Here is a 57,671-nt window from a genome sequence, read left to right on the forward strand (position 1 = left end):
CCCGCTCTCCGATTCCATTAATAGCACCTTCTACCTGAGTTACGCCATTTTGAATAGCAGAAAGTGTATTAGCTGCTGCTAATCCCAGGTCATTATGGCAGTGACAGGATAATTCTACTTTATCAATATTCGGTACATTTTCTTTTATATAACGGAACATGCTGCCATAATCCTCCGGCGTTGCATAACCAACGGTATCCGGCAGGTTAATGACAGTTGCTCCTGCATCAATGACCTTTTCAATAATCTCTGCTAAGAAGGCTATGTCGGAACGAGTCGCATCCTCCGCAGACCATTCGACATGATTAAATTTTTCCTTTGCGTAGCGAACCATGCTCACAGCCGTTTCGACAACTTCCTCAGGAGACTTCTTCAGCTTATATTTCATATGAATGGGAGATGTAGCAATAAATACGTGGATAGCCGGTTTAGCGGCATCCTTTACTGCTTCATAAACTGCATCAATGTCCGATTTAACAGTGCGGGCTAAACCAAGAACAGTTGATTTTTTTATATTTTGGGCAATCGCCTGAACAGCTTCAAAATCTCCTTTGGAGGAGGCTGGAAATCCAGCCTCAATCCGATCCATTCCATATCTTTCAAGCTGTTTGGCAATCTGTAATTTTTCTTCTTTATTCAAATTAACTCCAGGTGACTGTTCGCCATCTCTAAGAGTTGTATCAAAAAACTTAATTATTGGCATGTGCTTTTTCATCCTTTTTTGCATCATCACTAATTGGATTTTTAATGAATGGCATTAAAGCACGTAACTCCCTTCCAACAACTTCAATTTGATGTTGATTTTCACGGCGGTTAATTGCATTAAATTGCGGACGGCCAGTCTGATTTTCAGAAATCCATTCTTTCGCAAATTTACCAGTTTGGATATCAGAAAGAATGTCTTTCATGCGCTCTTTCGTTCCTTCATCAACAACACGCGGACCAGATACGAAGTCTCCCCATTGTGCAGTATCAGAGATAGAATAACGCATATTTTCCAATCCACCTTCATAAAGCAGGTCAACAATCAGCTTTAATTCGTGTAAACATTCAAAGTATGCAACCTCTGGCTGATAGCCAGCTTCTGTTAATGTTTCAAAGCCTGCTTTTACAAGTGCTGTTGCTCCACCACATAATACAGCCTGCTCTCCAAACAGATCTGTTTCTGTTTCTTCCTGGAAGGTTGTTTCTAATACACCGGCTCTGGCTGCGCCAATACCATAAGAGTATGCAAGTGCTATATCTTTTGCATTTCCAGTATAATCTTGTTCAATTCCGTATAATCCCGGTACACCGGCACCTTCTTCAAATGTACGTCGTACAAGATGTCCAGGTCCTTTTGGTGCTGCTAAGAAAACATCTACGTTAGAAGGAGGCACGATTTGTGTAAAGTGAATATTAAATCCGTGAGCGAATGCAAGTGCATTTCCTTCTTGTAAATTATCCTTGATGCTTTCTTGATATACTTGTGGCTGCATTTCATCTGGAAGCAATACCATCACTAAATCTGCCTGAGCTGTTGCTTCTGCTACAGAATATACGTTAAAGCCGTCTGCTTCTGCTTTTTGCTGTGATTTCCCCGGGCGTAAACCAACAACTACCTCAAAACCGGAATCTCTTAAGTTCATTGCATGTGCATGACCTTGTGAACCATATCCAATGATTGCGATTTTTTTATCTCTTAGTACCTCTTTATTAATATCCTTGTTGTATAATACCTTTGCCATAATGTAATCTCCCTCTCATCTTTATCTATTTTTTTAATTTCACAGGATATGATGACTTCTGTATTGTCCTTTGGACGTTCTTAACAGAAGCTCCTGTCTTTCTATTATCCGTGAGCTGAAATACTATTTAGCTCACTAAAACCTTGTTCAGGCTGATAACCTCTTGGAAATGCTGTTAATCCAGTTTTCGTTAAGTCCTTAATTCCATATGGTCTGAGCAATGAAATTAACGCATCGACCTTTTCCGGCTTCCCGGTAACTTGTATTGTCAGACTATCCTTGCTGATATCAATAACATCTGCACGGAATGCAGAGATTAATGTCATAATTTCTGCTCTTGTCTGATTGGTAGCAACAACTTTTACTAAAGCAAGCTCCCTGGTCACAATTGCTTTATCTGTGACATCTAAAACCTTAATCACATCGATTTGCTTGTTCAGCTGTTTTGTTAATTGCTCCAGCTTCTGCTTATCGGAAACTTCAACGACAAATGTCATTTTGGAAATACCTTTCACATCCGAAGCTCCGACAGAAATACTTTCAATATTAAACTGGCGCCGGTTCAGCATGCCAGTTATTCTATTTAACACCCCGCCACGATCTTGTACTGTGGCAATGATTATGCGTTTCATTTTGTCACCCCAATCATTTCGTGCATTCCTTTACCCGGTGCAATCATCGGGTATACACATGTATCTCTGTCAATACGGCAGTCAATAACAACAGGACCATCATGTGAAAAAGCCTCTTCCAAAACTTTCGGAACATCTTTTTCATCTGATACACGCATTCCTTTAATTCCATAACTTTCCGCCAGTTTCACGAAATCAGGGTTTTCTGAAAATAAGGAGTGTGAGTAGCGTTTCTCATAAAATGTTTCCTGCCACTGTCTTACCATTCCAAGCGCATCATTATTTAAAATAACAACTTTTACTGGCAGATTTTGAGATTTCAAGATAGCCAGCTCCTGCAATGTCATTTGAAAACCGCCATCTCCTACTACAGATATAACTAGATGATCCGGTTTGGCAATTTGTGCGCCAATTGCAGCAGGAAAGCCAAATCCCATGGTGCCGAGTCCCCCAGAGGTTACCCAATTGTCAGGGTTTTTAAAAGGATAAAATTGAGCTGCCCACATTTGATGCTGTCCAACATCTGTTGTTACAACTGCTTCTCCTTTAGACTTCTCATGAATCTGCTCTATAAGCCATTGCGGACTGATTGGACTGTCGCCCCGGTCATACCAAAGTGGATATTTCTTTTGATTGCTCTTTAATTTATCCAGCCATTTCGTATAATCTCCACGTTTCACTTCCTGCTGCAGCAGCACATTCAATGCCTGCTTTGCATCTGCCACAATCGGAATAGCTGTCTTTACATTTTTTCCTATTTCAGCAGGATCAATATCGATATGAGCCACTTTTGCATTTGGAGCGAAGTGCTGCAGATTTCCAGTTAAACGATCATCGAATCGTGCTCCGATATTGATAAGCAAATCACTTTCATAGATTGCTGTATTCGCTGTGTATGTTCCATGCATTCCGCCCATGCCAAGCGATAAATTATCGCCGCCGGGATAACTCCCCAGACCCAGCAGTGTGGTAACAACCGGAATCTCCCAATTATTAACAAATTGTTTTAACTCTTCTGTTGCACCAGATAACAGAATTCCTGCTCCGGCAAGCAATACTGGTCTTTCCGCTTTGCTCAGCACATCTGTTATCTTTGAGATTTGCATCGGATTCGGATAAACAGTCGGCTGATAGCCGGGTAAATAAAAATCATCCTCATAATCATTAATAGTAACTGTTTCAGAGATACTTTTAGGAATATCAATCACAACCGGTCCCGGTCTGCCTGTAGTTGCAATGTGAAATGCCTCATTCACAATTCTCGGTAAATCTGCAATATTATTAACCTGATAATTGTACTTGGTAACTGGTGTAGTAATTCCTATCATATCCGCTTCCTGAAAAGCATCTGTTCCAATAACCTGCTCTGCAACCTGCCCCGTGAATACAACAAGTGGAATGGAATCCATCATGGCATCTGTTATGCCTGTAATTAAGTTAGTTGCTCCCGGACCAGAAGTTGCTATAACAACGCCCGGTTTTCCTGATACTCTTGCATATCCTTCCGCTGCATGTATGGAGCCTTGCTCATGTCGCGAAAGTACATGCTTGAAGGATGTATCGTTTCGATGCAGTGCGTCATAAATTGGTAAAACAGCACCCCCCGGGTACCCAAATACAACTTCAACGCCTGCTTTTTCTAATGCCTGAACTAACAAATCAGATCCTGTGACCAAATTGCTCTTCACTTCTACTTCTTGATTTGCATTAACTTTCACAACAATGCCCCTCCTTTTTTCTTAAAAAACTGAACCTTTTGATTAAACTAACTATTTCCTGCAATGCGAGTTTGGAAGTTTTTATTTAAAATAATAAAAAAAGACCCTTTTCCCCCCCATGTACATGTGTTTCTATCATGTATGGGGCGAAAAGGATCTGCTTTTCACGGTACCACCCAGTTTCGCAAAGTTCTTTCAAACTTTGCCTCAATAGCTGCCAGAGCTATGTTTGATAACAGGTACATTGATTACCATGCACCTGGTCACATATAATTGGAATGTTCCTTTCCATGTGACACTCAGGGACGATGTCGGAATAAGTAGCAATTCTGGGCTTCCAGCAACCCCAGATCTCTGTAAAAGCTATTCGTCTTTTCCTTTTTTCCCGTCAACGTATTAATTATATTTGTGAAGTAACAACTTCTCATTATCTTAAAAGTTGTTTTGTTAAGAAATATCTTATATTGCGAACAATCATATCTTGTTTCCGTATGATAGTCAATAGTATTTTGTAATTTTTTTAATAATTCTATTTAGTCTGATTTTATGTATGCGTTTTCATTGTTGTTATGCGTTACACTCGCATTTTTCTTTAAAATTATATTACAGTTTGTTTTTTGTTTGAAAATTATAGAGATACTTTTTTATTACTTATATCTGGTAATCCTAAAATGAAATCTCCCAAATTTTTAATCATATACTTAATCAATGAATACTATCATTGTTACGTCAAATCTCCCTCAGGAAAGATTTTTCCAATTACATAAAAGTGCCATTGCACAATCAGTTACTTGATTGTGCAATGGCACTTATCATTCATTCTGTTCATAGAACCTATTTTTAATCCCGGTTCAAATAATCCGTAATCGCACCCAGAGAAGAACATCTTACATTATGTGCGTATTTGCCTAAGATACCTTTTTTATATAATTCTGGTGCTTTCCATGCTTGCCGGCGCTTGTCCAATTCTTCATCAGAAAGGTCCACAAAGATCTCTTTTGTAGATGAATCAATGGTGACACTGTCCCCTTCTTCGAGAAGTGCAATTGGGCCGCCAGATTGAGCTTCTGGTGAAATATGTCCAACTACTAAACCATGTGTACCGCCAGAAAAACGTCCATCTGTTAATAAAGCAACAGACTCTCCCATTCCTTTACCTACGAGAATACTGGAAATAGACAGCATTTCCGGCATTCCCGGCGCACCTTTTGGTCCTACATAGCGGATAACAAGCACATCGCCGTCTTTAATTTTATTACTCATTACAGCCTTTGTTGCCTCTGCTTCTGTATCAAATACACGTGCAGGGCCGGTATGTCTGGTTACTTTAACACCAGATACCTTTGCAACTGCACCAGTTGGGGAAAGATTCCCTTTTAGAACGATCAATGGTCCATCTTCTCTTTTCGGTTCGTCTAATGGCATAATTACCTTTTGACCTTCTTTTAATGATGGAGCATCTTCTAAATTCTCTTTGATTGTTTTTCCTGTTACTGTCATACAATCTCCGTGAAGATAGCCATTTTCATAAAGGAGCTTCATCACTGCCTGGACCCCGCCGACATTGTGAAGGTCCTGAAATACAAATTGGCCGCTCGGCTTCAAGTCAGCTAGATGAGGTACTTTTGCCTGGATACGGTTAAAGTCGTCAATAGTCAAGTCTACTTCTGCTGCATGAGCCACTGCTAATAAGTGAAGAATAGCATTCGTAGAACCGCCAAGTGCCATAACAACGGTAATCGCATTTTCGAAGGCTTCTTTCGTCATAATATCTTTTGGATAAATCTCTTTTTCCAGCAATGTTCTAATGGCTTTTCCAGCTGCTTCCACATCCTTCAGTTTTTCCTGAGATTCTGCCGGATTGGAAGAACTTCCCGGCAAACTCAGTCCCATTGCTTCTGCCGCGGAAGCCATTGTATTCGCGGTATACATTCCGCCGCACGCCCCTGCACCTGGACAGGCATGGCATTCTATGCGATTCAATTGCTTATCATCAATTTTTCCTGCATTATGCTGTCCGACACCTTCAAATACAGAAACTATATCAAGATCCTTCCCATCAAGATTACCTGGTGCAATGGTCCCCCCGTATACAAAAATAGCCGGAACATCAGAATTGGCAATAGCCATCATACACCCGGGAATATTCTTATCACACGCTCCAATCGCAACAAGGGCATCCAGATTCTCTGCGCCGACAACTGTTTCAATTGAATCAGAGATAAGATCTCTGCTTGGCAAAGAATAGCGCATCCCCTGTGTTCCCATGGAAATCCCGTCTGATACCGTAATCGTATTGAAAATCAATGGTACCGCATCGGCTTGACGTACACCTTTTTTAGCAATTAATGCTAAATCATTCAAATGTATATTACATGGCGTTACCTCGGCCCATGTGCTGGCAACTCCGACCATCGGCTTTTTAAAGTCTTCATCAGTAACACCGACAGCACGCAGCATTGCCCTATTCGGAGCACGCATAGTGCCATCAAAAGCTTTACTTTTTGTTCTTAAATCTTTCCCCATTTTTACACCTTCCTTTTCGCCCTATTATAGGTATAATATTCCCATAGTTCAATTTATTTAGTGTTTTTTCTTTTTTTACAGATATTAAGGGAAGCGTTTTCTCTATTATAGTGAAGCAATTCTGTTCTTATAATATTCTCTATTATCATACAAACCTTTGATCTGTTGTTCTTATACAATACGAAACTTTATATTGACAATACATTGGATGTTGCTATATTGGTAAGAAATACTTTTTCATATGAATCTGCATTTTCAAATACTTTTATGTTAAAATATCCGTATGTTATTAAAAAATAACCAAACAACATCCGTTTTTAACTTACTGAAAGTATCTTATCTTTATAAAAAATAATTTATTGTTTGTTAATAAACAAATCAATTGATTTATTCTAAGAACATTACTTATTTTTATAAAAGATTGGGTTCATGAAGAGTTGCTATCATATCTAATAATGCCCGATTGGTATTATTTTGATATCCATTTATTAAATTTATTTCAAAGGAGCTTACCATTCATGCTAAAAGATCAGCACATCCTAAGAATACCCGGACCAAGTCCTATTCCCCCAAGTGTCGGGCGCGCAATGAACCAGACAATGATAGGTCACCGCGGGAAAGAAACGAAAGAATTATTAGAACGTATTCTTCCAAAGCTAAAATCAGTGTTTGGAACAAAGCAGGATGTTATTCCTGTTGCCGGGAGCGGTACAGCAGGATTAGAAATGGCTGTCAGCAATGCAGCACATCCAGGAGATGATGTTCTTGTTATCGTCAGTGGGGCATTTGGCGATCGTTTTGCAAAGATATGTCAAGCTTTTCAATTAAAATTACATCGGATTGATGTAGAGTGGGGAGAAGCAATTAACCCCCAAACTGTTCAAGAGTATTTACAAGAGCATCCGGAAATCAAGGTCGTCTTTGCTACATATTGTGAGACTTCTACGGGTGTATTAAATCCAATCGAAAACCTGGCTAAAACCGTACATGAATCTTCTGATGCACTTCTCGTTGTTGATGGTGTATCCTGTCTTGGCGGTGTGGAAGCCAGCATGGACGAGTGGGGTGTTGATATCTATGTAACTGGATCACAAAAAGCGTTTATGCTGCCGGCTGGTCTGATGTTTATTGCAGCAAGTGAGCGGGCATGGAAGGTAATTGAGGAAAATCCGCAGCCGCGTTTTTATTTAGACATGCGTGTCTACCGAAAAAACTTAGAAAAAGTTTCCACACCTTATACTCCGGCTCTTTCTCTTTTATTCGGTCTGGAACAGGTCCTGACTCTGATGGAAGAAGAAGGATTGGAAAATGTATATCAGCGCCATATCTTAATGCGTGACATGACAAGAGCTGCTTTTAAAGCTTTAGATATTCCTTTATTAACAACGGATGAAGATGCTTCCCCAACCGTAACAGCTGTCCATCCGGCTGATTTTGATGCAGAAGCACTGCGTTCCGTAGTAAAAGCACAATTCAACCTGACTCTAGCCGGCGGTCAGCAGCATATGAAGGGTTCTATTTTCCGAATTGGCCATATGGGATATTGTTCTCCTGCTGATGTGTTACAAACTATCAGCCTGCTCGAGATCGGTCTTATGAAAATAGGAAAAGATATTCAGCTTGGTAAGGGTGTTCAGGCAGCTCAAGAAATTTATTTGCAACAGGAGGAAAAGTAAGCCATGACATATCGTGTTCTAATTAGTGACCCGTTAAGTGAAGAAGGTATTAAACCGTTAAGAGAGACGGAAAATATTGAGATCGTTAAAAATCCAGGCTGGGATGAAACAGAGCTTTTGGAGAATATCGATCAATTTGATGCTTTATTAGTCCGCAGTCAGACACAGGTAACTCGTCCTTTACTTGAAAAAGCAGCACGCTTAAAAATTGTCGGACGTGCAGGAGTCGGAGTAGATAATATTGACTTGGATGCCGCAACAGAAAATGGAATTATTGTAGTAAATGCACCAAATGGAAATACCAATTCTGCTGCGGAGCATACTGTTGCAATGATTATGTCCCTATCCAGAAATATTCCGCAGGCTTTCCATGCTTTAAAGCAAAAGCAATGGGACCGTAAACGCTTTGTCGGTGTAGAATTAAAACAGAAAACATTAGGTGTTGTCGGTTTGGGAAGAATTGGCGCTGAGGTAGCAAAGCGTGCAAAAGGTCAGCGGATGAATGTTATTGCCTACGACCCATTCCTGACAGATGAAAAAGCAGAGCAGATGGGAATCAAGCGCGGCACACTGGAAGAGGTACTTCAGGCAGGCGATTTCATAACAGTTCATACACCATTATTAAAAGAAACAAGACATCTGATTAATGCAGAAGCTTTTGAATTGATGAAGGATGGTGTACAGATTGTCAACTGTGCCCGCGGCGGAATTATTGATGAAGATGCTTTATATGATGCCATTGTTTCTGGAAAAGTGGCTGGAGCAGCACTGGATGTATTTGAGCAGGAGCCTTTTACAGAGCATAAACTGCTTACTTTGCCAGAGGTTGTTGCTACACCGCATTTAGGTGCAAGTACAGTAGAAGCCCAGGAAATTGTCGCTGTTGATGTCAGTCATGATGTTATCCGCTTCTTAGAAGGAAAAGCCGTACGTCATCCAGTCAACCTTCCTTCTATTCCAAGTGAAGCGATGCACCAAATCGAGCCTTATTTCTATTTAGCAGAAAAGCTCGGTACGTTTATTATTGATTTAGCGAATGAAGTTATCAGTGAGATTCGCATTAGCTATTCTGGAGACTTAAGTGAAATAGAATCAGGCCCTGTCACACGTAATGCAGTGAAAGGAATTTTAAAACGTTACCTGGGCAGCCGTGTAAATGATGTCAACGCATTATATCTGGCTGATCGTAAAGGAATTACTGTCAGCGAAAGTAAAAGATCTGCACGAAAGGGATTTACAAACCTGATTACCATAGAAGTAATTGGGGCTTCTGGAAGCAGAAAAGTTTCCGGTACGCTTTTAAACGGTCTGGGACCGCGTCTTGTCCGTGTAGATGACTACCAGGTTGATGCTACACCGGAAGGCCACATGGTTGTCATTCAGCATATTGACCAGCCTGGTGTTATCGGACGCATGGGAAGTGCCTTTGCAGAGCATAATATTAATATTGCTACCATGCAGGTGGATCGTTCCGATGTAGGCGGCAACGCAATTATGCTGCTGACTATTGACCGTCATTTAGAAGACAAAGCGCTTGCTGAAATTGCACTATTGGATGAAATTAAATCTGTCACTGCAATTGATTTATAAGAAAAAAAACTCTTTTCATTACGCAAAGACGTCTTTAACCGGTACATATCTGGTTAAAGACGTCTTTTTGATTTCCTATGCAATATTTAATTCTCCTGCTGCACCCCTAACTATAAGTTTGCAGGATATTCTTCAGTTCTTTAAGTGATTTTATTTCAAAATCTGGCTCAACGGCACTATTATTTTCTGCATCAAATCGATTAAGCCAGACGGATTCAATACCTGTCCGGTTCGCCCCAATAATATCTGTATTCAGATTATCTCCTACCATTATTGCATCTTCTGCTTTAATATCTAATGCTTTTAAAACAACGTTAAATATCTCTGGATCCGGCTTTCCAGTACCAATATCACCTGAAATAAATATTTTTTCAAAATACGGTATTAATTCAGGTGAAATCTCTAATTTAAGGTTCTGGAGACTTGGAGAGCCATTTGTAACTAGTGCAAGGCGGTAATCCTTCTCAAGCTCTGTAAGAACTGTAAGTGCATCCTCAAATAAACAAGGGCTCTCTATCCGATAAGTCCGGAAAGCTTTAGCCAGTTTTTTAGCAAGTTTAGGATTATTTACCCCGGTGTCTTCTAAACCCGCCCGCCAGGCTTTTTCTTGATATACCGGAGCGATGTCCCTGAGCTGTTGAAATTCCTCTCCAGGATCATCAAAGGTTGCCCACAGTCCTTCAAATGGGTTAATTCCAATTTTTTGCGTATATGTATAAGTCGGATAAGAAGCATACAGTTCTCTGGCTCGATCGCGAACATTTTTTTCTAATTCCTCTGGCGAGATCCCTGCTTCCTTTTCCGCAAGCTGACACGTCAAATTGAAAGCATCCTTGACACTTTTTTTATCCCACAGCAGTGTATCATCTAAATCAAATAATACCATTTTTTTCATTATTTATATCCCCGCTTTATTATTTAATTAGTACGCGTAATCATAATTTAATAAATTAATTTAAAATTTAGTCTTGCTAAAATCTTTCATATGTCTTATGATATATAGAAATTTAATCAATGGCAAGGAGACTTTTGATATGGAAGAACAAACTATTCGCGTACAACGATGTGAAACAAAAAAAGAAAAGCCACAGGATGATCAATTAGTTTTTGGTAAAATTTTCACGGACCATATGTTTGTGATGGATTATTCAGAACCGTTAGGGTGGCATAATGCGAGCATTGTACCATATCAACCACTACAAATTGAACCTTCTGCAATGGTATTCCACTATGCACAATCTGTTTTTGAAGGTTTAAAAGCCTATCGTACGGATAACGGAAGCATTGAGTTATTTCGTCCAGAGAAAAACATGGAACGTTTAAACAGATCGAATGATCGTTTATGTATCCCTCCGATTGACGAAGAATTTGCTTTAAAAGCAATTAAACAACTGGTTTCAATTGATCGTGATTGGGTCCCTCATACAGAAGGTACATCGCTATATATTCGTCCTTTTATTATTTCTACAGAAACTTACATCGGCGTATCTGCAGCTGCACATTATAAATTTATTGTTATTCTTTCTCCAGTAGGTGCTTATTATAAAGAAGGCCTTGACCCGGTTAAGATTGCTGTAGAAAATGAATATGTCCGTACTGTAAAAGGCGGTATGGGTGAAGCAAAAACCGGCGGTAACTATGCAGCCAGCTTAAAAGCACAGGAAATAGTTGCAAAAACCGGTTATACGCAAGTTCTCTGGTTAGACGGTGTTGAAAAAAAATATATTGAAGAAGTTGGAAGCATGAATGTTTTCTTCAAAATTAATGGAGAAATTGTTACACCCAAACTAAATGGAAGCATTCTTTCAGGTATTACCCGCTCCAGTGTAATTGAATTATTAAATTACTGGGATATCCCGGTAGTTGAAAAACGTATTTCTATTGAAGAACTTTACGAGGCTTATAAAAATGGAGAATTAGAAGAAGCATTCGGTTCCGGAACTGCTGCAGTTATCTCTCCAATCGGTGAATTAAAATGGGAAGATAAACAAATGGTTGTCAATGAAGGGAAAACGGGAGAAATTTCGAAAAAACTTTATGACACGATTACAGGTATCCAATATGGTCATATAGAAGATCCATTTAACTGGATGCAAAACATTGAAACGGGAAGCACTGTGAAACATTAATAAATAAACCAGGCCAGGTATTACTCCCGGTCTGGTTTTTTAGTTTATATAAATTTAAGAATTGATATCGTATTAAATCAAATATACCGTGTATGCTATATCGATTTTTTTACCATTTACTTATAGTAATTTATTACCGGCAGACTGCCACAATTGATACCATTCTTCTCTTGTCAATGTAATATCAGCTGCTTTTACCATTTCTGTCAGACGTTTTGGTGTCATTGTTCCGATAATGGTCTGTACATTAGCCGGATGACGTAAAATCCATGCTATGGCAATCGTTTCACGTGCCACGCCATATTTTTCCCCAAGCTTATCCAGTTCCTTATTTAATTCTGGATATGCATCACGGTCCATGATAAAACCACCGAAAAATCCATACCGAAGCGGCGACCAGGCCTGAATAGTCATGTTATTTATCTGACTGTAATCGATAACCCCACCGTCAAAATCCATTGCCTGATCAAATGATGTATTCGCATACAATCCTTGATTAATCATACCAGAATTTGTGATACTTAATTGCAATTGATTGGCTACCAATTCCTGATCAACATACCTTTTCAGCAGTTCAATCTGACGCGGCCGGGAATTACTCACACCGAAATGTCGGACTTTACCGCTTTTTTCCAGATCTGAAAACGCCTCTGCTACTTCTTCCGGTTCCATAAGGGCGTCAGGGCGGTGAATAAGAAACACATCTAAGTAGTCTGTTTTCAAGCGCTTTAAGCTATTTTCAACAGATGAAATTAAATATTCTTTGGAAGAGTCATAAAATCCACTGCGTATCCCTGCTTTTGACTGAATAATCAATTTTTCACGGATAGACGGATTCATTTCAACCGCTTCTGCAAATACTGATTCAGATTTTCCTTTTCCATAAATATCAGCATGATCAAAAAAGTCGATTCCATGCTCTAATGCATTATGAATCACTTTATTCGCTTCCTCTTTCGTGCTCTGGTGCATGACCATACAGCCTAAAGAAATGACTGGAACAGATAATTCGCTATTTCCTAATTGTATACGTTTCATAATATCTACCTCCTTCTTACATTTTATCACAAGGTTCGACAATACCGATAATATTCCGGATTTGTTTTTATTAGATATCTTGTTCGTAATACCTCTTCACTGCCTTTGATTTGATCCATCCGCGTGAATCAAGAACACATGCTAGAAGTTAAAGAGAAATAAATTAGTTCAATTTATATAATTCACTTAAGAAAAACCATGAAAATCATTTGGTCTTTAAAATACTGGCGTTCTTGCCAAAGAGCTCTCCGCTCCGGGAAGTAGCTTCCATCTATATGAAATATGTTTCTTTTACTTTCTTACAAAAAATTTATGCTATTTCTAGTGGAAGAAATACACGGAGACTCCTGCGGGAAGCGCAAATGTCTTCGGTGGGACGAGTAATCGCAGTCCCAGTGGGAAGACCCCACAGAAAAAAAGTACTCTTCTTTTTTCTGCCGCAGGCATAAGTGCGACTTTAGCTCTGTCTGCGCCTGTCTGCTTGCCAATCGCTAAGTCTTTTTAGAGGAGGCTGAGCTCGGGACCCACGAAAAGCGTAGCGTATTTCTGGAGCGGCTACCTTCAACAATTTTATTTGCTTTCTTATTCTTTTAAAAATATAAGAAAATCCTGTAGAGAAAAACTGGTTCTCTCTACAGGATTTTCTATTATCACAATAAATCGGGGTAAATTTTTAAAGCTGTAAGTTGATTATTTTTTTTGATTCGCAATGCTGCCCTCAGCCATTTGAATCATTCGTTTAACCATCTCACCACCGACTGCACCGTTTTCACGGGCAGTGGTATCAGCTCCTAAATTCACATGCATTTCATCAGCGATTTCTTCTTTCATCTGATTTACTGCACGCTCTGCTTGCGGTACTAACAACGCATTTCTTCGTTTGTCAGCCACCTCAGACCCTCCCCTTTTATTCGAAAGCAAGTGTAATACTTGCTTGCTTTTATCTTGTGTAGAACGCAATAAACTATACCAAAAAATTTTACCTTCTTAACCGTTTTCAGTACACAATGATCAACATTTACAATCAGGAAACGAATTATGTAGTATTTAAGACAAATGAAAAGTTTTTGCATAAGTGGATTAAATAGTACATAAGTATATCAAGTGATTCAAAAAACTACAAGAGGATCTTCAAAAAGTCCAATAAAAATGACACGGCGAATTTCCGCGTTAACGAATTCTTTTCGGGCTCACGTATTATAAAGCATACGCTCCGTTCGAAAAAAATTCGTCGCCTTGAACTTCTTGGTCCTATTTATTGAACTTTTTGAACTCGAACTAAAGGAATTTTTAAGGAGGAACACTTGATGTTAAAAGCAGATTACAGCGTCAACATTGACCTGCCCCAATCAGAGGTATGGAGTTATTTAGAAGATTGGTCTCATTGGGCAAAGCAGGTCCCTGGTTATCAAACACATAAGAAAGTATCCACAGCTGACTCGATTTGGGAGCTGCATGGGAAAGTCGGCACAATCACTAAGGATTTCAAACTGTATGTCAGAATCGTGGAAATGACGTCTCCATCTACCGTTCAATTCCGGGTTCGTGATTCTGAAAACCGGTGTTTAGGAAGCGGCTGTTTTAAGCTTTCCGGGCTCACTTCCCGTTCCTCCGAACTGACCTGTTTATTGGAACTTGAATTAAAAGGGCTTACTGGGAAAATAAGCGCACCACTTATCGGCTCTCTTCTTCCAGCATTGCTTGAAAAATTTGTTCAGCGCATTATAAAGCCTTTAAAAGAGGCAGATTCTGTTGCTTTATCACTTTAAATGCATGCAGTTTACTCTTTCTCCCAACAGTGATACATTAATATAGGTTTCATTATCATTGTCGGGAAAGGAAATATGCACATGGATCAAGCAAAAAAACCTACTGTATTTAAAGAATATGCCTATATTATTATTGGAGCAACCATTGTCGGATTAGCATATAATATCTTCTTCCTGCCGGCGCGATTAGCTGCCGGCGGCCTATCAGGAATCAGTACCATTCTTTATGAGCTGTACGCTATTAACCCTGCACTCAGTCAATTCGTAATTAATATTCCTGTTTTTATTATTGGATGGATTGCCTTGGGAAAGGATTTCAGCATTAAAACGCTTGTAGGGACTTTTTGGGTTCCTCTCGCTATTTTTTTGTCAGCTGATATTCCCATTACGGTTACCAATCCATTCTTAAGTGCACTATATGGCGGACTTATTCTAGGGGCTGGTCTGGGTATTGTCTACAAAGGAAATGGATCAACCGGAGGTACAGCAGCTATTGCTCAAATTGTGAAGAAATTCACTGGTATTTCCAGCGGCTATTCACAATTTATTGTAGATGGACTCGTTGTTATCACTTCTATTTTTGTATTCAGCTTTGAGCTTACATTATTTGCGTTAATGGCAATTTATATCAGCGGTAAAGCAATAGACATTGTCCAATTACGTACCTCTGCAACAAAGCTGGTGATGATTATTACTGATGAGGAAGAAAAGGTACAGCAGCTTATCCAGAATGGCATTGACCGGGGGCTTACAAAAATACGGTCTGTCGGCGGTTACACAAAACTGGATAAAACGATGATCTTGTGTGTGGCGGAACAGACAGAAGCAGTTAAACTGAAAAAATTACTGCAGGAAGAAACTCCGGAAGCATTCACTATTTTTATCAGTGCTTCCGAAATTCTCGGGAGAGGCTTCTCACTTGATAAATATTATGGGCAAAAATTTTAACTTACAAATTTAATAAAGCTGGAATATCGGGAAAACATCCTGATATCCCAGCTTTTTTTAGTCTCCATACAGCAGCTAAGGAAGCATATTTATAAAGTTTTGATAAGCAAATCCTCTAACCTGCTCCTCTGAATAATGCTTTTGTAATTCATTCAGTAAATAATCGTAGCCTGATGAATTAGTGATATTATCAATATAACAGCTTATCCCATCAAAATCAGAGCCGAAGCCGATATTTTTTTCTCCGCCAAGAGCACAAACGTGGTCAATATGTTCACAAAGGTCAGCAACTGTTGCCGTTCTTGCATCTTTTTTCAGAAAGACTGGATAGAGCGCAAAATGAATAGGCGCGTTTTTAGCAATCAAAGCTTTCAGCTGATCATCGTATAAATTTCTGGGATGATCACAAATTGCCCGGACATTGGAATGCGAAGCAATTGGATAATTGGCAAGTTCCATCACATCCCAAAAAGCTTTAACGGAAAGATGAGATACATCTGTTAAAACTTTATTCTTATTATTTAACTGGACAACTTCCTTTCCGAGTGTTGTAAGTCCTGCCCCTCTCGGCTCCCCGGCACCATCTGCACATAGATTGGCAGGATTCCAGGTCAGTCCAAAGGATTTCACACCCATTTGATAAAGTTTTTGGAGCTTTTCGATATCATTGCCGATAGCTTCTGCTCCCTCTAAAGTTAACACCGCACCGATTTCACCTGGACCAAGTGTGTGAATATCCTTCCAGTCATGGATAAACTTTACGTTCTCATTCTTTCCAACAATTTCTTCATGAAAAAGGTTTGCTTGTTCTTCTGCATACTTCCATTGATCTATTGTAGTAACTGTTTCCGGATTCACAAAAATTGCAAAAAACTGGACACTGACATTTCCTTCTTCCAGTCGTTTCAGGTTTGTTTCTATCTCCGGTGCGTCTCGAAAATCAAGTTTTCTTTGCTCCAGGCGGGCTGTCTGAAGCTTTAATAGCGCATCACAATGTGTATCAATTACCTTCATTTCCTATTACCTCACTTTAGATGAATTAATTACTGTACTCTTGCTGTCTAAGCTCTATGCGACGAATTTTACCTGAGGTTGTTTTTGGTAATTCAGAAACAAACTCGATTTTCCGGGGATATTTATAAGGCGCGATCTCGTGCTTCACATAACTTTGCAGGGTCTCCACTACTTCATCGTTCCCGATAATATTATCCTGTAAAACAACAAATGCCTTCACTACATTTCCTCTTATCGGATCTGGGCTTGCAACAACAGCACATTCTTTTACATCAGGATGTTTTACCAAAGTGTCCTCTACTTCAAAGGGGCCGATTGTATAGCCGGAGCTGATAATAATATCGTCACTTCGGCCTTCGAACCAGAAATAACCTTCTTCATCCATGCTTGCCTGATCCCCGGTCACATAATAATTTCCGCGCTGTGACCTTGTTGTTCTTTCTTCATCTTTATAATAGCCTTTAAACAAGGAAGGTGTATCAAGTGGAATAGCAATATCGCCTACCACACCAGGCTTTGTCAACTGACCATCTTCGTCAATAACAACCACATCATGCCCTGGAGTCGGTTTGCCCATTGCTCCCGGGCGTACCTCTGTTCCTTTTAAGAATCCGAGCAATAATGTATTTTCCGTCTGGCCATATCCATCTCTGACTGTCACGTCAAAATGCTGTCTGAATTTATCAATGACTTCACGATTTAAGGGCTCGCCAGCAGAAACGGCGCTATGCAATGCATCTAAGTGATAATCATCTAAATTGGAAAGCTTAGCCATTAAGCGATACTCCGTTGGTGTACAGCACAGCACATTAATCTGATGCTTTTCCAAAAGCTCTAAATATTTAGCTGCATCAAATCTGCCATCATAAACAAATGCAGTTGCTCCGGTTCCCATAATGGATAAAAACGGGCTCCATACCCATTTCTGCCAGCCTGGGGCAGCTGTTGCCCAAACTGTATCTCCGTCTTGAATGCTGAGCCAGTAGCGCGGTGCACTGGACATATGTGCAAATCCCCAGCCATGGGAATGAATAACTGCCTTAGGGTTACCTGTCGTTCCAGATGTATAAGATAAAAACGCAACATCGTCTCTTGAAGTTTTTACCGTTTCTAATTGATCGGAAACCTGGTTCTTCTCCTTATCAATGGATACCCATCCTTCTATCTCTTCGCCAATGCTGAATTTAATTAACTGTTCATATTCAGCAACCTTTTTAAATTCCTCCACACAAGCTTCTGTCGCAACAACAGCATTGATTTCTCCATGTGAGATACGGAATTGCAAATCCTTCGTCCGCAGCATTTCAGAGCTTGGAATAATAATGATTCCTGATTTTAAAGCTGCAATATATAATTCATAAGCCTCTATACAGCGCGGCAGCATAATCATTATTTTGTCTCCGCGTTTTAATCCATGTTTTAACAGGATATTTCCAGTCTTATTTGCATTCTTGATTAAGTTAGTATAGGTAATTTCTTTCGTATCCCCGTTTTGCTCTTCTAAAATTATCGCTTTTCTTCCTTCATCTGCTGCATATTTTTCAAACTCAGAAGTAATGTTATACCATTCTGGTGCAATTAGATCTGATTTCTTCATCGTATCCCTCCTCAGATTAGTACCTCATACTATATTCTAGTAATTATAGCAATAAATTAGAATAACTTCAAAAGGATTGAAATTTTCTGATAGTAAAAAATTATCCTATTCCTGCTCTTCTGCCTTTAAATAGCTAAAATTTTTTGTTCCATTAAATAATAGTGTATGATTATAATCAAAAGGGAATAGTAACACATGAAGGAGTGTTGATAATGTCAGCATTTAATGAGAAAGATTTTGACAAAGCTTATGATAAAGAAACAACTAAAATTAATAAACAATTAGATAAAGACATTATTTTTGCGATGATTGGTGATATCAACACTGGAAAATCCTCAACGATTAATCAGCTGATTGGTGACAATGTCGCTAAAGTCGGTGCACGTCCCGGGGAAACGATTGGTATTGATAAATATGTATACCGTGACAAGATTATTTTTGCGGATACACCCGGTCTTGATGATATTAATCAAACAAATTCTGATGAAACATTCCGTTTTTACCGCAGAGCGGATGTTATTTTATTTTTCTTAAACGCTGCTGGAACTGTTTTTTCAGAAGGTGAAAGAAGATCATTTGAAACAATTAAAAAAGAGAATAAGCACATCATTTTTGTTTTAAATAAAATTGATGCAGCAGATGATATTCCAGCGCTTGTTCAATATGTGAAGCAACATACATCGAATCGTTATCCTGTTATTCCGATTTCTTCCCGGACGGGAGAAAATATCGATAAATTAAGAAATGAGATTCTAGAAATTCTTAAAAAAAAAGAAAAGGAAATTCAATTCGCAAGGCTTATTAAAGAAAAATCTCAGACGGCGAACAAATGGATTTTAGCAGCCTCCGGATCGGCTACAGCTGTTGGGGCAGCTCCTCTTCCCGGATCTGATTTTATCCCATTAACAGGTATTCAGGTTGGGTTAATGATTAAACTGGCGACCTTATATGAAAAACCTTTATCCAAGAAGAAAGCTAAAGAACTGACGATCGCAACCATCACCGGGAATATCGGCAAAACGATTTTTCGCCAGGTATCCAAATTTATTCCAGGAGCAGGCTCCGTTATCGGCGGCAGTGTTGCGGGCGGTATGACACTTGCCATGGGGTATGCTGTAAAATATGCTTATGAAAATAATATTGACTTGAATGCAGAAACATTGAAGTCTCTGTACAGCTATTTTTATAAAAGAGGGAAAGAAGAACAGAAGGAAGATAAGTAATATTGAAAAAGTACATGCGGTTTAAACTGCATGTACTTTTTCCTTTACCCCTTAAATTCTTCTTTTAAAATGGAATAAATTTTTAAGTCCTCTTGCTTCCCTTTTCTTTGCATTGACTTTCTTAAAGTTCCTTCATAGGTCATTCCAGATTTCTCCATCAATTTGTAGGAAGCAATATTATCTGGACGGCATCTGGCATAAATTCGTTCCAGCTTTAATTCTTCAAATCCAAAACGAAATATTTCCCGGACAGCTTCTGTTCCAATACCCTTCCTCCAGTACTCTCTGGAAAGAACATATGCAAGCTCTGCAAAATAATGCTTCTGATTCCAGTTTAAATCAATTGTTCCAATAACACGGTTTTTCTTTTTCCAAACGATTGCCCATGCTCCCCCTGTACCTTTTTTATACTGAGCAAATAAAAACTCCATAAACGCTTCTGTATCTGCTATTGTTTCATGTGTTTCCCAAGTCAAAAACGTGGTCAGATCCGGATCGGAAGCATAGTCGTAAACATCCTGCAGATCTTCTCTCTTCATTTGCCTTAAAAGCAGTCTTTCCGTTTCCAGAACTGGAAATGGAATAAATGGACTTTCCTGCATTGCTTCTCCTCCTCTTTTATGTAAAAATTAAGACAATTATACACAAAAATATTAGTTTTTCCAAGTACTTTCCATTTTTAAGTTTAGATACACATTAAAATACTATTACGAAAGAGGTCTTTCCTATGTCCTACACAAAAATCAATGAAGCCATTTGGAATAAATGGAGTAAAGAAGGCTACCGCTGGACACAGCCAATTTCCACAGAAGTATTTCAAAAAGCCAAAGAAGGTGTTTGGAATGTATTATTAACTCCGAGTATTCCTGTTCCCAAAACATGGTTCGGCAGTTTAAAAGGTAAGAAGATATTAGGCTTGGCTTCCGGTGGAGGCCAGCAGGGGCCGATTTTTAAAGCATTAGGAGCTGAGGTTACAATCATGGACTTATCTGACGCACAATTAGAAGCGGAGCGAACCGTTTCCGAACGGGAAGGTTACGATATTAAACTTGTGAAAGCTGATATGACAGAACGCTTTCCTTTTCCAGATGATTCTTTTGACCTTATTTTTCATCCTGTCTCCAATACGTATGTAGAAAACATTGAGCCAGTCTGGCAGGAATGCTATCGTGTTATGAAAACAGGCGGACAACTGTTGTCAGGCTTTACGAATCCTGAAATTTATTTATTTAATGATGCTGATAAGCTGGAGGATATTCGGGTTGTTCATCCGCTCCCCTATAACCCGTTAAAGGATTTCACAGAAAAAGAACGGGCAGAATTAATCGAAAATGATGGGGTTCAGTTCAGCCACACAATGGAAAGTCAAATTCGGGGCCAATTAAAAGCCGGTTTTTTGCTGAAGGATTTTTATGAAGATTTCGCGTCTACTGAGGATGATTATATTCTTTCTAAGTACTTTCCACAATTTTATGCGAGCCTGGCAATAAAATTATAAACAATCAGCTGACCAGACACCAGGTCAGCTGATTCAATAATTATTTAAATCCGCTGCTTATACATTTCTTTTCCATCGTAAGTGTAAAGTGTTTCTTTCCCTTCAACAACTGTTTCTAAATGGACAGATCTTCCCCATAACTGATGGATATATGGTAAAACATGCTCCAAATATTTAATATCCAGCTCAATATCCTCATAGCCGTGACGTAAATACAGCTCCCCATTCCGGAGATAGTCACCATTTTCTACTGTGATATATGGAAAGCCCCCATTTACACGCTGGGAGACAAGCTGATCGCGAATTTGTACATAATCCTTTTCTGTAATCCGATAATCTCTCCCTTTCTTCTCAAAAAGGTACATATCCTCTTTAGCAACTAATTCCTTCGTCAAATAGTTACGGATAAAAGAAATATCGGAATCCATTTCCCTTACTTCAAAAATTTTATCTCTTCCTTTATTCGGTTCACAGCCATTTCTTATCATTTCTTCGGTTGGGTTGTTATAGCGTTCTTCAATATCTTCAAAGATTTTTATCCCTAAGTAATAAGGATTGATTGATGTCCGGGATGGCTGAACAACACCAGCATTCAATTTAGCATATTCAAGCGTCTCTGCTGTTGTTAAATCTAATTCACGCATAATTCGCTGATGCCAATAGGAGGCCCACCCTTCATTCATTACTTTCGTTTCTAATTGCGGCCAGAAGTAAAGCATTTCCTCCCGCATCATCGTCAATACATCACGCTGCCAATCCTCCAGTTCTCTGCTGTATTCTTCAATAAATAATAATAAATCTTTTTCAGGAGAAGGGGGGATTTTCTTTTGCTTTTTTATTTTTCTCTTCTGCGAATGTTTTTCACTTGAATCTAAGCTCCACAGATCATCGTACTCTCCTCTTTTTTTATAGCTGTCTTCATCTGTGGTGTCGTCTTCTGTTTTGGGTGGCAGTTTAAATCGGACAATCGATGGATCAATATGCTCCTGAATCGATAAAATGGCGTCCAAAAAGCTCTCTACCTCTTCCTTCCCGTGCACCATTTCATAATGGGCAATACGCTCAGCAGTTGCTGTCATACTTTCCACCATATCTTTGCGGGTATTGGAAAAACGGATATTATTTTTAAAGAAATCACAATGTGCCAGTACATGGGCAATAATTAATTTATTTTGAATCAGGCTGTTTGTATTTAATAAAAAGGCATAGCATGGATCAGAATTAATCACCAGCTCATAAATTTGACTTAAACCTAAATCATATTGCAGCTTCATTTTATGGAATTGCTTTCCGAAGCTCCAATGGGTAAAACGCGTCGGCATACCGTAAGCTCCAAATGTATAAATAATATCTGCTGGACAAATCTCATAGCGCATCGGATAAAAATCCAGACCAAACCCTTTAGCTACCTCAGTAATTTCTTCGATAGCATTCGTTAACTCCTTTGTTCCGTTCAAGTGGATTCCCCCTTTAATCAGCTACTACTAGTCTATGTTTCCCGGATGAAATCTTGCCCTTCCTATATTTCTTTCGCAAAATAAAATAAGGAAACTCGCTTTAGCTAAACTTCTTCTGCAATAGTATTTATCAGCAATAAAACAGCCCAAAGAAATAATTATGCAAATCTTTGAGCTGTTATTTTTTTATACATGTTCTGCGGTCTTTTTAAAAAAGCTCTTCATGGCATGATATACATCTGCCTTTTCTTTTAATACATAATGCTTAAACTTAGGGTCTTCGATAGTTTTATAGGCATTCATCAAGGTTGAATAACGATTATAGCCGTTTACTTCCCCATAACCAAACATATTTGATTTCTCCATCAGCTGGTGGACTAACTCAATGCATGTCTTGTTATCCGAGCTGATATTCTCTCCGTCTGAAAAATGAAATGGATAAATATTATAGCGGGACGGATTATATTTTTCCTCAATTACTTCCAAAGCTTTATAATAAGCAGATGAACAAATAGTTCCCCCACTTTCTCCTTTTGAAAAAAATGCCTCCTCCGTAACTATTTTAGCCTCGGTATGATGGGCAATAAATTCAAATTCCACACTTTCATATTTGGTTTTTAAAAAACGGTTCATCCAAAAGAAGAAGCTGCGAGCAATATACTTTTCAAAAGCCCCCATTGAAGCACTCGTGTCCATCATTGCCAGGACTACTGCTTTGGAATCGTGACGGATAACTTCATTCCAAGTCTTGAAACGCAAATCATCATTATAAATCGGTGTAATTTGTGCCTTTCCATCCCGGGCATTCCTTTTTAATGCTGTTAATATCGTCCGCTTCTTATCGACATTCCCCATTAATCCTTTTTTTCGTACATCATTAAATTCGACCTTTTCCGTAATAATCTCTGATTTTTCTTTTTCCTGCAGATTAGGGAGCTCTAATTCTTGAAATAATGCATCTTCTATCTCCGCAATGGATACTTCTGATTCATAATAATCCTGACCCGGCTTATCTCCAGCCTTCTTTCCATTTCCAGCTCCGGCCTGCTGGCCATCACCGCTTCCGGGTGCACGGGCAACAACATCTCCAACTTCTGAATCTCCGTTTCCCTGTCCGACATGCTTTGATTTTTCATAGTTATACCTGATTTTATATTCATCCAGTGAACGAATTGGTATTTTTACCATATCTTTTCCATTGGACATAATGATGTTTTCTTCACTGACTAGATCAGGCAGATTCTTCTTAATTGCATCTTTAATTTTTTCATTATGACGCTGTTGATCCTGATAACCTTTTCGGTGGAGAGACCAGTTTTCTTGGGAGACGACGAAATTATGCTCTTGCTCATTGGACACTCGAATCCTCTCCTTATATTTTAATTGTTTCCAATCATCAGTTTATGGTACAAACAGTTTTAGAAACATGCTTTATCTATTCTATGCAAGAGAGGATAAGTTATTGCAGACGGATTAAAAGAATTTGAGGTTTTTAGAAAACCTATTTTCTTTATCAGAAAAAATAAAAAGTGGCATCCATCTTCATCTGGATACCACCTATTATTTTTTCTAAGATAGAAGACCACAGCTATAGCTTTACCGGTTTAATAGACTTCCCACATAACGCAGCAGTTCATTCGCAGACACCGAATTATACCCATGCTCATCAATAAGGCGGGCAATTACCTCGTTAATTTTCTTCAGCTGTGATTCATTTGGTGTTTTCGAGGATGTTGTAATTTTCACAACATCTTTTAAATCAGCAAATAATTTTTTCTGAATCGCTTCACGAAGACGTTCGTGTGATTGATAATCGAACCGCTTGCCTTTGCGTGCATAGGCAGATAAGCGGATTAGAATTTCTTCACGGAAACCTTTTTTCGCATTTTCAGAAATACCAATCTGTTCCTCAATCGAACGCATTAATTTTTCATCCGGATTCATTTCCTCTCCGGTAAGCGGATCACGTAATTTATTCTGGTTACAATAGGCCTCTACATTATCAAGATAGTTATCCATTAAAGTCTTCGCAGATTCTTCATAGGAATAAACAAAGGCTTTTTGAACTTCTTTCTTCGCAATTTCATCATATTCCTTTCGGGCAATCGAAATATAATTTAAATATTTATCCAAGTCATCCTTTGAAATAGATGGATGCTGATTTAATCCTTCTTTTAACGAACGTAATACATCCAGAGCGTTAATCGACGGAACTTCTTTACGGATAATCGTTGAGGAGATACGGTTAATGACATATCTTGGATCAATTCCTGACATTCCTTCATCTGCGTATTCATTTAATAGATCCTCTACATCAATTTGATTATAGCCCTCCACACTTTCTCCATCATAGAGCCGCATCTTTTTCACCACATCTACAGTCTGTTTTTTCGATTCCTTTAATCGGGTCAGAATGGAGAATATTGCTGCTGCCCGCAAGGCATGTGGAGCCACATGTACATCAGCAATATCACTTTCCTGAATCATTTTTTGATAGATCCGTTCCTCTTCACTGACCTTCAAATTATATGGAATTGGCATAACAATCATTCTGGAATGAAGCGCTTCGTTCTTTTTATTGGAAATAAATGATTTATATTCCGATTCGTTTGTATGAGCAATAATTAGCTCATCAGCGGAAATTAACGCAAATCTTCCTGCTTTAAAATTCCCTTCCTGAGTAAGAGAAAGCAGATGCCATAAGAATTTTTCATCACTTTTTAAAATCTCCTGGAACTCCATCATTCCACGGTTCGCTTTATTTAATTCCCCGTCAAATCGATAAGCCCGCGGATCAGATTCTGATCCAAATTCCGCAATCGTTGAAAAATCAATGCTTCCTGTTAAATCAGCAATATCCTGTGATTTTGGATCTGATGGGCTGAAGGTTCCAATACCCACCCTTTTATCCTCGGAGAAAAAGATCCGCTGCACCTTGACATCTTCAATCCTGCCGCCGTATTCCTTCTCTAAACGCATCGTATTCAGCGGCGATAAGCTGCCTTCGATCCGGATACCATACTCTTCATAAAAATCCTCCCGCAGATGTTGCGGTATTAAATGAAGAGGATCTTCATGCATTGGACAATTTTTTATCGCATACACTGCACCTTCATCTGTACGCGAATATTGCTCCAGGCCACGTTTCAGCAAGCTGACAATCGTGGATTTCCCTCCACTGACGGGGCCCATTAATAATAAAATTCGTTTTCTGACATCTAATCTTCGTGCTGCCGGGTGAAAATATTCTTCTACTAAGCTTTCAATTGCAGATTCTAATCCAAAAATAGCTGATCCAAAAAACTGATACATTTTGTGGTTATCCTTCTCTTTGACTCCCGCATTCTTTATCATATTATAGACACGGGAATGAGCAGTTTGTGCAATTGTGGGGTTTTCTTTTACCAAATCTAAGTATTCCGCAAATGTACCTTCCCATCCCAGTTGCTTTTCTGTTTCTCTATCATTTTTTACTTTGTTTAAAATATCCATCGCAGGCTCCCTCCATCTTGCAACGATTTCTATATCCTATGCAGAGGAAGTTTAAAACATGCTCTATGGAAATATTTTAGAAAAACAATCTGTCTCATTTTCAAACAAAAAAATATGGCAGGAAGTCCGCTTTTAATCAAGTACTTTTTCATTATATGTATCCAAGTCATACCTTTCTCCCTGAATAATCGTATACTGGGTTTTTCCTCGTTCAACAATCCAAACCATCACTTCAGCCTCATCTGTTTGCGCTGTAATAACAAATAAATTCTGTTCATCTGATAACCCGATTGATTCTATGTAATTATCTTGCAGCTCCCGGTCACGAATAAGTGTAATATTCATCATATTTACTCCATACATCGCTCGGACATCCTCTGCTGCTTCATTCGTTAATTCCTCTATTGGATGTGCTTCTAAATATTCCTCTGAAAAGTAAGAAGCAACATTTTCTTCCTCACCCATAAGGGCAGCTGTATACATATCATTTACTATCCGGGCACTGTTTGGACTTAAGCAGCCTGCCAGAAAAACCGGAATACACATTACAATTAGCAGTACTAGGCGTTTCATATCATTAACTCCTCATTTCTTCATCTATCCTGATTGTAAGCGATTTGCATATGTTTGTGAAGAATAATTGAATTAGGTGGATAAAGGTCTTCAGTTGAATCTCGACAGAAGTTCCATCATAATAGGAAACGAATGATGAAGGTGAAATGAGGGATTAGATGGTATCAGATAAAAGCATTATTTTTTTCGATATTGATGGAACACTGTTGACGGAAGAGGAAAGAACACTGCCAGAATCAACGAAAAAGGCGATTTTCAAGTTGAAGGAGCTGGGTCATGAGGTTGCTATTGCAACAGGCCGGGCAAAATTTTTATTTGAAGATTTACGAAAAGAATTAGATATTGACACTTACATATGCTACAACGGGCAATATGTTGTGTTTCGCGGAGAAGTTATCTATGCAAATACTTTAAATCCAAAAGCTTTGGATGAATTAACAGCATTTGCTTTAAATAAAAATCACCCTGTTGTTTATATGAATGATAAAAAAATGACAACAAATGTACCTAATGACCATCCATATATCGTGGAAAGCATTTCAACATTAAAAGTAGATGCTTATCCATCCCAGGAACAGGATTTTGTAAAGCATAATAAAATTTATCAGGGGCTCCTCTTCAACACAGAAGGAGAAGAGAAGCTTTATCAAGATACATTTACTGATTTTGATTTTATCCGCTGGCACCCTAAATCTGTAGATGTTCTTCCAAAAGGCGTTTCTAAAGCCCTTGGTATCAAGAAACTACTTAAATATCTTGATTTCTCTGCTGAAAGACAATACGCTTTCGGAGACGCTTTAAATGATTTAGACATGCTTAAAATGATTCCTAATGGGGTCGCTATGGGAAATGGTTTACCTGAAGTGAAGGAAGCAGCTGCTTATGTCACAAAGGATGTAAGTGACGATGGCATTTTATATGGCTTACAAATGGTCGGACTGTTGCCGAAAGATTGAGAGCTTGGTTAACCCGACCCTCGGTATCTAAAAGATTAACATCTTGCTAAGAAGTGGAATAAAGAGCTTTTCCCATGGGGCAGCTCTTTATTTTTTTAGCAATTTTTTTAAATCAGGTTATTGTTCAAGTATTCCAAAAAAGATAAGATCTATATACTCATCATCTTTTTTAACATGTTCTTTCAAGGTTCCTTCTTTTTTCATACCTATTTTCTTCATGATTCTTCCGGAAGCCGGGTTTGTATGAAAGTAACGCGCAAAAACTTTATGATACCCTTTCTCTGCAAAAGCAAATTCAAGGACAGCCTCTGCTGCTTCTGTTGCATAGCCATTCCCCCAATATTCCTCACCGATCCAATAAGCTAATTCACCATTACTAAATTTTGACTGATTAGAGAGCGCTATAGCGCCGTACAGCTTTCCAGTCAATTTATCAGTAATGGCAAATTCAAAGCTTCTTTCTTCTTCAAAATTTTCAAAATGATCTTTTATCCAAATTAATGCATCCTCTTTATAATATGGATATGGAAGATACAAGGCATTTTTGTAAATATTATAGTTATTACGTAGCCGGGTAACTTCTGGAGCATCTGATTCTTTAAACAGGCGCAGAAACAGCCTGTCTATACCTATTATTCTTGCCTCCTCACTATAAGCCATTATCTTTTCCCTTCTAATTCTTTATAAATTAAGGCTTTTTGTTTTTTTGAGATTGTTCTTTCATCCATTTTGCTCTGGAAAGCATTCCCCACACTCCCGCTATTGCCAATATGATAAAAATAATAAAATTAATCCAGCCCATATGCTCTCTCCTCTTTGATATCTGTCTACTTCTAATATTATTATATACACTTCAAAAAGCAATCTAATCATTTTAAATATAATGCAATATTTATCCTTCTCTGCCTTCAGTCATATATCCATTTTCAGGCGAATATACTCCTATTATTGTGAAGAAATTCGTCTAAAAGGAGGATATACATGACAGACAGCAATAACCGGAAACCGGAGGAAAATAAAAAAATCAGACAACTGGAAAAATTTTATAGAGAAAATGAAGGAAAACCGATGACAACGGATGAATCGGTTAAAATTTCGGATGATGAGAATACACTCAGTGCCGGAGATCGCGGACCGCAGCTTTTGGAGGATTTTATTTACCGTGAAAAGCTCTCGCATTTTGATAGAGAACGTATTCCAGAGAGAAATGTCCATGCGCGCGGCTATGGAGCGCACGGAATATTTGAATGCTATGAATCACAAGCAGATTTAACAGATGCACATTTCTTACAGGAAGCTGGCAGAAAAACACCTACATTTGTCCGTTTTTCACAGGTTGCCGGATCAAGGGGAGCTAACGAGACATTACGTGATGTGCGTGGTTTTGCAACGAAATTTTATACGGAGGAAGGGAATTTTGATTTAGTCGGCAATAACATCCCTATCTTTTTTATTCAGGACGGCATTAAATTCCCTGATTTAATTCATGCATTAAAACCGGAACCAAATAATGAAATTCCTCAAGGGCAGACAGCGCACGATACTTTCTGGGATTTTATCGGCAGTAACGAAGAATCGGCAGCGATGATGATGTGGATTATGTCCGACCGTACAATCCCGCGCAGCTTTCGGATGATACAAGGCTTCGGTGTGCATACATTTCGTCTTGTGAATAAAGAAGGTGTGTCACATTTTTGTAAGTTTCATTGGCGGCCAACCTTAGGTGTACACTCTCTTATTTGGGACGAAGCCCAAAAAATCGGCGGTGCTGATCCAGATTTCCATCGGCGGGATTTATGGGAGAATATTAACAAAGGGAATTTCCCTGAATACGAGCTGGGCATTCAAGTTATCCGTGAGGACCAGGAGTTTGATTTTGACTTTGATATTTTAGACGCTACCAAGCTGTGGCCGGAGGAGCTTATCCCCCTTAAAAAAATTGGGAAAATGACCTTAAATAAAAATGTCGAGAATGTATTTGCAGAGACAGAACAGGTTGCCCTTCATCCAGGAAATATTGTGCGCGGAATTGATTTTACTAATGATCCGCTTCTGCAGGGCAGATTGTTCTCCTATGCAGATACACAATTTTATCGTGTTGGCACAAATTTCAAGCAAATCCCGATTAATTGTCCTATCCACACAGCACATAATAATCACCGTGATGGTGCAGCACGTTATGTTATTGATAAAGGTCAAGTTGCTTATCATCAAAATTACCTGGCTGACAACACCCCTTATACTGTTCCCGGCGATAAAGGGGGATTTGTCACCTATCCATCTCTTGTTGAAGGGAAAAAGGTGCGTAAAACAGCTCCCAGCTTTGAAGATCACTTTTCACAAGCAAAGCTTTTCTGGAACAGTATGAGTGATGTGGAAAAAAGCCATATCCTGCAGGCATTCAGCTTTGAGCTTGGGAAAGTGAAAACACCGGCAGTTCGTGAACGTGTGATTCGAATGCTTGCCCATATTAGCAGGCCATTGGCTGTTTCTGTTGCTGAGCAGGTTGGCGTACCAGCTCCGCCGGAGGATATTCAGGAATCCGATGTCACTGCTTCCTCACCGGCTCTAAGTATGAGAAATACGATTTTTACTGCAGATACCTTAAAGGTCGGGGTTATTATTGATGAGCAATATGACAGTAATGCCTTGGAAGCTGCTATGGCTTCATGGAAAAAAGCTGGATTGCAGCCTGTCTTTGTAAGCAGTAAACTTGGAACATTACAAGGAACAGGCGGAGATACGATTTCCGTTGATGACACATTTTTAACAGGATCCCCTCTGCTGTATGACGGTTTATTCGTTATCGGCGGTCCTTATGCTACAAGAGATTTTCATTTTATGGCGAATCAATTTATTGTGGATCAGTTTAATCATTATAAACCAATTGGAGGTATCGGCGAAGGAGCTGAATGGATAGAAGAAATCCACCTTCAAGATCGTCCCGGTGTTTTAGCAAGTAAGTCTCCAAATGAAGGCTTCTATAAAGCCTTTGTTAATGCAATGGCCAAACAGCGTTTTTGGAATCGGTAGGAAATGAAAAAACAAGAAAATCAATTGGTCTTTAAAACACTGATGTTCTTGCCAAAGAAAATGTCTACTACGGGAATCGCCCCGATCTATGAAGAAATGCTCAGCACTGGAAAGTTACCTGCGCTGAGCATTTTTATTTATTAATAGTCGTCTGGATTAGATCCGGAACGGCTATTTTCATTTAGAGCATCAATCTGCTTCATTTCTTCTTCTGTTAATGTAAAATCAAATATAGCTGCATTCTGAATAATTCGTTCAGGTGTAATTGATTTAGGGATAGTAATCACATTATGCTGAACATCCCAACGCAGAATAACCTGTGCTGCATTCTTCCCGTACTTTTCTGCAATAGAGACAAGTGTTGGATGATCTAACAGCTGGCCACGCTTTAACGGAGACCATGCTTCCAGGTGGATTCCCTGTTGTTCACAAAATGCACGTAATCCTTCCTGTGTTAAATGTGGATGGAATTCAACCTGGTTAACTGCGGGTATAACCTCGGCTTCCGGAAGCAGCCGCTCTAAATGCTGAATATGAAAATTGCTGACTCCTATTGCACGGACACGTCCATCATGATAGAGCTTCTCTAACGCTTTCCAGGTATCCACAAATGTTTCTTTCACTGGCCAATGAATCAGATATAAGTCCAGATAATCCGTATCTAATTTTTTAAGGCTTCGTTCAAATGCTTGCAAGGTAGATTCATAGCCTTGTTCATCATTCCATACTTTTGATGTCAGGAAAATATCTTTTCTTGGTACACCAGACTCCTTTATTCCTTGTCCGACGCTGACCTCATTCTGGTAAAACGAAGCTGTATCAATACTGCGATAGCCGTGCTCCAATGCAATTTTCACTGCATCTACTGCAATTTGCCCTTCCTCAACCTTGTACACACCAAGTCCAAATTTAGGCATATCGACACCATTATTCAATGTAACTGTATCCTGCAAATGTCCACTCATATTTCATAACCTTCCCTTCCCGACTTTTCTTTCATCATATAATAACTGATACCAGAAAGGAAAGTGAAAGGAATCTGTAAATCAGAGTTTTCATGATTTATACAGCTGATGTTTCCTATCTATGACTGCCAATATGATAAATATAAACACCTTCCACTAATTCCCGCTCACATTCACCCGCCAAACGTAAATATTCCAGATGAGCGGCCGTTTCACCAACTGCAAACCGGGTATCATGAACTGCCAGCTGTTTTGGAAAAAGCGTTTTCATTGTTTCATAGATAGTTAATCCGCTTTTCAGCATTTCCTGCAGGCTGTTTAAGCGTTTTTCATGATGTGCTTTAATTTCAGATATCCGCTTCGATGCATCCTGGAATGAGCTGCCATGTGATGGAATAACCCATTCTACATCCAACTTCTTTATCTTTTCCAGGGATTTCAGATAATTCTCTAAAGGATTAGGATCACCGTGAAACCAGTAGGAGATATTCGGAGTAATTTTCGGCAGAATATGATCTGTTGACAAAAGCACACTGTTCTCCCGATTATAAAAGGTGACTAACCCATCTGAATGACCTGGTGTATGTATAATTTCATAGGCATATTTTCCAAATTGAATTGTTTCTCCTTCATTCAATAGGTTTTGAATCTTTGGATATGGTGTTACCAGCGGTGCAAATGAGGCTGTATTTTCTGCCAGTGCCCTGCTTATATCCTCTGGAATACCTGACCGCTGGTAGTTTTCCTGCAGATTTTTCAAAAAAGGCTTTTCCCAGGCCTGAAGAGCAATCTGTAAATCAATTTCTGGCATCCAGACCTCCGCACCCGTTTTTTCCTGCAGCTTTCCCGCATAGCCAAAATGATCCGGATGGTAGTGTGAAATAATAATATCAGTAATCTGTTTTCCTGCTAATTCTTTATCCCATACTTTCTCAGTTTCTTTATTATGCAGCCCGGTATCTAGCATTTTATAACCGTTCTCCTCCTCGGCTAGAAAACAGTTTACATGATTCAGCCGAAAAGGTAATGCCAATCTGATCTGTTTGATTCCTAATTCATCTATCATGGAGATCACTTCCTTCTTAGAAATCAGGCTCTCTTTTCATTATTTTCCTTTAAATGCCGGATTTCTTTTTTCAAAAAATGCCTGAATGCCCTCTTTATTATCCTCTGATTGCAGCAGCAGGGTCTGAATCGCTGTTTCCTGCAAATCATTTGTACCGGTGCTCCATTCATCTGCATGGTTCACCATATGCTTTACAAATTTATTGGCAAGCGGCGGTCCGTTGACAATAAAACCAGCATAATCTGCAGCTGCTTCCAGCACATCTCCTTCTGTGACCTTGTTTACAATGCCACGATGGTACGCTTCTTCTGCTGATACAGGTCTTCCAGAAGAAATCCATTCCTTTGCTATCGCACTTGGCAGATTATCTGTTAATTTCTTTAATAAGCCCAGATCAGGTATTATTCCGACATTGGTAAAGCTGCATACAAAGGCTGCATCCTTTTTGGCTACTACAAAATCTGCTGCAACAGCAATGCTGAACCCTGCTCCTGCTGCAAAACCATGAACTGCACTGATTACGTATTTATCAAGCTCCCGGATGGTCTGAATAATTTCCAATGCCTGTTTCATATATTCCATTATTTTTACACTGTTATCCAGTGTGTGCAGTACTTCTAAATCACCGCCAGCTGAAAATATCTTTCCCTCGCCGCTGATAATAACTGTCTTAATAGCAGAATCATTCTCTGCATCCTTCAATGCTTCTACAAAACCATTTGCCATTTCAATCGAAAGGGCATTCCGTTTTTCTGGACGGTTCATGGAAATAAAAGCAATTGATTCTTTCTTTTCATATTTCACTGCATCTGCCATCATCTATCACTCCCTCATCTATTGTCATCATATAGTTTTTTCAAGTAAGTTGATGGATGTTTTTCGCTTGTTTATATGCCTGTTTTAATTCAGTAACAGCTTCCTGTACAGTCTGTGTTTTACTGGTCCCGCCGACACCTTGGCCGGCTCCCCAGATATCCTTCCAGACTCTAGCAGATGAATCAGAAAGCTTCTTAAAATCAAGCCCGGCTTTTTCCGGTAATTTTTCTGGGTCGAGACCGGCTTTAACAATGCTTGGTATCAGATAATTAGCAGGAATACCGCTAAAAGCAGGCGTATACATAATATCAGCAGCAGCAGATTGAATAATGGATTCCTGATAAGCAGCACTTGCTCCGCTCTCTGCAGTTGCAATAAAATGCGTACCAACATAAGCAAAATCAGCTCCTAACAGTTCTGCTGCCAATATCTGTTCTCCCTTTGTAATTGTCCCTGCCAAAGCAACCGGCCCATCAAAAAAGCTCCGTACCTCATCCATAAATGCAAATGGATTTAATATTCCTGCATGCCCTCCTGCTCCTGCTGCTACTAAAATTAACCCATCGCTGCCTTTTTCCAATGCTTTCTTGGCAAACTTTATATCAGTAACATCGGATAAAACAAGCCCGCCATAGTTATGAACAATCTTTACAACAGGCGAAGGATCCCCTAAGGAAGTAATAACAATTGGAGGCTGATGCTTTTCGATTAATTCCAAATCCTCATAGAATCGTTTATTGGAGGAATGACTGATAAAATTTACTCCCCAGGGAGCAATTTTCGCAGTTGGATCTGCTTCTGTCTTTTCTAGTAATCTCTCATTAATTTCAGTCATCCAGCTATCTAAAACCTCTTTTGTACGTGCATTAAGAGCCGGGAATGTTCCAATAATCCCAGCTTCACAAGCCCCGACAACCATATTAGGGTTAGAAATTAAAAACATTGGAGCCATAATAACCGGCAGCTCCATTCTTTTTTTTATATCCGTCAGCTGCATTTGAACATCTCCTTTTATATTAAAAAACGAACAATATATCTTCCTATTAGTAAAAACACTGCTGTGTCCTTATCATACTTACTTTTCATAGTGAAGAATGAATGGACGCTCCTTGCCTGAGTAAATATTTATTTCATTAAGATGGATCCGATAAGGAAAGCATTTCTTTCACCTGATTACGCAGTGCACGTTTTAAGAATTTCCCGACAGAGGTTTTTGGAATCTCTTCCATGAATAAAACCCGATCCGGGATCCAAAATTTCGCAAATTGCGGCTCTAAAAATTGTTTCACATCTTCTTCTGTCAGTGTTTCTTTTTCTTTTAATACCACACATGCCACAGGGCGCTCCTGCCACTTTGGATCAGGAACAGCAATAACAGAGGCTTCATAAACTGCTTCATGCGCCATTAAAGCATTTTCTATATCTACAGAGGAAATCCATTCACCGCCGCTTTTAATCATATCCTTTGTACGGTCAACTATTTTAACAGAGCCTTCTTCATCAATATTAATTACATCTCCTGTGTGAAGCCAGCCATCCCGGAAAGCGTCCTCACTGCGATCATTTTTATAATATGAATCTGCAATCCAGGGTCCTTTAACAAGCAGCTCGCCTATTGTTTCACCGTCATATTGAATTTCTCCATTTTCATTAATGCCTTTAATTTCAATCCCTGGTACAACCATGCCCTGGCGAGAGCGTAATTCCAGACGTTCTTCTTCATCAAGCTCCTGCTGATAGCTTTTTAAACGGGCTAATGTCACAATTGGCGAAGTTTCTGTCATTCCATATGCATGAACGAAAGGAATCTTATATTTTGATTCAAACGCACGAATCATTCCTTTTGGAGCAGCTGAGCCGCCGCAAAGTATACAGCGCAGACTGCTTGTATCATAATTTCCATTCTCCAGCGCCTGCAGAAGTCCCAGCCAGATAGTCGGTACTCCTGCTGCCATTGTAATTTTATGCTCCTCTATTAATTCAGCTAAGATTTGTGGTGTCGGCATTGGCCCCGGCAAAACTTGCGTTGTTCCAAACCATAACGCAGCAAACGGCATCCCCCAGGCATTCACATGAAACATAGGCACTACAGGCATTGCAATATCTCCCTCTGACAACCCTACAGTATCCTTTAACCCCAGGGCTAAGCTATGTAAATAAATTCCCCGGTGTGAATAAGCAACCCCTTTTGGTCTGCCTGTAGTTCCAGATGTATAACATAAGCCGGCCATGTCATTTTCATCAATATCTTCACAAAGCTCTGTACCCGGATCTGCACCTTCAAGTAATACTTCATAGGATGCAACATTTGTTAAACTTGTTTCAGGTAATACATCTTTATCCGTCATGACAATAATTTTTTCTACATCAGTGATTTGGTCTTTAACACGTTCAATTAACGGGAATAAGTCCTCGTCAACCAGCAATATTTTATCCTCTGCATGATTGATAATATAGGCAAGATCATCTGGTGAAACACGGATATTAATCGTATGCAGTACTGCTCCCATTGTTGGAATTGCAAAATAAGCCTCCAGGTGACGATGATGGTTCCAGGCTATTGTTCCGACTCTATCTCCTTTTTTCACACCTAATTCCTTTAAGACTCCCGCTAACCGTCGTATTCGTTCAGTTATTTTTCTGTATGGAATGGTTTGAACTCCACCCAGGGTACGTGAAATAACTGTTTTATCAGGAAAATACTTCTCTGCATGTCTGACCATTGTTGTTAAATTTAACTGTGTTTGCATCATTTTAAAATTCCTCCCTACTCCCTTGTTAATCGTTCAATAATAGTACCATTAGCCATTCCCAGTCCTTCACACATCGTCTGCAGGCCAAAGCGGGCTTCGAGCCGCTCCATCGTATGCAGCATCGTCACCATCAGTCTGGCTCCGCTTGCGCCTAAAGGATGCCCCAAAGCAATAGCTCCTCCATCAATATTTACTTTTTCTTCATCTGCCTCTAATTCTTTCATCCACATCAGCGGAATTGACGCAAATGCCTCATTAACTTCAAAAACATCAATGTCCTCTAAGGATAAATCAGCCTTTTTTAAGATTTGCCTGGTAGCTTCAATTGGCCCTGTCAGCATCTCTGTTGGATCAGAGCCAATCACATTTCGTGCCAAAATACGAAAATGCGGCACAAAGCCAAGCTCTCTTGCTTTATCATCGGACATAATCAAAAGTGCTGCTGCCCCATCACTCATTTGGCTGGCGTTTCCTGCCGTAATTCCACTGTTCTCTGTAAATAAATCAGGTAATGCCTCCAGCTTCTCCATGGAGGTATTCTTTCTTGGTCCTTCATCTTGATAAAATTGAGCTGTTGTTCCATCAGCTCTTTTAACGGAAATCGGCATTATTTGTTGGTGAAAATAGCCTTTTTCTTGTGCTTCTATTGCGCGATTATGACTTTTGAATGAATATTCATTCATTTTATGGCGTGAAATACCCCACTTTTCCGCAATTTTAGCCGCTGCTATCCCTTGATGGACCATATCATATTGATTTTGTAAAACACTATTCCATTTCACACCCTCGTGATTGCTTCCCATCGGTACACGAGACATACTCTCTACACCAGCTGCAACAACGATATCCATATCACCGCTAATGATTGCTTGTGCGGCAAAATGAATTGCCTGCTGACCGGAGCCGCATTGCCGATCAATCGTCGTTCCGGCTACACTGGCAGGATACCCTGCAATAAGCGCTGCCTGCCTTGCAATATCAACCGCCTGTTCTCCTGTTTGTGTTACGCAACCCATAATAACATCATCAATTAATGTTGCATCCAGATTGGCCCTCCGTATTAATTCCTTCAAAGGCGCTGCAGCTAATTCTTCGGCTCTTATCTCACTTAAGAAACCATTCCGCTTTCCGATAGGCGTCCGTACTGCTTCAACAATGACAGCATTCCGCATCAATTGTCCTCCTTTTTCATTTTGAAAGGATATAATCCGTTGTAATTAAAAATAAATTGGTTCCCGCAAAGTCTGCAGAATTTTTATTTCGTATGTGATTCATCTGTAAGAACCTTAAATACCGGCACTTTCAGTAAACGCTTTCATAGATAATTTTATGTTGTTAAAAAATGAATGTCAAGTGCAAAATAACAGTACAACCAGAAAGCACCTGACTTTATACAACGAAGCTTTATTCAATGAGAGTTTATGGACAATTTTCCGTGATAGGTTACCCGATATTATTCTAATTGCAAGATGTATAGGATACAGAGGACTCTTCATGTACAATGATATTCTGATATTCTGATATTTTTTCCTTTTTTATATCTGCTATAGTTTTCAAAGGATTTTCAGCTAAGTAATGACCAGATCCGCACACTCTGTATTACTAAAGAATGTGCGGATTCGCAGTTTTTTATAAAAATCAACTTGCCACATACGTCATTACTTGAATATACGTCATCACAATCATATATAGAACAACCGCAAAAATGCCATTGAACTGAAAGCCGTTTTTAAAGCCGCTCAGGCCATTGGATCCGCTTAAAACAATAATCGGCATAATTACTGGTGATAACAAAATCGATATCGAGCTCCCTAATGTTACTGCCAGCACAATCAGCTCAGGAGGATAGGGCAGATGGATGGACTGGAGAATACCGGCAACCAATACCATTACTGTCAATGGTCCAAGACCGGCAAAGCCTAAAATAATTACCATAAAAGGAAGCAGATACAATAAATTGATAAATGGCGCAACTGCTTCCAATGCGTAGAGGCTGTCCACGACCCAGCCTGCAAATCCTGTTTTGGTCAGCCCGGCAATCAGCATGCCAGCACCGATCATTACACAAAGCTGATAGGATTTTCCTGCCATCTCTTCCTTTACATAAAGTGTTGCAATATGTGTTAATTTATATAGTCGTTTTTTCACGACATAATAGCTAAGTATCCATACTAAGATAGTTAAAGGTATCAGAACAAGAAGCTCCATATTAATCAATGCACTCAGAATAAAAATGGAACCAAAAAGGGAAACAAATAATATCACAAATTCACGGATAACCCGCTTCGTTTCCTGTTTGTTCTTTGTATGCTGCATAATCCCATCAATCTCGTGCCGGAGACCTCTTGTAAAATTAACGTTGTATTTTTTATTCTCTAACGGAAAGAACAGAATAGCCAGTATGCTCCCTGCTGCAGACACTCCTAGTCCCTGCACAATCGATTTCCATAATGAAGCATCCATGGCTTCTACCACATAGGCAAAGCTTGGGATACTGACTACCCACAGGACAGATAAAGCAAAACCGCGTAATATTGCTGTCCCCTTATATCTCTCCCATGCCTCTCCTTTTTCATCCTTTAAAATCATAGATACAAATTGATACAGCATTGGAATTGCACCAAATAGAAGAAAATAGGCAATAATTTGTGTAAAAGAAATCATACCAAAGTAAAATTTCTTACTTGTATTCACGAAACCATGTGCATAGCTGATAGCAGATTCTAAAAAAGCTTCCTCCCGCAGGACCCAGCTGACCATTGGTATGACAACTAATAACCCAACCATATTGCGCATTTGCAATAATCCTTCCCGCATTCCTGCTGTAAAAGAAGCATCCACCGAGAGGAAGATAATCACACCAGTTAGAAACAGCCCCAACGGCATCTTTAAATGCAATGGTCCATAGTAAACTGCCCCAAATAAAATAATTCCAAATCCAAAGAATACCAGCAGCGTTAAAAGAATATCAATGTGAAAAAAATAGGTGATGAAATGAATGATTGTGAAACCAATGATGCAGGTAGCTAACGCCCGGCTGATAAATTGTTTACTCATTATTGACAGTCTCCTATATTATTTTGTTATCTTTACTTTACCATGGAACCCTACTGTATCAAAGCCTTCCATTAAACCAGCTGGTGCCGGGTAAAGTCAACAAGAAATCCTCCTTCTTTTAAACGTGCTGCTGCAAGGCTGTCTGCAGCATTTTTAAAAAGCGCTGCTGCTGCAGATAATCCGCCTGCGCTCTTTCTAAGGATACAGATAAAAATTGAATCTCTGAACCGATTTTCTTTTGTACAAGAAGCGGAATATCTGTTGTAATAACAGTAGCGATTCGCGCGTAACCTCCAGTTGTCTGCCGATCAGATAATAACACAATCGGCTGCCCATTCGCCGGAACCTGTATCGTCCCAGGAAGCACAGCATCTGAAATAATATCTGCTCTGTCTGCATGAGACAATGCTTTTCCTTCCAAACGGCTGCCCATTCGATTCGATTGTTCTGTAATACGGTAGCTTTCCTGGTAAAATTGTTGATATGTTTTGTCGGAAAAAGCAAATATATCTGGTCCTGCAATCACTCTAATTGGACGATGCTGTTCATAATTTGGCACGTCTGTTTCTTTTAAATATCTTCCTGCCCGGATAGATTTCAGGTTCACATCCTCTGATAATAAGATATCTCCTTTTTGCAGGACCCTTCCCTCTAAACCGCCAATATTTGCCTGTGCGTAAGTTGACTTACTTCCCATTACTTCCTCAGCAAAAAAACCGCCACTTACTGCAAGATAAGCATACATTCCGTTAACTGGTCTGCCAAACGATAATATCTGTCCTGCGTAAACACGGAAAGATTTCCATGGATATAGAGGCTTCCCATCAATTGTTGCCGACAAATCTGCACCACCGATTGCAACAACAGTATCCTGTAAAACTTTCAGCTGGGGACCCATCAGCATAATTTCAAGTGTCGCTTCTTCCTCTTGATTACCTGCAAGCAGATTAGCAACACGATGTGCAAAGGAATCCATTGCGCCAGATGTTGGAATACCATATTTTTGATAGCCAACCCTGCCTAAATCTTGAATACTCGTAGATAAACCAGGTTTGATTACTTCAAAGATTTTTTTCAACTTGGATCACCTGCCGCACTTATCTGTATATGCTGACCAGATAATGCCTCTGCCAGCCTTCTCACAAAAACAGCTGCCTGTGCCCCATCGCCATGAACACAAATTGTATCGGCCTGAATAGCCACATCTGTTCCGTCCACTGCTTTAACTTTATTTTCCTTCACCATCCGGATAACACGGCTTAGACTTAAATCTACATCATGGATCAATGCATTTGGTGCTGATCTGGGTGTCAGGGTGCCATCTGGCTGATAATTTCTGTCTGCGAACACTTCTTCTGCTACTTGCAGCCCTCTCTTTCTCCCTTCCCTGACAAGCTCTGAATTGGCTAATCCAAATAGAATCATATGCTTATCAACACGATAGATTGCATCTGCAATTGCAGCGGCTAAAACTTTATCTGCTGCAGCCATCGAATAGAGAGCACCGTGAGGTTTAACATGACTGATTCCAGTTCCATAGATTTCCGCAAATCCTCTCATAGCACCAATCTGATAAACCATTAAATTGAAAACCTCTTCCGGCGTCACCTGCATCTTTCGCCGGCCGAATCCTTGTAAATCCAATAACCCGGGATGAGCACCAATTGCCACGTTATTTTTCACTGCTTTTTCTACTGTTTCCCGCATCACATTATGATCTCCAGCATGATAACCACAAGCAATATTGGCAGAGGTAATCCATTCCATCACCTCATTATCCTGCCCGATTCGGTATGCCCCAAAGCTTTCTCCTAAATCACAATTCAAATCTACAGACAAATTCATGATGGATCACCTTCCTTCTCTTCACTTATTTTTGGTTGATAGTCTCCATTTTGTACTGCATCTTCTATTTTATAATAGGTTTCTGAATCAATAGCTTCAAACTGGAGCGTATCGCCGGATCGAATAAGAATTTTATTATCTTTCTGCGCATCATAAAGATGTACCGGTGTTTTCCCGATAATTCTCCAGCCTCCTGGCGAATCCAACGGATAGATCCCTGTCTGCTGATCTGCGATACCTACTGACCCGCGTTCCACTCTTTTTCTTGGGTTCTCAAGCCTTGGTGTAACAAGCTTCTCTGATAAACCGCCCAGGTAAGGAAAACCGGGCATGAATCCCATCATATAAACATAATAAAGCGGCTCTGTATGCAGGCCGATTATTTCTTGAACGGAAAGATTATGATATTCAGCAACATCGTCCATGTCTATAGCAAATTCTTTTTCATAGCAGACAGGAATCGTAACCTTTCTTGAAACTGGAGGAGCTGATTCGCTCATTAATTTTTGTAATTGATTCAGCTTTTTTTCGAGCTTCAAATATGTGATTTTACCCGGATTATAATAAATCGTCATACTGGTATACGCAGGAATCCACTCTGTGATTCCCTCAATTGGATAATTTTCTAACAGACTGGTAAAGCGATGAACATTTACATTTACCTGTCTGTCAATTGTATTGCCAAATTGGATACGTACTCCCCGGTCTCCGTACAATTGAATGGAATACATAATTCATCACCTATCCTTTTTTATTCTGAACTTTCTGCATTTCTATTGTACACCTATTTTTTGCAGAAACGAATAATTTGAGTTGAAGAAATACCATTTTTAATAGTTAAAAACCCTGTTAAGACATTTAAAAATCTTAACAGGGTGTCTCTTTAATTTTATTTTTTATTCTCAAGAACAAAGCGGTCCCTTCCAACCTGATAACCCAAAAATACAATACAGGCAGCTACTGTCATTAATACTAATAGAGAAACTGTCCATGTTGCTGTTAAATCATAAATAGAACCAATTGCAAATGGACCGATTGCTGCTAAAAGATAACCGACAGACTGTGCCATTCCAGAAAGCTCTGTTGCCTGTTCTCCATCTCTGGAGCGCAGACCGATAAATGTCAATGCAAGAGCAAAACCGCCGCCCAGTGCAATTCCAATAAACAGAAGACTGAACATGAGGACAGTCCAGGAGTTTCCAAGTAATAAACCGCCATAACCTAGTATTGCGCAAATTCCGATGGAGCTTGCAACAATGGATTGCTTCTTCATTCTTCCTGCCAAAATAGGTAAGAAAAAACTCGCCGGAAGCCCGACAATTTGCGTCAACGACAACAGCCAGCCTGCAGTTTCCATACTCATTCCATAATCATGTAAAATCTCCGGCAGCCAGGAAATAGTCACATAAAACATTGTTGACTGCAATCCCATATAGATAGCAACAATCCATGCTAATGGAGATTTCCACATACGGTTACCGGACAGTACTCCTCCAGAAGCCACTTGCATTTTTTCTTCCCGTTCTGTGTATTTATTAAGAATAATAACCCAAAGAACAATAGCGAGGATAGCAGGAGTTGTCCAAACAAGCAAAGATAACTGCCAGCCTAAACCAAAACCTTCTGCTAAAGGATGGCTCAGCCCGGAAGCGGAAGCTGCAAAAATATTCATAGCTGTTGTGTAAACACTAGTAAGCAGCGCAACCTTTAAAGGAAAACGATCCTTAATAACACTCGGAAGGAGAACATTACAAATTGCAATTCCTGCCCCGACAATAAATGTTCCAATCAATAATAAAATAAATACAGAAACCGAACGAACAAGAATACCAATGATAATTAAGACCAGTCCAATGACCAATGCTTTTTCCTTTGTAAATGTACGAGCAAGATTGGGAACCAGCGGAGAAATAACCGCAAAAGCTATCAAAGGTAAACTTGTCAACAATCCTGCTGTACCATTTGAAATCGCAATGTCATCACGTATAAAACTAATGATTGGCCCAACTGAAGTAATTGCCGGACGTAAATTAAAAGCGACAGCAATGATTCCAATAAGAAGAATAATAAATTGCAGCTGATTTGAATCTTTTTTCCTTTTTTCCATTCCTTCCATGATAAGCCTTCTTTCTAATTGATAACATACCTGATACTGTTATGAACTCTATTACATTGGATAAAAACTAGAATGTCTTATTAGTTTTACAGGAACATAGTAACAATAGCACCATTTAATAAATTTGCCAATGTTGCTCCTATTAATGCCTTCATCATAAGCCGTTGAATTTCATGCTTACGCTCCGGTACTATATTGGACAGCATTCCTACAATACTTCCTGCCGCACCAAAGTTCGCAAAGCCGCTTAGTGCAAATGTTAATACTGCAATAGATCTATCTGAAAATGACTCCAGCATTGCAGAAAACTGAGAAAATGCTACAAATTCATTAAGTAAAAATTTTTGCGCTAAGAGATTACCAGCTTGTACAGCTTCATTCCATGGAATTCCAATAACAAAGGCAATTGGAGCAAATATATAGCCAAGGACAAATTCCAATGAAAGATTTTCAAAGCCTATTAATGATCCTCCCCATCCTAAAATACCATTAACTAAAGCTAATAAACCAATAAAGGCCATTAGCATTAAACCTACATTGATTGCAAACTGCAGCCCTTCACGGGAACTAGTGAAAATAACATCAATTACATTCGTTTTTGCATTATCTGCTTTCTGAGATTCCTGAGCGATTTTCCATTCATTTGGATTTAGAGTTTCCGTTTCAGGGATTATAAACTTAGCAATCATAATTCCTGCCGGAGCTGACATAATTGCAGCAGACAATAAAAACTCTAATGGAATTCCCATTGCAGCTAAACTGATCATTACTGCCCCAGACACAGATGCCAGCCCACTGACCATTAATGAAAATATTTGAGATCTCGTCATATTTGATATGTATGGTTTAATAACAAGAGGAGCCTGTGTATTTCCCACAAAAATATTTGCAGCTGCTACAGCAGATTCAGAATAGGATGTTTTCATGATTTTCGAAATAAATCCTCCGATAAAACGGACAAGGTATTGCATAATTCCAAAGTGATATAAAAGAGCAATCAGCACTGTTAAGAAAATAATCATTCCAAGTACATTTACTGCAAAAATGGCAATTTCTCCATCTCCTGCAAGCGGACCAAAAACGAATTTAAGACCTTCCTGACCATAATTAATCATACCGTTAATTGCATTAGAAATAGTAACAAGAGCTCTTTTTCCAAAATCCCACTGTAATACGAGATAACCAAAGATAATTTGAAGTATAAATCCTATTGAAACAGTATAGATATTAATTTTTTTCTTCTTTTCAGATAATAAAAATGAGATAAGAATAATAACACTACATCCTGCCAATCCCCATAAAATATTCACAGATACACCTCTTTGCTGTTTGTCTACTTAAAATAATTGAACTCGTTATAAATAATAGAGATTAACTCTCATTTCAGATATCTGAAATGAGAGTTAATCTACCACTGTCAATTCTATTTATTTTAATATAAAATAAATTCATCCTGTATTCATTTACTTACATTTGATGAATAACTTCTTCAATAAGCTGAATAAACTTGCTGCGTGATTGTGCAGCAACTTCAATCACTTCATCATGGCTTAATGGCTGATCTAAAATGCCGCATGCCATATTTGTTAAACAAGAGATACCAAGCACTTTTAAACCGCCATGTACAGCAACAAGAGCTTCAGGAACTGTAGACATGCCGACCGCATCTCCGCCAAGCACCCGGATCATACGAATTTCCGCAGGTGTTTCGTAAACTGGACCGCTCCACCAGCTGTACACACCTTCCTGCAGGGTAATGTTATTTTCTTTAGCAATACCCTTTGCCAAATCACGAAGCTCCCGATTATATACTTCAGAAGCATCCGGAAAACGAGTTCCTAAATCATCATTATTTGGTCCTATTAATGGATTTGTTCCAGTCAGATTAATATGATCTGTAATCAGCATTAAATCTCCAGGATTGAAATCTGTATTTATAGCTCCACAAGCATTAGTAATAATCAGTTTATCCGCTCCAAGCGCTTGGATAACACGCACAGGGAAGGTTACTTCATCCAGTGAATAGCCTTCATAATAATGGTAACGGCCTTTCATGGCTACAATACGTTTTCCTTTTAGAGTACCAATGACAAGCTGGTTTGCATGCCCAATAGCAGCCGATTTTGAAAAATGTGGAATTTCTTCATATGGAATGACAACAGCATCTTCTAATTCGTCCGCCAAATCTCCTAATCCAGACCCGAGAATCATACCGATTTCTGGAACCAGATCTGCTTTACTTTGAATAAATTCTCTTGCTTCTTTAATGTGGTTTGACTGATGCATATTAATTTCCTCCTTTAAATGAATATATTATCAAACAGCCCCGCAGTAATTTTTTTATTTCTGCAATGATTGCTGACTGAAAATAAGTGGCAATATCCCGGCAGTGGTGCGCAGTGATTCAGCATGCTTACTGGCTAAAGCTGCTACCAATGCTCCTTGGATCATTGTGTTAATTATAGTGCCCAGTTTTTTTGCTATACTTTCTTTATACCCGTTTTCTTGAAGTTTTTTCATAAATTCTAGTGACCATGTTTCAAAAGCCCCTTCACAGGATTTCCGCAAATTATCATTTGTCGAAGAAGTTTCCAAAATCAGTGCTGCAATAGGTACCCCGACAAAATAACGGTTTTTTTCAAAACGGTCCGCACTATCTAAAATAAATGACTGAATTGCTATCAGTGCATCTTCATGCTTGGAAAGCTCTTCCTGAATAAAGGACCTGACTGCTTCTCTTGTCCACTTGACCGCTTCCAAAGCTATTTGTTCTTTTCCATCTGGAAAATGGTAATAGATAGAACCGCGTGGAGCTCCGCTTTGCTCTATAATCTCTTTTAGTCCCGTCCCCACATAACCTTTTTCTTGGATTAATTTGGCTGTTGTTCGAATAATTTCATCTTTTGTATTCTTTCTCATTGGACTGAAATATCCACCTTTTTAGAGATCGTTCATCTACTGTAAGCTATAAAAATTATAGCTTACAGTAGAATTAAACCAATCGGTCTACATAATAACAATAGTAAGTGATTGAAGATAAGGTGTCAATCGAAAATCAAATGCATCAAGTTATAATTTTAGAGGGTTTTTACAATTTAGTATAGGGGCAACAATAGAAGATATTTGTGCACTAAAAAACCAGGCTATACGCCTGGCCTTCTCCTCATTTATTCTTTAAACTCCAGCATTTTATTTTTTAATTCCTCTTCCATGCTGATCAGCTCTTTTTCAGCTTCATTACGTTTCTTGCGTCCGTCTGATTGAATCTGTATGGTTTCTTCGATGGTAGACATTAATTTTTCCTGTGTCTGCTTCAATGTATCAATATCCACAAGACCACGTTCATTTTCTTTCGCCGTTTCAATTGTATTTTCTTTCAGCATATCTGCATTTTTTAATAATAAATCATTCGTTGTTTGTGATACCTGTTTTTGCGCTTCCATCGCATGGCGCTGTCTCAGCAGAGTCAAAGCAATAGCTACCTGGTTTTTCCATAGTGGAATAGCCGTTAAAACAGACGATTGGATTTTTTCCACAAGTGCCTGATTCGTATTTTGAATAAGACGGATTTGCGGGGCACTTTGCATTGTGATTTGACGGCTTAGCTTAAGGTCATGCGTCCGTTTTTCAAGCCGGTCCACAAATTGAAGCATATCATTTACTTCCTGTACATCCATCTGGCTCCCGCTTGTTTCCGCTTTTTGACGAAGCTGCGGGATAATATCATTATTAATTTCTTCTACCTTTAATTCTCCGGCAGCAATATAAATGTTTAAAGCATCGTAATAATCCCGGTTCATTGAAAATAGTTTATCGAGCATAACATTATCAGACAAAAGTAAGTCTTTATTTCGGTCCAGACGCACACTGATACGGTCAATCTGAGAACTAGTTTTTTGATAACGTGACAGCACCTCATTAACTGATTTCGACAGTTTTCCAAATAAACGTGATAAAAACCCGTTTTTTTCTTCCTGTAATTCAGAAGGATCGATATCCTCCAGCTTTTTCATCAGCTCCGTTAAAATGGAGCCAATTTGACTGACATCCTGTTTTTGGACATGCTCTAACATTTCATGGGAGAATTGATGTAATTTTGCTTGTGCTTCCACACCGTATTTTACTAAAGACTGCTGATTTGTCGTATCAATTTGCAGCGCTAATTGTTCTGCTTTTTTACGATGTTCAGCTGGAAGCTTGTCGACAAGCCTTGGCGCTTTTGCACTTTCTAAATTTTGATCTGAAGTACCCGTAGAAATTTCAGTTCTTTCCCCAAACGGATCATTTAATAAATCATTTATAGAATCATTAGAATGGTCTTTTTCAGTCATGTAGATATCCTCCTTATTTTTTAGATCGGCGCAGCGTCTGCTTTGCTACATCCAGCTCAAAATCCAATGTTTCTAAATCATCTCTGAGCATCACCTGTAAATCTTTTTTTATCGTCCGGTTGAAGGCAGTAAGTGTCTGCCTGGTCTCCTTTAACGATTTTTGCATCTCGATAGATGGGGAAGGCTGGCTGGAAAGGTAAGCATAACGCTCTGATAATTCCACAAGCGAGTCTAAATGGTTATAGAAAAAACTCTCTGCCTGATAGAATCGCATCGGTTCTTTTCTTGCGTTGTTATATATTTTTTGTGCAGTTCTTACGATAGCTAAGTTTTCCCGCGCATGCTGGAAAGACCGTACCTTGAATAAGGCTTTTTGCATGCGTGTTATCTTGCCTCTGGCTTCTTTTAAATTCGTATCAATAAATTTATATTCTTTTTTGGTTAATCCCTGACTTCTGACAAATCGATAATCCATGATTTGTTTTGCAGCTGCATAAGTCAATACGCCGCCGATTGCAGCAAAAAGACTAGTTAACAGTACAGTCTGTCCATATATAAAAAAGCTTACAAGCCATATAGCTGTCAGGCTGACAGCACCAACAAAGCTCTGCATTAAAAATTGCAATATTGCCCGCATACACTCACTCCTAAGTGATTAATCATTCTTGCCTAAGTATATTCGTCTATACTCTTTCTCTTATTATACTATTACGAATGACTGTTTTAAAAGTTTCAATTTCTTTTTATTTAAACCTGGCTTTATTTTATTTCTGAAAATAATTTTAGAGATTTTTATTTTTCTTATCCTTCATCTGCATTGGGACTTATTTTTTAATAGCTCCATTCATATTTGTTTATTAAATAAATTAGCTTGCGTTATCTAAACTCTAAATAATTATGATAATATAGGAATGAATGTTCTTATGTTAAGGAATGGTACAATTATATTAATTCTCTGTGATCACAAAATAGCTGCTTTATATTCAAGGAGGGTGTTTTTTATGGAACGAATCGGTATTGATGCAGGCGGATCTTTAATAAAAATTGCATATGAAGAAGAAGGCAGGCTTCGATTAAAGACCTATTCTGCCAAGCAGATTGATGAAGTGGTTCAATGGCTGGAAATGATTGCACCGGAAGCAGCTCTGCACGTGACAGGCGGCAGAGCCGAAGCACTGAAAGCTTCCAATAAATCAATTTCTATATTAAAGGAATTTAAGTGTGTCATAGAGGGAACAAAATATTTACTATTGAAAGAAAATAAGCTTCCAAAAACAGATTATCTTTTGGTGAATATTGGTACAGGCACCTCTTTTTTTCACAAAACAGACCGCTTATCAGGAACAGGAATCGGCGGTGGATTGTTTACTGGCATTGGCGCAATTATTGCAGGTACATCTGATTATCAATCTCTGGTTGAGCTTGCCTCTAAAGGAGATCGAAGCAAAAGTGATTTGATGGTTTCGGATATTTACCAATTTAACAATTCTCCTATTGAAGCTTCTTTGACTGCTGCTAATTTCGGAAAGGACCAGCTGGATAAATCGGTTTCTGTTGAAGATCAGATGGCGGCATTGACCCAGTTGATCGGAGAAACGCTTGTATTGCTTTCCAGCTTAACGGCAAATTCATTAGAAACAAAAGAAATCGTAATGATTGGTGGATCATTAACTGGAAATCCGCTCTTAAAACAGGTAATTGCTTCTTTTGAAAGTATGTTTGATTATAACTTGACTTTTTTAGAAAAAGGAAAACATGCTGGCGCGATTGGTGCACTATATCACGATGAATAAAAAGATTTACATGTACGAGGAGAATGACATTTGAAAAAAATTATTTATTTTAGTTTTATTATTATGTTTGTATTGGCAGGCTGTCAGGCAGAGTCAGATTCAGCAGCACAATCCAATACAGTGGATGGTGCTTTCGGGGCGCACTTTATTGACGTTGGACAAGGTGACTCCACTTTATTCACTTTGGAGGAAGAAGACGAAGAAATCGTTATCCTCTTTGACACAGGAGACTGGCAGGGAAATGAAGTAGTACCTTATTTAGAGGAGCAGGGCATTACAGACATTGACCTGGTCATTATCAGTCATCCGGATGCAGACCATATTGGCCAGCTTTCCAAGGTTATTGATCATTTTGCTGTAGATGAAGTTTGGATGTCCGGCAATGAAAGTACATCTAATACATACCAGACAGCTATGGAAAAAATCCTATCCAAGGATATCGGTTATCATGAACCGCGGACCGGGGAAGAGTATGAATTAGGCCCACTCGAAATAGAAGTATTGTACCCTGAGGACATTTCTGGAAAAGTAAATGAAGAATCGATCAGTATTCGTTTAGCCTATGATCAAGTTTCATTTATTCTGACTGGAGATGCAGGAGTGAATGAAGAAAAAGAGATGATGGAATCTTCTAATCTCGGCAGCACCTTTTTACATTTAGGTCATCATGGCTCTAAAACATCTACAGATCCGGAATTTTTAAATGCTGTTCAGCCGCATATTGCTATTTATAGTGCTGGTGAAGACAATTCTTATGGTCATCCAAGCCCGGAGGTTATTGAATTATTAGATGAGGAAAATATCGACTGGTATGGCACTGACAAAGACGGGACCATTGTGGTGACTACAGATGGAAAAGCCTATTCTATTGAAACAGATATGGGCACAAATATTACTGTTTCAGAACCGGATGCAGCGGAAGATAAGCAAACTTCTGCTGACGAGGAAAACGAAGTTGCTTCAGAAGACATCTTAAATGATGAAAAGAATGATTCCAGCTGTATTGATTTAAATAATGCTCCCAAAGAGGAATTAACTGAAATTATTCATATCGGTGACGAACGAGCAGATCAAATAATAGATAAACGTCCATTTGCTGCTTTTGATGAGCTTGAGAAAATTGATGGGTTAGGTTCAAGCCGGATTGCGGATATAGACTCCGAGGATCTGATATGTGACTTTTAAAGGAGATGGAAAAAGATGAAAGGAATCATTGATCGTTTTGAAGGAGAAACAGCGGTTATTTTAGTCGAAGCGGAGAACCGGGAAATTCTTGTTTCAAGCAGTGAACTTCCTGAAGAGTGTATGGTGAAATCAGTTGTGCGGATTGAGGAGTCAGAGGAACATACCCACCCAAGAATCACCCTCGATACAAAGGCAGACCAGGAGAATAAACAGCAATCGAGTGATCTACGAAAGGCTTTATTGAAACGAAAAAAAAGCAGTAAGTTGAAAAGACGAAAGTAGCATTAAAAAAACCTGAAAAAATGCAGCTGAAATCTCCATTTTTTCAGGTTTTCTTTTTAATCTTTTAAGGTTTAAAACCATTGGAATTCCTTTTAATTAAATCATTAACACCGACTTCTCTCCCACCATCGAAAGAAATAATTCCAAGAACCGGTTATCATCAGTCAGTTCCGGATGAAAAGCCGCTACAAGTAAATTATCTTCTCTTGCAGCCACAATTTTATTATCATACGCAGCTAAAACCTCTACATTTTCTCCAACCGATTCAATATATGGTGCACGGATAAATACTGCCGGATAAGCTTCCTTTATCCCTTTTACATCTAAGTTTGCTTCGAAGCTGTCCTTTTGTCTGCCAAATCCATTTCTTTTCACCTTGATATCCATCAGCTTCAAGCTTACTGGTTCTTCTGTTTCCACCTGACTTTTACCAAGAAGCACAAGACCTGCACAGGTTCCAAAGATCGGCTTTTTTAATTGAGCGAATTGCTGAACAGCTTCAATAAGTTTATTTTTCTTCATCAAACGCCAGATAGCTGTACTTTCTCCACCTGGAATAATTAATCCATCTACATTCTCCAGCATTTCTTTATTTTTAATAAGAATCGGCTCATGTCCTAAATCACGCAGTTGACCGGCATGTTCCTCTGTTGCTCCCTGCATGCTTAGAATCCCGATCCTGTACTTGTTTCTACTCATGCTGTTCACCTCTTTCTCCTTCAACATCACTTAAAAACTGCGATCCTGCATTCTGTCTTCAGGACGTAGTGTTTTCATATCAATCCCTTTCATCGCTTCTCCTAAGTCCTTAGAAAGCTCGCCAATTTTTTGATAGTCCTGATAATACGTTGTCGCTTCTACAATAGAACGGGCAAATTTCTCAGGATTTTTTGATTTAAAAATGCCTGATCCGACAAAGACGCCGTCTGCTCCAAGTTCCATCATAAGCGCAGCATCAGCCGGAGTTGCTACACCGCCTGCTGCAAAGTTTACTACTGGCAGTCTGCCTGCTTCTTTAATCTGCAGTAAAATTTCGAATGGAGCGCCAAGGTTTTTAGCTTCTGTCATGAGTTCATCCTCGTTCATATGTACAATTCTTCTTACCTGCGATTGTACTTCACGTAAATGACGTACTGCTTCCACAATATTTCCTGTTCCCGGCTCGCCTTTTGTGCGCAGCATCGATGCACCCTCGCCAATCCGGCGGGCTGCTTCTCCTAAATCACGGCATCCGCATACAAATGGAACAGTGAATGGCTTTTTATCCAGATGGAATAAATCATCCGCCGGCGTAAGCACTTCACTTTCATCAATATAATCCACACCAAGCGACTCCAGCACACGTGCTTCCACAATATGACCAATACGAACCTTCGCCATAACTGGAATAGATACAGCTTCCATTACTTCCTCTACAATGCTTACATCTGCCATTCTCGCAACGCCCCCGGCAGCACGGATATCAGATGGAACCTTTTCCAATGCCATTACTGCAACAGCACCCGCTTCTTCTGCGATTTTTGCCTGTTCCTTGTTGACAACATCCATAATCACGCCGCCTTTTTGCATTTGCGCCATTCCTCTTTTTACACGTTCTGTACCTGTAACTCGATCTGTCATGTTATTTCCCCCTAGATTCTTTACTGATTTTTTATTATTATAAAAATAATATGACATGAATGAAAGTGCCAATTTTATATATTTTAATGAGGTCAGTTTTAAAGGAGGGGGAAAATGGATCTATTATCTGTCCATTTAGATGAAACAATAAGTACACCTTTATATGAACAGCTTTATGAGTTTATAAAACAGGAAATTGTGGAGGAGCGGCTTCCCTATGGGCAAAAGCTGCCTTCTAAGCGTAAACTCGCCAACCATTTAGAAGTCAGTCAAAACACTGTAGAAACAGCTTTTGAACAGCTTGTGGCAGAAGGATATATTACATCACGCCCGAGAAAAGGGTTTTATGTCCTGGCACATGGAGATTTAGAATTTGTGGAGCATCCAATAAAAAAAGAAGATCCTAAACTTGAGAAGGAACCAGCAATTTTATTTGATTTTTCTCCAAATAAAATTGATACCGAAGCATTTCCTTTTTCCCAGTGGAGACGTCTGAACAGACATGTTATTGATGAAGTGAATCATGATTTACTTTTACTTGGCAATCCTCAAGGAGACAAGGAGCTGCGTGAAGCTATCGCACACTATGTGTATCACGCACGCGGGATTGACTGCGATCCAGATACAATTGTTGTAGGAGCAGGGATTGAGGTTTTAATGCAGCAGCTTCTTTCTTTACTGCCAGGCTCAACTATATTTGGAATTGAAGATCCCGGCTATCAATTGATGGTGAAATTAATTACACATTTTGGTTTTTTAGGACGAGCCTTAGATATGGGTGAAGAAGGGGTTTCTATTGAAGCAGTCCGTCTTTTAGAGCCTGATTATATCTATGTAACTCCTTCCAATCATTTCCCATATGGAACAGTTACTTCTATCAACCGGCGTAATCAGCTATTACAATGGGTAAATGAAGCAGAGAACAGATTTATTATCGAGGATGACTATGATAGTGAATTTCGATATGTAGGGAAAACAATTCCTCCCATGAAAAAAATGGATTTTAATGACCGGGTTATTTATTTAGGCTCCTTTTCCAAATCATTAATTCCATCTTTGCGGATCAGTTATATGATTTTGCCAAAAACATTATTAGAGCAGTATCGAAGCAGACTTTCCTTTCATCATTCTACGGTTTCACGAATTGACCAGCACGTACTGGCACACTTTATTCAGGAAGGATATTTTGAAAAACATTTGAATCGGATGCGAAAAATCTACAGGAAGAAATTTGAGTTCGTACAGCAGCTTTTCGAGGCTTATAAGCCTTCTATCCAGCTTTTGGGCGAACAATCCGGTCTCCATGTCGTCTGTGAAGTACGAAATGGATTAACGGAAGAAGAGATAATGAAAAGAGCCGTCCAACAAAGAATCAAGCTTTATCCAATCTCCTATTATGCATCTAAAAATGTTGTTGTCTCACACCCGCAATTTGTGATCGGTTTTGCAGGAATGAAGGAACGGGAAATAGAGAAAGCAGTACAACACCTTATTACTATCTTTCAGCCATAAAGGAAACTCTCAGTAAGACCAAATAAAAAAACTTTGGTATGACCGCCTTCTAATGAGACTGATACCTAGTTTATTTTTCCATCATAAAATCTATAATAATTTTAAGCATTTGCATAGTGTAGAAGAAACTTCTTCATCTATAAGTTTTCTTTATGGATAAGAAGTTTTTTCATTGCTACAAAACACTCTTACTTCTATGAATTTTTACAATTATTCCCCTCTTTAAAAATTAATGGAACTATTATAAATCTGTGCTATAATGTATTGTCTTTATCTAATACTATCAGTGTACAGTATTACATTCCTTGACATTTTCATCAGCTTAGAAATTCCTTACAAAGCAAGGTACCCTATGCAGTGTTAATTTTACCTTGCTTCATTTCTAATATTCCCGCAGATTTACACAGCAAAAGAAGCAGTCTTCAACCAGAAAGGAAGATAATAATGGATTTTATTTATACAATTTTAAATCATTTTAATGATTTTATCTGGACTTATATCCTGATTGTCGTATTAATTGGAGTAGGACTTTACTTCACTTTCAGGACTGGATTTGTCCAATTTCGTTTATTGCCGGAAATGTTTCGTACTGTATTCGACAAACGTTCTTATGATGCATCTGGTACGAAGGGAACTAGTTCTTTTCAGGCATTTGCAATCAGTGCCGCTTCCCGGGTAGGTACAGGAAATATGGCAGGAGTGGCAACGGCGATAGCTTTAGGCGGTCCTGGTGCTTTATTTTGGATGTGGCTTATCGCCATTATCGGTGCAGCATCCGGGTTTGTAGAAAGCACATTAGCACAGCTTTACAAAGAAAAAGATAATAATCAATATCGCGGCGGTCCTGCTTATTATATGGAAAAAGGTATGAATAAACGCTGGCTGGGAATTATTTTTGCGATTATGATTACCTTCACCTATGGATTTGTATTCAGCTCGGTACAGTCAAATACAATAAGTATCGCATTCGATTCACAATTTAACGTCCGCCCGATCTGGATTGCCATTATCCTGACAATCCTGACAGCAGCAGTTATCTTTGGCGGTTTAAAAAGTATTGCCAACGTCTCACAAATTATTGTTCCATTTATGGCAATTATTTACGTCGGGCTTGCATTGATTATCGTTATATTAAATATCACTGCAATTCCTGATATGTTTGTATTAATTTTTGAAAATGCATTTGGTATCCGTGAGGTTGCCGGCGGAGGCTTCGGAGCTGCTATTATGCTGGGTATCCGTCGTGGACTTTTCTCCAATGAAGCTGGAATGGGAGCAGCACCAAATGCTGCAGCAACTGCTGATGTGAGTCATCCCGTCAAACAAGGATTAGTACAAGCATTAGGTGTTTTCTTTGATACACTGCTTGTATGTACTGCCACTGGTTTAGTTATTCTGTCTGCAGGCGGTTTTGCCGGCAGTGATGCAGATGGAATTGCTTTAACACAAACAGCCTTCACACAAATGTTAGGAGGCTGGGCTGGTATATTTATTGCTATCTCTGTTTTCTTATTTGCTTTTACATCTATCCTTGGAAATTACTACTATGGGGAAAACAATCTGGCTTATATTAAAAATTCCAAGGTATTGATTTTTCTATATCGAATTGCTGCAATACTGATGGTAATCTTCGGTACATTCGCATCCTTTGATCTTGTCTGGCTATTGGCGGATATTTTTATGGCATTGCTTGCCTTACTAAACCTATTTGCCATCACAGCCTTGTTTAAAAAAGCCAATATTTTATTAAAGGATTACATGAAACAGCGGAAAGAAGGAAAAGATCCTGTATTTTATAAAGACATTTTAGATGACCAGTCCGGCATTGAATGCTGGGAACGCGAAACAGAAAAGAATTAATTATTTTTAAAACAAAGAGGTGGAATCAATTGGATTCCACCTCTTTGTTTTTTATTCAAATACAATTGTTTTATTTCCATATACGATAATACGATCTTCTAAATGCCACTTAACAGCCTGTGCCAGCACCCGGCGTTCAATGGACTGTCCAATCTTCTTCAAATCATCGACATTATGCTCATGGCTGACAGGCTCTGTTCCCTGCTCAATAATTGGCCCCTCATCTAAATCATTTGTTACATAATGGGATGTTGCACCAATCATTTTCACTCCTCTTTCAAAAGCACGTTCATACGGCTTTGCCCCGATAAAAGCGGGCAGGAAAGAATGATGGATATTAATAATTCTGTTTTTAAATACCTCAACAAATGTCGGCGAAAGGATTTGCATGTATCTTGCAAGAATGATTAGATCAATGTCATAGTCCTCTAAAATTTCTTTTTGCTTCGCCTCTATCTCTTGTTTTGTTTCTTTTGTAACCGGCAAATGATAAAAGTCAATTCCTAATGCTTCAACCATTTCCCGAGAATTTTCATGATTGCTGATAACCACTGGAATATTTGCCATTAAGTCCCCGCTTTGCCATTCCCATAGAAGCTCTAATAAGCAATGCGGCTCTTTGGAAACAAAGATAGCAATATTTTTCAACTCATGAACAAGGCTTAAACGCCATTCCATTTGAAAGCGTTCTGCTACCTCCTGGAATTCCTTCTTCAGCTTTTCAACATTTGTTCCCGGCTGATATTCAAAATCAAGGCGCATAAAAAATTCTCCGCCTTTTGGATTTACTGTAAACTGGTTAGATGAAACAATATTTGCCTGCTCATTCCATAAAAAAGTAGAAATTGCAGAGACAATGCCCGGCTGATCAGGACATTTAATGATTAATCTTGCTCTATTTTCATAACGGTCTTTATAAAAATCTGCCCGTTTATCTGTGTACATATTCACTGTCTGACTTCCTCGCTTCTATATTATTCGTAGAGTATAGATTAGCGGATAAGTGGCTGTCAGGTCAAGTTTTTTTATACAAATATTCAGTATGATCTTTTTCTAACTGCTTCCTTATCAAATATATAAGAAGCTGGAGAACATCGATTCAGATATTCTCCAGCCCCTACGCTTTATATTTTATTCATCCTCTTCATCGTCTGCGTCATCACTGCTTGAACCTGAAGCTTCATATACTTCTCCTGATCCATCATATAATTGGAACTCTGTTGCTGTAGTGTAGCTGGAATCATATAATCTTTCAGCTATCCACTTATCGTCCTGATATCTGATTTCAAGCAGGAGCGGCAGAGCGCCTTCTTCCTGGTCAGCTCCTTCTTCCAATGCACCTGTCACATATAATTCCACCGGCACCTCAAAATAAGGTCCATCATCACTGTACGTATACATTTCTTCTAAATCTGCAAAGCTGATACCAACCTCATCTAAGCTCCCTTCAAAGTAAAGCTCATCTGAAAAATATTCAAAATCAAATTCCATATCCTCTTTTACATAGTCTGATACGTATTCCATGTTAGAAGTATCATGATTCGCAATAGCTGCAATATATTCCTCAGCAAACTGGACAACGGAATCTGCCATATCCTCTTTAATTGTATCATTAAAGAAATCAATATTTACATCAACGAACCGGTCATCAATAGCAACAGGGTCCATTTCCATTGCTCCCCACGGCGTTTCAACATTTGTGTCTAATGTTAATGAGCCGTCTGTCAATATAGGACCGATATCAACAGAGTATTCTGTAAGATCAATTTCTACCGGCTGGCCGTCTATTGTAAAGGTGATTTCATCATACGGTAAATTTGTCTCCAGATTCGGATAGATAGTGACCTCTGATACATCAAATTCCAAAGAAGATG

Annotated in this window: 50 protein-coding genes (2 of these 50 cut by a window edge); 14 read left to right on the top strand and 36 right to left on the bottom strand. The window is 39.0% G+C overall.

Annotated features, from left to right (window positions below; genetic code table 11):
• The 5 genes from OSO01_RS11590 to ilvD form a co-directional block, all read right to left on the bottom strand.
• Nucleotides 1-703 carry the 5' end (the start) of a 2-isopropylmalate synthase gene (locus OSO01_RS11590; RefSeq protein WP_147210601.1) on the bottom strand. The gene continues 842 nt to the left of window position 1, outside the view, so only the first 703 of its 1,545 coding nucleotides appear in the window; it begins with the start codon at nucleotides 701-703; its stop codon lies off the left edge, out of view.
• Nucleotides 690-1,727, bottom strand: coding sequence for a ketol-acid reductoisomerase (gene ilvC, locus OSO01_RS11595; RefSeq protein WP_147210602.1), 1,038 nt, complete (start codon nucleotides 1,725-1,727; stop codon nucleotides 690-692). Before ilvC ends, OSO01_RS11590 begins: the two co-directional genes overlap by 14 nt.
• Nucleotides 1,728-1,831: 104 nt before the next feature.
• Nucleotides 1,832-2,359 (bottom strand): acetolactate synthase small subunit, encoded by a 528-nt coding sequence (gene ilvN / locus OSO01_RS11600; protein WP_147210603.1) that lies wholly within the window; start codon nucleotides 2,357-2,359, stop codon nucleotides 1,832-1,834.
• Complete coding sequence (gene ilvB, locus OSO01_RS11605; RefSeq protein WP_147210604.1) at nucleotides 2,356-4,077, bottom strand: biosynthetic-type acetolactate synthase large subunit; 1,722 nt, start codon at nucleotides 4,075-4,077, stop codon at nucleotides 2,356-2,358. Before ilvB ends, ilvN begins: the two co-directional genes overlap by 4 nt.
• 840 nt (nucleotides 4,078-4,917) lie before the next feature.
• Nucleotides 4,918-6,603, bottom strand: a complete 1,686-nt coding sequence (ilvD, locus tag OSO01_RS11610) for a dihydroxy-acid dehydratase (protein WP_147210605.1) — start codon at nucleotides 6,601-6,603, stop codon at nucleotides 4,918-4,920.
• A 518-nt stretch (nucleotides 6,604-7,121) separates the two neighbouring features.
• Here ilvD and OSO01_RS11615 point away from each other — a divergent pair.
• Together OSO01_RS11615 and serA are read left to right on the top strand one after the other, a co-directional pair.
• The gene (locus OSO01_RS11615; protein WP_147210606.1) at nucleotides 7,122-8,279 is read left to right on the top strand and encodes a pyridoxal-phosphate-dependent aminotransferase family protein; all 1,158 of its coding nucleotides are present in this window, start codon (nucleotides 7,122-7,124) and stop codon (nucleotides 8,277-8,279) included.
• 3 nt (nucleotides 8,280-8,282) lie between these two features.
• A complete protein-coding gene (gene serA / locus OSO01_RS11620) occupies nucleotides 8,283-9,869 on the top strand; it encodes a phosphoglycerate dehydrogenase (RefSeq protein WP_147210607.1) in 1,587 nt (528 codons plus the stop codon).
• 106 nt (nucleotides 9,870-9,975) lie between these two features.
• On the opposite strand, the gene OSO01_RS11625 is transcribed toward serA, so the two are convergent.
• Complete coding sequence (locus OSO01_RS11625; protein ID WP_147210608.1) at nucleotides 9,976-10,764, bottom strand: HAD family hydrolase; 789 nt, start codon at nucleotides 10,762-10,764, stop codon at nucleotides 9,976-9,978.
• Between the two features lie 139 nt (nucleotides 10,765-10,903).
• Here OSO01_RS11625 and OSO01_RS11630 point away from each other — a divergent pair, with 139 nt between their 5' ends.
• On the top strand, nucleotides 10,904-11,998 hold the full coding sequence (locus OSO01_RS11630) for a branched-chain amino acid aminotransferase (RefSeq protein ID WP_147210609.1): 1,095 nt from the start codon (nucleotides 10,904-10,906) through the stop codon (nucleotides 11,996-11,998).
• A 120-nt stretch (nucleotides 11,999-12,118) separates the two neighbouring features.
• On the opposite strand, the gene OSO01_RS11635 is transcribed toward OSO01_RS11630, so the two are convergent.
• Nucleotides 12,119-13,036 (bottom strand): aldo/keto reductase, encoded by a 918-nt coding sequence (locus tag OSO01_RS11635; protein WP_147210610.1) that lies wholly within the window; start codon nucleotides 13,034-13,036, stop codon nucleotides 12,119-12,121.
• Nucleotides 13,037-13,726: 690 nt separating this feature from the next.
• On the bottom strand, nucleotides 13,727-13,927 hold the full coding sequence (locus OSO01_RS11640) for an alpha/beta-type small acid-soluble spore protein (RefSeq protein ID WP_040978737.1): 201 nt from the start codon (nucleotides 13,925-13,927) through the stop codon (nucleotides 13,727-13,729).
• 416 nt (nucleotides 13,928-14,343) lie between these two features.
• Here OSO01_RS11640 and OSO01_RS11645 point away from each other — a divergent pair, with 416 nt between their 5' ends.
• Together OSO01_RS11645 and OSO01_RS11650 are read left to right on the top strand one after the other, a co-directional pair.
• Complete coding sequence (locus tag OSO01_RS11645) at nucleotides 14,344-14,805, top strand: SRPBCC family protein (RefSeq protein WP_147210611.1); 462 nt, start codon at nucleotides 14,344-14,346, stop codon at nucleotides 14,803-14,805.
• Between the two features lie 81 nt (nucleotides 14,806-14,886).
• Nucleotides 14,887-15,753, top strand: a complete 867-nt coding sequence (locus tag OSO01_RS11650) for a YitT family protein (RefSeq protein WP_147210612.1) — start codon at nucleotides 14,887-14,889, stop codon at nucleotides 15,751-15,753.
• A gap of 75 nt (nucleotides 15,754-15,828) precedes the next feature.
• Here OSO01_RS11650 and OSO01_RS11655 read toward each other — a convergent pair whose 3' ends face one another.
• Together OSO01_RS11655 and mbcS are read right to left on the bottom strand one after the other, a co-directional pair.
• Nucleotides 15,829-16,767 (bottom strand): dipeptidase, encoded by a 939-nt coding sequence (locus OSO01_RS11655; RefSeq protein ID WP_147210613.1) that lies wholly within the window; start codon nucleotides 16,765-16,767, stop codon nucleotides 15,829-15,831.
• Between the two features lie 25 nt (nucleotides 16,768-16,792).
• Complete coding sequence (mbcS, locus tag OSO01_RS11660) at nucleotides 16,793-18,364, bottom strand: acyl-CoA synthetase MbcS (RefSeq protein WP_147210614.1); 1,572 nt, start codon at nucleotides 18,362-18,364, stop codon at nucleotides 16,793-16,795.
• 212 nt (nucleotides 18,365-18,576) lie between these two features.
• On the opposite strand from mbcS, the gene OSO01_RS11665 reads away from it, so the two are divergent.
• Nucleotides 18,577-19,587 carry a YcjF family protein gene (locus OSO01_RS11665; protein ID WP_147210615.1) on the top strand — a complete coding sequence of 337 codons (1,011 nt, stop codon included), beginning with the start codon at nucleotides 18,577-18,579 and terminating at the stop codon, nucleotides 19,585-19,587.
• 44 nt (nucleotides 19,588-19,631) lie between these two features.
• On the opposite strand, the gene OSO01_RS11670 is transcribed toward OSO01_RS11665, so the two are convergent.
• The gene (locus tag OSO01_RS11670) at nucleotides 19,632-20,189 is read right to left on the bottom strand and encodes a GNAT family N-acetyltransferase (protein WP_147210616.1); all 558 of its coding nucleotides are present in this window, start codon (nucleotides 20,187-20,189) and stop codon (nucleotides 19,632-19,634) included.
• Between the two features lie 125 nt (nucleotides 20,190-20,314).
• Between OSO01_RS11670 and OSO01_RS11675 the strand changes: the two genes are divergently transcribed.
• On the top strand, nucleotides 20,315-21,085 hold the full coding sequence (locus OSO01_RS11675; RefSeq protein WP_147210617.1) for a class I SAM-dependent methyltransferase: 771 nt from the start codon (nucleotides 20,315-20,317) through the stop codon (nucleotides 21,083-21,085).
• Nucleotides 21,086-21,129: 44 nt separating this feature from the next.
• On the opposite strand, the gene OSO01_RS11680 is transcribed toward OSO01_RS11675, so the two are convergent.
• The 4 genes from OSO01_RS11680 to OSO01_RS11695 all read right to left on the bottom strand — a co-directional run bounded on the left by OSO01_RS11680 (nucleotide 21,130) and on the right by OSO01_RS11695 (nucleotide 26,607).
• Entirely contained in the window at nucleotides 21,130-22,548 is a 1,419-nt protein-coding gene (locus OSO01_RS11680) for a SpoVR family protein (protein WP_371863295.1), read from the bottom strand.
• A gap of 180 nt (nucleotides 22,549-22,728) precedes the next feature.
• Entirely contained in the window at nucleotides 22,729-23,901 is a 1,173-nt protein-coding gene (yhbH, locus tag OSO01_RS11685) for a sporulation protein YhbH (protein ID WP_147210619.1), read from the bottom strand.
• 237 nt (nucleotides 23,902-24,138) lie between these two features.
• Nucleotides 24,139-26,034, bottom strand: coding sequence for a PrkA family serine protein kinase (locus OSO01_RS11690; RefSeq protein WP_147210620.1), 1,896 nt, complete (start codon nucleotides 26,032-26,034; stop codon nucleotides 24,139-24,141).
• Nucleotides 26,035-26,166: 132 nt separating this feature from the next.
• Nucleotides 26,167-26,607, bottom strand: coding sequence for a hypothetical protein (locus OSO01_RS11695; protein WP_147210621.1), 441 nt, complete (start codon nucleotides 26,605-26,607; stop codon nucleotides 26,167-26,169).
• Between the two features lie 158 nt (nucleotides 26,608-26,765).
• Here OSO01_RS11695 and OSO01_RS11700 point away from each other — a divergent pair, with 158 nt between their 5' ends.
• Nucleotides 26,766-27,563 carry a Cof-type HAD-IIB family hydrolase gene (locus OSO01_RS11700; RefSeq protein WP_147210622.1) on the top strand — a complete coding sequence of 266 codons (798 nt, stop codon included), beginning with the start codon at nucleotides 26,766-26,768 and terminating at the stop codon, nucleotides 27,561-27,563.
• A 117-nt stretch (nucleotides 27,564-27,680) separates the two neighbouring features.
• Here the strand turns inward: OSO01_RS11700 and OSO01_RS11705 are convergent, their stop codons facing one another.
• Nucleotides 27,681-28,223, bottom strand: coding sequence for a GNAT family N-acetyltransferase (locus OSO01_RS11705; protein WP_147210623.1), 543 nt, complete (start codon nucleotides 28,221-28,223; stop codon nucleotides 27,681-27,683).
• Nucleotides 28,224-28,544: 321 nt separating this feature from the next.
• Here OSO01_RS11705 and OSO01_RS11710 point away from each other — a divergent pair, with 321 nt between their 5' ends.
• On the top strand, nucleotides 28,545-30,596 hold the full coding sequence (locus tag OSO01_RS11710) for a catalase (RefSeq protein ID WP_147210624.1): 2,052 nt from the start codon (nucleotides 28,545-28,547) through the stop codon (nucleotides 30,594-30,596).
• 140 nt (nucleotides 30,597-30,736) lie between these two features.
• Here the strand turns inward: OSO01_RS11710 and OSO01_RS11715 are convergent, their stop codons facing one another.
• From OSO01_RS11715 to OSO01_RS11790, 16 genes are all read right to left on the bottom strand, one after another.
• Entirely contained in the window at nucleotides 30,737-31,561 is an 825-nt protein-coding gene (locus OSO01_RS11715) for an aldo/keto reductase (protein ID WP_147210625.1), read from the bottom strand.
• A gap of 115 nt (nucleotides 31,562-31,676) precedes the next feature.
• Nucleotides 31,677-32,627 carry an MBL fold metallo-hydrolase gene (locus tag OSO01_RS11720; protein WP_147210626.1) on the bottom strand — a complete coding sequence of 317 codons (951 nt, stop codon included), beginning with the start codon at nucleotides 32,625-32,627 and terminating at the stop codon, nucleotides 31,677-31,679.
• Between the two features lie 39 nt (nucleotides 32,628-32,666).
• On the bottom strand, nucleotides 32,667-33,446 hold the full coding sequence (locus OSO01_RS11725; RefSeq protein WP_246145140.1) for an enoyl-CoA hydratase/isomerase family protein: 780 nt from the start codon (nucleotides 33,444-33,446) through the stop codon (nucleotides 32,667-32,669).
• Between the two features lie 37 nt (nucleotides 33,447-33,483).
• Entirely contained in the window at nucleotides 33,484-34,440 is a 957-nt protein-coding gene (locus OSO01_RS11730) for an NAD(P)H-dependent flavin oxidoreductase (RefSeq protein WP_147210627.1), read from the bottom strand.
• A 136-nt stretch (nucleotides 34,441-34,576) separates the two neighbouring features.
• The gene (locus OSO01_RS11735) at nucleotides 34,577-36,196 is read right to left on the bottom strand and encodes a long-chain fatty acid--CoA ligase (protein ID WP_147210628.1); all 1,620 of its coding nucleotides are present in this window, start codon (nucleotides 36,194-36,196) and stop codon (nucleotides 34,577-34,579) included.
• 14 nt (nucleotides 36,197-36,210) lie between these two features.
• On the bottom strand, nucleotides 36,211-37,368 hold the full coding sequence (locus tag OSO01_RS11740; RefSeq protein WP_147210629.1) for a thiolase family protein: 1,158 nt from the start codon (nucleotides 37,366-37,368) through the stop codon (nucleotides 36,211-36,213).
• 466 nt (nucleotides 37,369-37,834) lie between these two features.
• Nucleotides 37,835-39,253: a hypothetical protein gene (locus OSO01_RS11745; RefSeq protein ID WP_147210630.1), complete on the bottom strand. Its 1,419-nt coding sequence runs from the start codon at nucleotides 39,251-39,253 to the stop codon at nucleotides 37,835-37,837.
• 118 nt (nucleotides 39,254-39,371) lie between these two features.
• Nucleotides 39,372-40,331 carry a 5-oxoprolinase subunit C family protein gene (locus OSO01_RS11750; RefSeq protein ID WP_147210631.1) on the bottom strand — a complete coding sequence of 320 codons (960 nt, stop codon included), beginning with the start codon at nucleotides 40,329-40,331 and terminating at the stop codon, nucleotides 39,372-39,374.
• Nucleotides 40,328-41,098: a LamB/YcsF family protein gene (locus OSO01_RS11755; RefSeq protein WP_147210632.1), complete on the bottom strand. Its 771-nt coding sequence runs from the start codon at nucleotides 41,096-41,098 to the stop codon at nucleotides 40,328-40,330. The genes OSO01_RS11750 and OSO01_RS11755 overlap by 4 nt, the downstream gene beginning before the upstream one ends.
• Nucleotides 41,095-41,829 (bottom strand): 5-oxoprolinase subunit PxpB, encoded by a 735-nt coding sequence (gene pxpB / locus OSO01_RS11760; RefSeq protein WP_147210633.1) that lies wholly within the window; start codon nucleotides 41,827-41,829, stop codon nucleotides 41,095-41,097. Before pxpB ends, OSO01_RS11755 begins: the two co-directional genes overlap by 4 nt.
• Nucleotides 41,830-41,987: 158 nt before the next feature.
• The gene (locus tag OSO01_RS11765; RefSeq protein WP_147210634.1) at nucleotides 41,988-43,214 is read right to left on the bottom strand and encodes a CynX/NimT family MFS transporter; all 1,227 of its coding nucleotides are present in this window, start codon (nucleotides 43,212-43,214) and stop codon (nucleotides 41,988-41,990) included.
• 86 nt (nucleotides 43,215-43,300) lie between these two features.
• The gene (locus tag OSO01_RS11770; protein WP_147210635.1) at nucleotides 43,301-44,524 is read right to left on the bottom strand and encodes a NupC/NupG family nucleoside CNT transporter; all 1,224 of its coding nucleotides are present in this window, start codon (nucleotides 44,522-44,524) and stop codon (nucleotides 43,301-43,303) included.
• 157 nt (nucleotides 44,525-44,681) lie between these two features.
• Nucleotides 44,682-45,500 carry a purine-nucleoside phosphorylase gene (locus OSO01_RS11775; protein ID WP_147210636.1) on the bottom strand — a complete coding sequence of 273 codons (819 nt, stop codon included), beginning with the start codon at nucleotides 45,498-45,500 and terminating at the stop codon, nucleotides 44,682-44,684.
• Between the two features lie 54 nt (nucleotides 45,501-45,554).
• Nucleotides 45,555-46,133 (bottom strand): TetR/AcrR family transcriptional regulator, encoded by a 579-nt coding sequence (locus tag OSO01_RS11780; RefSeq protein WP_147210637.1) that lies wholly within the window; start codon nucleotides 46,131-46,133, stop codon nucleotides 45,555-45,557.
• 248 nt (nucleotides 46,134-46,381) lie between these two features.
• Nucleotides 46,382-47,545 carry a toxic anion resistance protein gene (locus OSO01_RS11785; protein WP_147210638.1) on the bottom strand — a complete coding sequence of 388 codons (1,164 nt, stop codon included), beginning with the start codon at nucleotides 47,543-47,545 and terminating at the stop codon, nucleotides 46,382-46,384.
• A gap of 13 nt (nucleotides 47,546-47,558) precedes the next feature.
• Nucleotides 47,559-48,182, bottom strand: coding sequence for a 5-bromo-4-chloroindolyl phosphate hydrolysis family protein (locus OSO01_RS11790; RefSeq protein WP_147210639.1), 624 nt, complete (start codon nucleotides 48,180-48,182; stop codon nucleotides 47,559-47,561).
• A 364-nt stretch (nucleotides 48,183-48,546) separates the two neighbouring features.
• Between OSO01_RS11790 and coaW the strand changes: the two genes are divergently transcribed.
• The 3 genes from coaW to OSO01_RS11805 are packed head-to-tail and all read left to right on the top strand — an operon-like array spanning nucleotide 48,547 to nucleotide 50,805.
• Nucleotides 48,547-49,338, top strand: a complete 792-nt coding sequence (gene coaW, locus OSO01_RS11795; protein ID WP_147210640.1) for a type II pantothenate kinase — start codon at nucleotides 48,547-48,549, stop codon at nucleotides 49,336-49,338.
• A gap of 30 nt (nucleotides 49,339-49,368) precedes the next feature.
• Entirely contained in the window at nucleotides 49,369-50,523 is a 1,155-nt protein-coding gene (locus tag OSO01_RS11800) for an MBL fold metallo-hydrolase (protein WP_246145141.1), read from the top strand.
• A 15-nt stretch (nucleotides 50,524-50,538) separates the two neighbouring features.
• Complete coding sequence (locus tag OSO01_RS11805) at nucleotides 50,539-50,805, top strand: DUF3006 domain-containing protein (protein ID WP_147210641.1); 267 nt, start codon at nucleotides 50,539-50,541, stop codon at nucleotides 50,803-50,805.
• Nucleotides 50,806-50,901: 96 nt separating this feature from the next.
• Here OSO01_RS11805 and pdxT read toward each other — a convergent pair whose 3' ends face one another.
• Together pdxT and pdxS are read right to left on the bottom strand one after the other, a co-directional pair.
• Complete coding sequence (gene pdxT, locus OSO01_RS11810; RefSeq protein ID WP_147210642.1) at nucleotides 50,902-51,504, bottom strand: pyridoxal 5'-phosphate synthase glutaminase subunit PdxT; 603 nt, start codon at nucleotides 51,502-51,504, stop codon at nucleotides 50,902-50,904.
• A gap of 30 nt (nucleotides 51,505-51,534) precedes the next feature.
• Nucleotides 51,535-52,425: a pyridoxal 5'-phosphate synthase lyase subunit PdxS gene (pdxS, locus tag OSO01_RS11815; RefSeq protein WP_147210643.1), complete on the bottom strand. Its 891-nt coding sequence runs from the start codon at nucleotides 52,423-52,425 to the stop codon at nucleotides 51,535-51,537.
• 114 nt (nucleotides 52,426-52,539) lie between these two features.
• Here pdxS and pdxR point away from each other — a divergent pair, with 114 nt between their 5' ends.
• Both pdxR and OSO01_RS11825 read left to right on the top strand, forming a co-directional pair.
• Nucleotides 52,540-53,937: a MocR-like pyridoxine biosynthesis transcription factor PdxR gene (gene pdxR, locus OSO01_RS11820; protein ID WP_147210644.1), complete on the top strand. Its 1,398-nt coding sequence runs from the start codon at nucleotides 52,540-52,542 to the stop codon at nucleotides 53,935-53,937.
• Nucleotides 53,938-54,381: 444 nt separating this feature from the next.
• Entirely contained in the window at nucleotides 54,382-55,797 is a 1,416-nt protein-coding gene (locus OSO01_RS11825) for an alanine/glycine:cation symporter family protein (protein WP_147210645.1), read from the top strand.
• 51 nt (nucleotides 55,798-55,848) lie between these two features.
• Here the strand turns inward: OSO01_RS11825 and purU are convergent, their stop codons facing one another.
• Nucleotides 55,849-56,748, bottom strand: coding sequence for a formyltetrahydrofolate deformylase (gene purU, locus OSO01_RS11830; protein ID WP_147210646.1), 900 nt, complete (start codon nucleotides 56,746-56,748; stop codon nucleotides 55,849-55,851).
• Nucleotides 56,749-56,928: 180 nt separating this feature from the next.
• On the bottom strand, nucleotides 56,929-57,671 hold the 3' end of the coding sequence (locus OSO01_RS11835) for a TcaA 3rd/4th domain-containing protein (protein WP_186813647.1). It continues 781 nt past the right edge of the window; only the last 743 of its 1,524 coding nucleotides appear in the window; its start codon lies beyond the right edge, outside the window; its stop codon occupies nucleotides 56,929-56,931.

It is taken from the genome of Oceanobacillus sojae (assembly GCF_007991515.1).
Classification (GTDB): Bacteria; Bacillota; Bacilli; order Bacillales; family Amphibacillaceae; genus Oceanobacillus; species Oceanobacillus sojae.

Excerpts from the sequence above, each read along its gene's own strand:
- ilvC (WP_147210602.1), bottom strand. The coding sequence starts at position 1,727 with ATGGCAAAGGTATTATACAACAAGGATATTAATAAAGAGGTACTAAGA.
- ilvN (WP_147210603.1), bottom strand. The coding sequence starts at position 2,359 with ATGAAACGCATAATCATTGCCACAGTACAAGATCGTGGCGGGGTGTTA.
- ilvD (WP_147210605.1), bottom strand. The coding sequence starts at position 6,603 with ATGGGGAAAGATTTAAGAACAAAAAGTAAAGCTTTTGATGGCACTATG.
- OSO01_RS11615 (WP_147210606.1), top strand. The coding sequence starts at position 7,122 with ATGCTAAAAGATCAGCACATCCTAAGAATACCCGGACCAAGTCCTATT.
- serA (WP_147210607.1), top strand. The coding sequence starts at position 8,283 with ATGACATATCGTGTTCTAATTAGTGACCCGTTAAGTGAAGAAGGTATT.
- OSO01_RS11625 (WP_147210608.1), bottom strand. The coding sequence starts at position 10,764 with ATGAAAAAAATGGTATTATTTGATTTAGATGATACACTGCTGTGGGAT.
- OSO01_RS11630 (WP_147210609.1), top strand. The coding sequence starts at position 10,904 with ATGGAAGAACAAACTATTCGCGTACAACGATGTGAAACAAAAAAAGAA.
- OSO01_RS11635 (WP_147210610.1), bottom strand. The coding sequence starts at position 13,036 with ATGAAACGTATACAATTAGGAAATAGCGAATTATCTGTTCCAGTCATT.
- OSO01_RS11645 (WP_147210611.1), top strand. The coding sequence starts at position 14,344 with ATGTTAAAAGCAGATTACAGCGTCAACATTGACCTGCCCCAATCAGAG.
- OSO01_RS11650 (WP_147210612.1), top strand. The coding sequence starts at position 14,887 with ATGGATCAAGCAAAAAAACCTACTGTATTTAAAGAATATGCCTATATT.
- OSO01_RS11655 (WP_147210613.1), bottom strand. The coding sequence starts at position 16,767 with ATGAAGGTAATTGATACACATTGTGATGCGCTATTAAAGCTTCAGACA.
- mbcS (WP_147210614.1), bottom strand. The coding sequence starts at position 18,364 with ATGAAGAAATCAGATCTAATTGCACCAGAATGGTATAACATTACTTCT.
- OSO01_RS11665 (WP_147210615.1), top strand. The coding sequence starts at position 18,577 with ATGTCAGCATTTAATGAGAAAGATTTTGACAAAGCTTATGATAAAGAA.
- OSO01_RS11670 (WP_147210616.1), bottom strand. The coding sequence starts at position 20,189 with ATGCAGGAAAGTCCATTTATTCCATTTCCAGTTCTGGAAACGGAAAGA.
- OSO01_RS11675 (WP_147210617.1), top strand. The coding sequence starts at position 20,315 with ATGTCCTACACAAAAATCAATGAAGCCATTTGGAATAAATGGAGTAAA.
- OSO01_RS11690 (WP_147210620.1), bottom strand. The coding sequence starts at position 26,034 with ATGGATATTTTAAACAAAGTAAAAAATGATAGAGAAACAGAAAAGCAA.
- OSO01_RS11695 (WP_147210621.1), bottom strand. The coding sequence starts at position 26,607 with ATGAAACGCCTAGTACTGCTAATTGTAATGTGTATTCCGGTTTTTCTG.
- OSO01_RS11700 (WP_147210622.1), top strand. The coding sequence starts at position 26,766 with ATGGTATCAGATAAAAGCATTATTTTTTTCGATATTGATGGAACACTG.
- OSO01_RS11705 (WP_147210623.1), bottom strand. The coding sequence starts at position 28,223 with ATGGCTTATAGTGAGGAGGCAAGAATAATAGGTATAGACAGGCTGTTT.
- OSO01_RS11710 (WP_147210624.1), top strand. The coding sequence starts at position 28,545 with ATGACAGACAGCAATAACCGGAAACCGGAGGAAAATAAAAAAATCAGA.
- OSO01_RS11715 (WP_147210625.1), bottom strand. The coding sequence starts at position 31,561 with ATGAGTGGACATTTGCAGGATACAGTTACATTGAATAATGGTGTCGAT.
- OSO01_RS11720 (WP_147210626.1), bottom strand. The coding sequence starts at position 32,627 with ATGATAGATGAATTAGGAATCAAACAGATCAGATTGGCATTACCTTTT.
- OSO01_RS11725 (WP_246145140.1), bottom strand. The coding sequence starts at position 33,446 with ATGATGGCAGATGCAGTGAAATATGAAAAGAAAGAATCAATTGCTTTT.
- OSO01_RS11730 (WP_147210627.1), bottom strand. The coding sequence starts at position 34,440 with ATGCAGCTGACGGATATAAAAAAAAGAATGGAGCTGCCGGTTATTATG.
- OSO01_RS11735 (WP_147210628.1), bottom strand. The coding sequence starts at position 36,196 with ATGATGCAAACACAGTTAAATTTAACAACAATGGTCAGACATGCAGAG.
- OSO01_RS11740 (WP_147210629.1), bottom strand. The coding sequence starts at position 37,368 with ATGCGGAATGCTGTCATTGTTGAAGCAGTACGGACGCCTATCGGAAAG.
- OSO01_RS11745 (WP_147210630.1), bottom strand. The coding sequence starts at position 39,253 with ATGAGTAAACAATTTATCAGCCGGGCGTTAGCTACCTGCATCATTGGT.
- OSO01_RS11755 (WP_147210632.1), bottom strand. The coding sequence starts at position 41,098 with ATGAATTTGTCTGTAGATTTGAATTGTGATTTAGGAGAAAGCTTTGGG.
- pxpB (WP_147210633.1), bottom strand. The coding sequence starts at position 41,829 with ATGTATTCCATTCAATTGTACGGAGACCGGGGAGTACGTATCCAATTT.
- OSO01_RS11765 (WP_147210634.1), bottom strand. The coding sequence starts at position 43,214 with ATGGAAGGAATGGAAAAAAGGAAAAAAGATTCAAATCAGCTGCAATTT.
- OSO01_RS11775 (WP_147210636.1), bottom strand. The coding sequence starts at position 45,500 with ATGCATCAGTCAAACCACATTAAAGAAGCAAGAGAATTTATTCAAAGT.
- OSO01_RS11780 (WP_147210637.1), bottom strand. The coding sequence starts at position 46,133 with ATGAGAAAGAATACAAAAGATGAAATTATTCGAACAACAGCCAAATTA.
- OSO01_RS11785 (WP_147210638.1), bottom strand. The coding sequence starts at position 47,545 with ATGACTGAAAAAGACCATTCTAATGATTCTATAAATGATTTATTAAAT.
- OSO01_RS11790 (WP_147210639.1), bottom strand. The coding sequence starts at position 48,182 with ATGCGGGCAATATTGCAATTTTTAATGCAGAGCTTTGTTGGTGCTGTC.
- coaW (WP_147210640.1), top strand. The coding sequence starts at position 48,547 with ATGGAACGAATCGGTATTGATGCAGGCGGATCTTTAATAAAAATTGCA.
- OSO01_RS11805 (WP_147210641.1), top strand. The coding sequence starts at position 50,539 with ATGAAAGGAATCATTGATCGTTTTGAAGGAGAAACAGCGGTTATTTTA.
- pdxT (WP_147210642.1), bottom strand. The coding sequence starts at position 51,504 with ATGAGTAGAAACAAGTACAGGATCGGGATTCTAAGCATGCAGGGAGCA.
- pdxS (WP_147210643.1), bottom strand. The coding sequence starts at position 52,425 with ATGACAGATCGAGTTACAGGTACAGAACGTGTAAAAAGAGGAATGGCG.
- pdxR (WP_147210644.1), top strand. The coding sequence starts at position 52,540 with ATGGATCTATTATCTGTCCATTTAGATGAAACAATAAGTACACCTTTA.
- OSO01_RS11825 (WP_147210645.1), top strand. The coding sequence starts at position 54,382 with ATGGATTTTATTTATACAATTTTAAATCATTTTAATGATTTTATCTGG.